Source organism: Ideonella sp., assembly GCF_041287625.1.
In the GTDB taxonomy this organism is placed as follows: Bacteria; Pseudomonadota; Gammaproteobacteria; order Burkholderiales; family Burkholderiaceae_C; genus Ideonella.
Window position 1 is genome coordinate 56962 of record NZ_JBGGNH010000071.1, and the last position, 54877, is coordinate 111838.

A 54877-nucleotide genomic window follows, 5' to 3' on the forward strand; every position below is an offset into this window, starting at 1 on the left:
GCGCCAGCTACGTGATCGAAGAGCAGCCGGCCTGAGCGCCAGCCCCCAAAATCCCTGTGGCCGCGTTCAACCGACGCGGCCACTTTTTCATCCGCATCCCACAAGGAGCTTGTGTCCGTGTCTGTTTCGCTTGCCCGTCTCCTGGCGGCCACGCTGAGCGTGGCCGTGCTGCCAGCCACGCTGGCCGCGCCCTCATCGCCTGCCACGCCATCCGGCTACAGCCAGCCGCCGAAGAACATCCTGGACGTGCTGCACGCCCCGTCGCCGCCGGTGCCGTTTGTCAGCCCGACGCGCCAGGCCATGCTGCTGGTCTCGTGGACCGACTACCCGGCGATGTCGCGCGTGGCCACGCCCTTCCTGAAGCTGGCCGGCGCGCGGGTCGAGATCGCCAACCACAGCAAGCACGACACGCCCGGCGGCTACGGCATCGCGCCCTGCGCGCAGTCCCTCCAGCTGGTGCGCCTGCCCGATGGCGCGAGCACGCCGCTGGCGCTGCCGGCCGGCGCCTGCCCGGGTGAGCCGGTGTGGGCCGCCGACGGCCAGCGCTTCGCGTTTGCCAACACCACGCGTGACGCTGTGGAACTGTGGGTTGGCAACGCCGCCACCGGCGCGTTGCGCCGCATGCCCGGCGTGCGCCTGAACCCGATGCTGGACAACGGCCTGCAATGGCTGCCGGACCAGAAGACGCTGCTGGTGCTGACCGTGCCCGCGGGCCTCGGCGCACCACCGCCCGAGCCCATCGTCCCAAGCGGCCCCAGCATCCAGCAGACCACCGGCGCGCAGGGTGAAAGCAGCACCTACGAAAACCGCGACACGCTGAACAGCCCGCACGACGAGGACCTGTTCGATCACTACGCCAGCTCGCAGGTCACGCTGGTCAACACCGCCAGCGGCAGCGTCGTGCCGGTCGGTAAGCCGGCCAACCACGAATCGCTGGACGCTGCGCCGGACGGTCGGCATGTGCTGGTCACGCGCATCCACAAGCCGTACTCGTACGTCACGACCCATGAGCGCTTCCCGCGCGAGGTCGAGGTCTGGGACATCGGCAACCCGGCCAAGGTCAGCGTCGCGAAGATTGCTTCCATTCCGCTGACCGACCGGGTGCCGGTGGCCGGCGTGCCAGTCGGCCCGCGCGAGTTCTCGTGGCGCCAGACCGAGCCGGCGACGCTGGTCTGGGCCGAGGCGCTGGACGGCGGCGACTGGAAGGTCGACGCGCCGCAGCGCGACAAGGTGATGCTGCTGAAGGCACCGTTCACCGCCGCGCCCACCGAGGTCGTTCGGCTGGCGCAGCGCTACGTGGGCGTGCTGTGGGGCGAACGCGCCGGCACCGCGGTGATCGACGAATTCGACGAGAACCGCCACTGGCGCCGCGGGCTGATGGTCGACTTCGACCAAGCCGCGCCAGCAGCCAAGGTCGTCTGGGACCTCTCCAGCGACGAAAAATACGCCAACCCCGGCCGCCCGGTGTTCCGCCGGCTGGCCAGTGGCGCGCTGGTGATGCGCCAGGACGGCGACGCGATCTTCCTGTCCGGCCTGGGCGCGTCGCCCGACGGCGACCGGCCCTTCCTGGACAGGCTGGACCTGAACACGCTGCAGAGCCAGCGCCTGTTCCGCAGCGACAAGACCGCCTTCGAGCGCTTCCTGGCCTTCACCGGCCCGGACAACCAGCACTTCCTGACCTGGCACCAGACGCCGGCCAGCCCGCCCAACGCCTTGCTGCGCACGCTGGGCGCGCCGGTGGATGCTGCCACGGGTGAAGCGAAGTTCGCCACCAGCGCCGCCGCCGTCACCCACCTGCCGGACCCGACGCCCGAGGTGCGGGCGATCCAGAAGCGGCTGGTGAAGTACAAGCGCGCCGACGGGCTGGACCTGTCGTTCACGCTGTACACGCCGCCGGGCTACGTGGAAGGCACGCGCGTGCCGACCATCCTCTACGCCTACCCGCTGGACTATGCCGACCCGGCCAAGGCCGGCCAGGTCACCGGCTCGCAAGCCACCTTCACGCGGCTGCGCCAGTACCGGCTGCTGCTGCTGGCCGGCTACGCCATCATCGACAACGCGGCCTTCCCCATCGTCGGCGACCCCAAGCGCGCCTATGACAGCTACATGGACCAGTTGGTGGCCGATGCCAAGGCCGCGGTCGACGAAGCCGTCCGCCTTGGCGTGGCGGACCCGGAACGCGTGGGCGTGACCGGCCACAGCCACGGCGCGCTGATGACGGTCAACCTGCTGGCGCACTCGGACCTGTTCCGCGCGGGCGTGGCGACCAGCGGCTCGTACAACAAGACGCTGACGCCTTTCGGCTTCCAGAGCGAACGCCGCTCGGTGTGGGACGCACCGGAGGTCTACACCAAGGTCTCGCCGTTCTTCTATGCCGACAAGCTCAAGACCCCGGTGCTGATCGTGCACGGCGCGGACGATGCCAACCCCGGCACCACGCCGCTGCAGGCCAGCAAGCTGTACGAGGCTTTGCGCGGCAACGGCGGCACGGCCCGGCTGGTGATGCTGCCGCACGAGCCGCACTGGTACGCGGCGATGGAGTCGAACGAGCAGCTGATCGCCGAGATGGTCAGCTGGTTTGACCAGTACGTGAAGAACGCAGCGCCGCGCAAGGTCGCGGCAAAGTGAGGCGCCTGCCGCCCACCCGGGCGGCAGGATTCAGCCCAAGCGCAGCATCGAGCGCAGCTGGTTCACCAGCCCGGAGCTGCCCGCTGCGCTGGTGGGCCGCGTGGGGGCTTCGGCATCGAAACCCGAGGGCAATTCGGAGGGCACTTCCGAAGGAAACTGCGTGTCCAGAATGCCTTCGGAGGCCATGTCTTCCAGGAAGGCCGAGCACTCGTCCTCGGCCACGTTGCTCAGGCGGGACAGCTCGAACACGCTGAGGCTGCGCGTGGTCAGCAGGCTGGCCAGGCGCGGCAGGTAGCGGTGGCTGGTCAGGCTGGCAGCGCTGGGCCAGCGGTTCAGCCGGAAGATCAGCGCGGCATCGCTCGATTCGCCTGCAGGCGCCAGGCGCGGCAAAGGCGCGGTCTCCTCCAGCGAGGCCTCGCGCGGCGGCTCCGCCGGCACCGGCTGGGAAGCCGCCGCCAGGCCGGCCTGAAGTTCCCCGCTCTCCCGGGCTTCCGCTTCTTCACGCCGCTCCACGTGCAGCAGCAGCGCCAGCACCTGGTCGAGTTGCAAAGGGCGCGCGAGCGCGTAGCGGCTGCCAGCCGGCATGCCGGCCTGCATTTCGCCCACCCAGACGATGGTGACCGGCATGGCCAGCACCGGCAGCGGCTCGCCCAGCGGTTGCAGCAGCAGGTCGGCCTCGCCCAGCGTGCCGAGCGACCAGGCGTCGCGCGTGCTGTGCTGGGAAAAATTCAGGAAGATCTGCAGCGCGGAGGCATCTGCCTCGGTCAAACCGTGGCTGGCCACCACCCTGCTTCGGCGATTTGCGTTCATGCCGCTCTCGTGTGTTGTGCACGCCCGCGCCGCTCGGGGCCACGCCCCTTGCCCGGCCGGGCATCAGTCATCCAGCATGATCGCAGAGCGCATGCCAAGACCCCATCCCATGGATGTGTCAAATGTCATCAAGGGAAAGGGCGCCGCGCACGGCAGGGGATTGCCTTTGTGACAAATTCACTTTTCCTGGCTCCGACGCACAATTTCGACATGCCGTGCCATGGCGCCCTGCCGGACCGTTGCCGGCAAGCCCACGCACCGGCCAGGACAGGCTGCCGGAGCGTCGATACTTCGGCGATGCAGCTACCGAAGAACCTGTCCGCAGACCTGCGGGCCATGCGGACACCGCTTCGCGGGTGGGCCGCCGCCGGCCTCTGCCTGGCCGCCCTGTTCGCCTCGCCGGCCTTGGCCGCCGGGCCTGCCTCCACCCCGGCCGAGGCCGAAGCCACGGCCTGGCCCGGCACCATCGGGCTCGAGGTGGACGCGACCGACCTGGCGCACCGCCTGCTGCGCGTGCGCCAACGTTTGCCGGTCACGCAGGCCGGCCCGCTCACGCTCTGGTACGCGCGCTTCCTGCCCGGTGCCCACGGGCCCTACGGCGACGTCAGCCGCCTGGCCGGCCTGACCGTGCTGGCAGGCGACCGGCGCCTGCCCTGGCAGCGCGACGTGACCGATCCGTTTGCCTTCCACCTGAGCGTGCCGGCCGGCGTCAGCGAGTTGCAGCTGGAATTCCAGTACGCCGCGCCGGTCAAGCACGGCGGCGACCGCATCAGCATCACCCGCGAGATGCTGGGCGTGGAATGGGAAACCGTGCTGCTGTACCCGGCCGGGCCGGCGGCCGCGGCCATCCGCGTCAAGCCACGGCTGCGCCTGCCACCTGGCTGGCAGCCCGCCACCGCACTGCGCTCGCCGGCCGGCCAGCCCGCACGCGCCGGCGACGACGGCTGGGTCGACTGCGCCGAGGTCGGCCTCGAAACCCTGGTCGATTCGCCGCTGTTCGCCGGCCGCTACACCCGGCGCATCGAGCTGGACCCGCCCGGCACGCCGCACGCGGTGGCGCTGAACCTGGTGGCCGACGAGCCCGGCCAGCTCACCGCCACGCCAGCGCAGATCGCCGCCCACAAGGCCCTGGCGCAGCAGGCCGACAGGCTGTTCGGCCACCGCCCGTACCGGCAATACGACTTCCTGCTGGCACTGTCCGACGAGTTCGGCGGCATCGGCCTGGAGCACCACGAGTCCAGCGAAAACGGGCTGGAGGGCGACTACTTCAGCGACTGGGACAAGGCCATCCGTGGCCGCGAGCTGCTGCCGCATGAATACGTGCATGCGTGGAACGGCAAGTTCCGCCGCCCGGCCGACCTCTGGACGCCGCACTACAACACCCCCATGCGCAACTCGCTGCTGTGGGTCTACGAAGGGCTCACGCAGTATTGGGGCCACGTGCTCGCTGCGCGCAGCGGGCTGTCCACAGCCGAACAGGCGCGCGACCGGCTCGCCGCCGTCGCGGCCGATGCGCTGGCCCGCAGCGGCCGGGTCTGGCGCAACCTGCAGGACACCACCAACGAAGCCACGCTGGGCCCCGGCCACGCCGCCGAATGGGAAGACTGGCAGCGCGGCAGCGACTATTACGACGAAGGCCTGCTGCTGTGGCTGGAGGCCGACACGCTGATCCGCGAGAAAAGCGGCGGCAAGAAGTCGCTGGACGACTTTGCACGCAGCTTCTTCGGCCGCACGCCGCAGCAGCGCGCCGATGGCTCGATCCAGCCGCTGACCTACACCTTCGACGAGTTGGTCACCGCGCTCAACGCGCTGCAGCCGCACGACTGGGCCGGCTTCTGGCACGAGCGCCTGAACCGCACCGGCACCGTCGCCCCGCTGGACGGCGTGAGCCATGCCGGCTGGCAGCTGCGCTGGCGCACCGAAGAAAGCCGTTTCTCGGCCCAGGAGCGCGGCTGGAGCGGCCCGGAAGGCGACGAGCGCCCGCAGGACATGGCTTATTCACTCGGCCTGCGCGTGACCAGCGACGGCAAGCTGGACCAGGTCTACTGGGACAGCCCGGCCTTCCAGGCGGGCCTGGCCGCCGGCATGCAGGTGCTGGCCGTCAACGAGCGCAGCTACCGCCCGGAACGGCTGGCCGCCGCGGTCACCGCCAACACCGGCGGCAAGGCGCCGATCCAGCTGCTGGTCAAGGACGGCGACCACTTCTTCAGCGCCCGCATCGACTGGCGCGGCGGCCTGCGCTACCCGGCGCTGGAGCGTGTTGGCACCACGCCGGACCGGCTGGACGCGATCTACAAGCCGAAGTAGGCGCTCAGCCGGCCACCAGCGCCGGCTCGCTGGCCATGCCGGTCGACGCGCCGGCCAGTTCGTGCAGCAGCGCCGCCACTTCGAACACCGCCCGGTTGCGCACCTGCATCACCCGCGAGCGGCGCTGCGGCAGCTGGTCCAGCAAACGGGCGACGCCAGCCGGCACCGCCTTGACCGAATCCACCACCTCGCCCAGGCCTTCGTTGCGCACCCAGTGCGCGTTGTAGCGCTCCTGCGGCATGGTCCAGCGGTTCTCGAAGGTCACCACCGGCAGGCACATCTGCACCGCCTCGCTGAGGCTGCCGGGGCCGGGCTTGCCGATGAAAAAGTCGGCCAGTTGCATCAGGCCCGCCATGTCGGCAACGAATTCCAGCACCGCATGCGGCCCGCCCGGTGTCGCCGTCGGCAGCGCGCGCAGCCGCGCCGCCAGCCGGGCGTTGTGGCCGCAGACCAGCACCAGCTGCACCTCGGGCAGGCCGCGCGCAATGCGCAGCATCTGCATCGAGCCCTGGCCACCGAACATCACCAGGCCGACCGGCCGGTCCGGCCGCAGGCCCAGCGCCGCCCTGCGCTGGGCGCGGACCTCGCCGGACAGCGGTGCCAGGCCATGGAAATCGGGCCGCAGCACCATGCCCGACACGCGCCGCACCTGCGCGGGCGCCAGCCCGGTGGCCAGCGCCTGCGCCGCCGCACGGGGCGTACCGCAGATGAGCGTCTGCAAGGGCTGGCCGGGCTCGATCCAGAAATGCGGCGGATGGTCCGCCAGGTCGGTCATCACGGTCGTGCAACGCCTTGCCGGCGAAGCGACGACGGACTCGTACAGCGCGCGGTTGAAGTTCGGGATCAGCGAGACCACCAGGTCCGGCGCGGTGGCGTCCCAGTGCGCGCGCAGCGTGCGCAGCAGCCACGGGTGCGCCATGCGGATCATGCCCTGCAGCAGCTTGAGCTCCTGCGCGAGGCCCAGGGTCCAGCCGCGCGCCAGGCGCAGGTTGTAGAGGTCTTCCGGCGCCAGCCCGGTGGCGCGCTTGAAGCGCTGCGGCGGGTCCAGCAGGTCGGTCAGGTTGACCAGCCGCACCTCGCACGGCGGCTGACCAGGCGCTTGCAGCACCTGCTGCAACGCCAGCGCCGCGGCACGGTGGCCACCGCCCGCATTGAAGTAGACGAGATCGATGACCTTGCGCTTCAGCTCCATGCCGGGCCGCAGCTTGCCGGGCCGGCATGACAGCGCTGTGAATCAGCCCGTCTGCGCCACCGCGCGCTCGGGCTCGGCCGGCAGCTCACTGGGCAACTCGCTCGGAAACGGCCTTGCCGCGTAGCGCCTGGCCAGCCACGAGCAGACGAACAGCTGCAGCTGGTGGTAGGCCATGATGGGCAGCACGACGATGCCCAGCGTGGGGCTGCCGGCGAACAGCAGGCGGGCCATCGGCACGCCCGAGGCCAGCGTCTTCTTCGAGCCGCAGAAGACCGCGACGATCTCGTCGGCCACCGGGAAGCCCATCGCCCGGGCCACGCGCCGGGTGAACCACAGCATGGGGAACAGGAACAGCGCGGCGCCGACCAACGTCATCGCCAGCAGGCCCCAGCCATGGTTGCGCCACAGGCCATCGGCGACCGAATCGCTGAAGGAGCACCAGACCAGCAGCAGGATCACGCCGCGGTCCACCAGCGTGGTGATGGGCTTGATTTTCTTGAACAAGGCCGCGGCGAACAGCCGCGCGACCTGGCCCAGCGCAAACGGCAGCAGCAGCATCTGGGCGATCTTCAGCATCGTGTGGCCGACCTCCATGGCCTGGCCGTTGGCCGCGGTGAAAACCAGGCTGGCCAGCAGCGGCGTGAGCACCGCGCCAATCAAGGTGGACAGGCTGGCGTTCAGCACTGCCGCGGCCACGTTGCCGCGCGCCAGCGCGGTCATCGCGACCGAGGACGACACGGTGGACGGCAGCACCGCGAGGTAGAAAAAGCCCAGCACCAGCTCGGGCGGCACCATGCTGCCCAGCAGCGTCTTCAGCAGCAGCCACCAGAGCGGGAACAGCGCGAAGGTGCACAGCTGCACCAGCAGGTGCAGGCGCCAGCGCGAGGCGCCGTGGAGCAGGCTCTCGCTGGACAGGGCGGTGCCGTGCAGGAAGAAGATGATGAAGATGCCGATGTTGCCCAACTGGTCCGCATGCAGCAGCCCGCCGCTGCGGCCCAGGTCGGGCCACGCGGAAGCCAGCAGCACCGCGGCCAGCATGCCGAGCATGAAGCCGTCGACCTTGCCGCGTTGTGCGGTGGCGCGAGGGCGGCGAGGAAGCGAGCGGGGAGCGGTCATGCGATGGGAACAGGCGGTCTGCGAGACCGGTTAGGCTAAGCGCCAAAGGTGCGGGCCACTGCCGCTCCTCCGCCAAGCCATGCCGCCGAACCGCCAAACTGCACCTTCTCTCGCCGCCGCGCTGCCCACAGGCCTTCCGCAGGCCGAGCGCAGCGTGCCGCGCCTGCCCAGCCTGCCACGCGTGGTGCTGGCGCGGGTCGAGACGCTGCCGGCCGGTGCCTGGTCGGCCGAGCACAGCCACCCCTGGGGCCAGCTTTCGTACGCCAGCCGCGGCGTGCTGCAGGTGCACACCGCGGCGGGCCACTTCATCGCGCCGCCGGAGCGCGCGGTGTGGGTGCCGGCCGGCCTGCCGCACACGGTCGTCAACACCGGGCCGGCCGAGATGCGCAGCCTGTACGTGGCCAGCCCAGGCCACGGCATGCCTGGCGATTGCCGCGTGCTGGAAATCGGCCCGCTGCTGCGCGAACTGATCCTGGCCGTTTGCGCACTGCCCGAGCTATACGACGACACCGGCGCCGAGGGCCGGCTGGTGCAGGTGCTGCTGGACCAGCTGGCCCAGGCCCGCTCGGCGGTGATGGCCTTGCCACTGCCAACGGACAAGCGCCTCTTGCGCCTGTGTGCCGCGCTGCAGGCCCAGCCGGCCGACCTGCGCACCTGGGGCGAGTGGGCCCAGGACGTCGGCACCAGCGAACGCTCGCTGGTGCGGCTGTTCCAGCAGCAGACCGGCCTCACGCCCGGCGCCTGGCGCCGCCGGCTGCGCCTGCTGCTGTCGCTCTCGCCACTGGCGGCCGGCGACAAGGTGGCCAGCGTGGCACTGGACAGCGGCTACGCCTCGGCCTCCGCCTTCATCACCGCCTTCAGCGCCGAATTCGGCGTGACCCCGGCGCAGATGTTTGCCGCCGAGCGATGAAACCGGTGCCTTTGCCCGCCATCGATCCCGCTGCCTGCACCGGCTGCGGTCGCTGCATCGCCGCATGTCCGCCCAAAGTGCTGTGGCTCGACACGCCGGACCCGCGCGGCTTTGGCCCGAAGCACGCGGTGCTGCACGACGCCGCCGGCTGCACCGGCTGCGCGGTCTGCGAGCGGTGCTGCCCGTTCGATGCAATTGGCATGCGCCGCAGCGCAGGCTGAGCCGCCAGCCCGGCGCGGGGCGCCCGCATTGCGGCCCGCAGGCCGATGGGGCAAGATGCCAGCGCACCGAGGCAAGGTCCCGCAGGTGGCCGCTACGCGCCTGATTCGACATGGCGATGGGCGGATCGCGGGCATGCGTGCGGCCGGGCCGGTCATCTTCGAGCCTGCATGGAACGCCTGAATCGTTTCTATTTGGCACTGTCTCGCATCAGCCAGCTGATGGTGCGCGAGCGGGACGCCCAGACGCTGTTCACCGAGATGTGCCGTGCCTGTGTCGACACCGGCCACGCGCAGATGGCCTGCCTGTACCTGCGCGAAGGTGACCATGCGCTGCGCGCCGCCTCGGCCGGCCCGGCCGAGGAGTTCCTGGCCGGCGTGCCGCAGCCCTGGGACATGACGACCCCGGCGGCCCAGCAGTCCTACACCGTGGCGGCCATGCGCGACGGCACGCCGCTGGTCAGCCACGACTATGCCAACGACCCGCGCGCAGCGGCCTGGCGCGAGCTGGCGCTGCGCCATGGCGTGAAGGCGATGGCCTGGGTGCCGGTGCAGCGCGGCGGCCAGGTGATCGGCGTGCTGATGCTGTCGGCCGCCGTGACCGGTTTTTTCACCGAACCCTTGATGCAGCTGCTGACCGAGATGGTCGGCGGCGTGGCGTTTGCGCTGGCACACATCGACCGCGAGGCCGCGCTGGTGGCCGCGCTGCGCCAGGCCCAGGAAGGCTTCGAGCGCTTCAGCCGGCTGTTCCACCTGGCGCCGCTGCCGGGCGCCATCGTCTCGATGGTCGACCGGCGGGTGATGGACGCCAACGAGGCCTGCTTCCAGCGCTACGGAGTGACGCGCGAGGAGCTGATGGGCCGCACCTTTTCCTCGCTGGGCATTGGCGTGGTGGCCGAGGGCCGCGCGCGCTTCTACGAAGAGATGCGCCAGCAGGGCCGGGTGCGCAACCTGGTCACCACCTCGCTGGACCGCGCCGGAACGGCGCTGCCGGAACTGATCAATGCCGAGGCCATCGAGTTCATGGGCGAGCCCTGCCACATCTCGATGAGCCTGGACCTGAGCGCCCTGCGCGAGGCCGAGCAGGCGCGAGATGCGCTCGACGAGGCCAGGGCCGCCAGCCGCGCCAAGACCGAATTCCTCTCGCGCATGAGCCACGAGCTGCGCACGCCGCTGCACGCGGTGCTCGGCTTTGCCCAGCTGCTGCAGGCCGACGCGCCCGGGCAGCTCTCGCCGCGCCAGCAAACCCAGGTGTCCCACATCTGCGACGCCGGCTGGCACCTGCTGGCGCTGATCAACGACGTGCTGGACGTTTCCCGCATCGAGACCGGCCACCTGCGCGTGGACGCCAGGCCGACGGCGCTGCAGCCCTTGCTCGACGACGCCTTGCGCATGACCTCGCCGCTGGCCGGCACGCTGGCCGTGAGCATCGCCACCCCGTACCGGGACCAGGCCCCGCTGTGGGTGCAGGCCGACCCGATCCGGCTGCGCCAGGTGCTGATCAACCTGCTGTCCAACGCCTTCAAGTACAACCGCCCCGCCGGCACGGTGCAGGTCAGCGCACGGGCCGAGGGCGCGCAGGTGATCGTCGAGGTCATCGACACCGGGCTGGGCATGACGCGCGACCAGCTGGCCCACCTCTACGAGCCGTTCAATCGCCTGGGCCGCGAGCGCGGCGGCATCGAAGGCGCCGGCATCGGCCTGGCCCTGACACGCCAGCTGGTGCAGCTGATGCAGGGGCAGCTGGCGCTGGACAGCGAGGCCGGCGTCGGCACCCGCGCCCGCGTGACGCTGCCGTGGCAGCCCGCCTCCGCCGGCCACGAAGCCGAACCCGGCCGCACCGAAGACACGGCTGCGGAGCGGCCCGCAAGCGAGCACCAGCCAGCCGGCTTGGTGCTCTACATCGAGGACAACCCGGTCAACGGCCAGCTCGTCGAGCAGATGCTGGGCCGCTGGCCCCAGGTGCGCCTGGTGCAGGCTGAAGACGGCGCCAGCGGCCTGGCGCTGGCGCGCACGCTGCAGCCGGACCTGGTGCTGCTGGACATGCACCTGCCCGACATGGACGGCCTGGCGCTGCTGCGCACGCTGCGCGGCAGTGCCGAGACCTGCCAACTGCCGGTGGTGGCCCTGTCTGCCAGCGCCATGCCCGACGATGTGGCCGCGGCGCTGGCGGGCGGCGCAACCGACTACTGGACCAAGCCGCTGGACTTCCTGCGCTTCACCGCCGACGTGCTTCGGCTGCTGCGCCCTCTGCGCACAGCCCCCAGCGACAGCGCTGCCTGATCCGCCCAACCCGCCAGGGCGCACCGTCGCCGGGCCAGTGCACGCCGACGCAGCACCCGGCACACCAAAGCCGTGCGCAAAGCTTGCATACAAGTTGGCACGGGGTGTGCATACAAGGCTGGCATGGCCATCTCCCCGTCCGAAATCAGTGCACGCATCGTCGAAGCGGTGATGGCGCAGAAGCTCGCACCGGGTTCGCGGCTGGGCGAGCAGCAGCTGGCCTTGCTGTTCGACTGCAGCCGCACCGTCGTGCGCGAGGCGCTGACCCGGCTGGCCGCGCGCGGCATCGTGACGGTCAGTGCGCGGCGCGGCTGGTACGTCATCGAGCCTTCGCAGGACGAAGCGCGCGAGGCCTTCGAGGCGCGGCGGGTGATCGAGGTCGGCCTGATCCGCAGCAGCACCGGCCGCATGGACGCTGCGGCGCTGCGCAAGCTGCGCGCGCATGTGCAGCGCGAGAAGGCCGCGCTGAAGGGCGACGACGTGGGCGCGCGCAGCTTCCTGCTCGGCGACTTCCACGTCTGCCTGGCCGAATGCCTGGGCAACTCGCTGCTGGCCGACACGCTGCGCGACTTCACCGCCCGCACCACGCTGATCGCAATGCTCTACCAGTCGCAGCACGACGCGGCCGAGTCCTGCGAGGACCATGTGCGCATCGTCGAGGCGCTGGCGCGCGGCGACGCCGCCGAGGCCGAAACCCTGATGGCCGCGCACATCGGCACCGTGCAGGACGCCTTGCGCGCCAGCGACGACGAACACGACCCGCTGGCCCAGCTGCGCCAGGCCCTCGCGCCGCTGCAGCAAGCCCCGGCGCCTGCCCCGCGCCGCCGCAAGGCCAAGCCCGCGGCCGACGCCACACCCGACACCCCCACCGACGATCCCTCCCCTTACCTCGGAGCCCTGCTATGACTCATCCGCTGTCCAAGCGCCTGTTCACCACCGCCCTGACCGCTGCCGTCCTGCTGGCCGCCGCCGGTGCCGCGCAAGCGCAAAGCGCGCTGGAGAACATCCAGAAGTCCAAGACGCTGAAGGTCGCGATCCCGACCGACTACCCGCCCTACGGTTTTGTCGGCCCCGACATGGCGCCGCTGGGCCTGGACGTGGACATGGCGCGGCTGATCGCCACCAAGCTGGGCGTGAAGGTCGAGCTGGTCCCCGTGACCAGCGCCAACCGCATCCCCTACCTGCAGACCAAGAAGGCCGACCTGGTGATCTCCACGCTGGGCAAGAACGCCGAGCGCGAGAAGGTGATCGATTTCACCGCCGCCTACGCGCCGTTTTTCCAGGGCGTGTTCGCACCGAAGAAGCTCAAGCTGACCTCGTTCGCCGACCTCTCGGGCAAGACCGTGGCCGTGACCCGCGGCGCGATGGAGGACCAGGAGCTGAACAAGGTCGCGCCGTCCAACGTCGACTTCCGCCGCTTCGAGGACAACAACGCCACGATGGCCGCCTTCATCGCCGGGCAGACGCAGACCATCGCGATGAGCGGTGCCGTGGCCGCCGAGATGATCCGCCGCAACCCGCAGGCCGGCGCAGAGTTCAAGCTGCTGCTCAAGGACAGCCCGTGTTTCGTCGGCATTGCCAAGGGCGAAGACGCGCTGAAGGCGAAGGTCAACGAGATCATCGCCGCGGCCAAGAAGGACGGCACGCTGGACGCCATGTCCAAGAAGTGGCTGGGCAAGACCGCCGGCGACCTGCCACTGTAAACAGGCAGCTCTTTTTCGCCTCTCGGCCCTGCGTTCCTTCACCGGAGTTTTCGCATGACCTTCGACTTCTGGGCCGTGCTGGCCGAATGGCCGCTGCTGCTCCAGGGCCTGGCGTGGACGCTGGGCCTGACCGTCATCGCCACCGTGGTCGGCATGGCGGTGGGCATTGGCGGCGCGTGGGCCCGCGCCTGGGGGCCGGCGCCGCTGCGCTGGGCCGTGGGCGTGTACGTGGAGCTGATCCGCAACACGCCTTTCATCGTGCAGCTGTTCTTCATCTTCTTCGGCCTGCCGGCCGCAGGCGTGATGCTGACGCCGATCACCGCCTCGCTGATCGCGATGGTGCTGAACCTTGGGGCCTACGCCACCGAGATCATCCGCGCCGGGCTGCAGGCCACGCCGCGCGGGCAGATGGAAGCTGCGGTGAGCCTGGCGCTTAGCCCCGCCCAGGTCTTCTGGCGCGTGGTGCTGCCGCCGGCGCTGAAGAAGGTCTGGCCGGCAATGGTGAGCCAGATCATCATCGTGATGCTGGGCTCGGCTGTCTGCGGCCAGATCTCGGTCGAGGAGCTGAGCTACGCGGCCAACCTGATCCAGAGCCGCAACTTCCGCGCCTTCGAGGCCTACATCATCGCCACGCTGGCCTACCTGGCGCTGGCCATCCTGGCGCGGCGCTTGTTCAACTGGGCAGGCCCGCGCTTCCTGTTCGGCAAGTGAAGAAGGACGCCGTCACATGACCGAATTCACTTCGTGGGACATCGTGCGCAACCTGCTGCTGGCGCTGCGCTGGACCGTGGTGCTGTCGCTGATCGCGTTTGTCGGCGGCAGCGTCGTCGGCGCGGCGCTGCTGGCGCTGCGGCTGCGCGGCGGCAAGGTGGCGCAGCATTTCATCGCCGGCTATGTGCAGGTCTTCCAGGGCACGCCGCTGCTGATGCAACTCTTCCTCGGCTACTTCGGCCTCGGGCTGCTGGGGCTGGACGTGTCGCCGTGGACCGCTGCGGCCCTCGCGCTCACGCTCTACACCAGCGCCTACCTGACGGAGATCTGGCGCGGCTGCGTGGCGTCCATTCCCAAGGGCCAGTGGGAAGCGTCCACCAGCCTCGCAATGAGCTTTGGCGAGCAGATGCGGCATGTGATCCTGCCGCAGGCCTTGAAGATCGCCACCGCGCCCACCGTCGGCTTCCTGGTGCAGGTCATCAAGGGCACGGCGCTGGCCTCGGTGATCGGCTTTGTGGAGCTGACCAAGGCCGGCTCGATGATTGCCAACGTGACCTTCCGCCCGTTCACCGTGTTTGCCTGCGTGGCGCTGTTCTATTTCGCGCTGTGCTTCCCGATCAGCCTGTTCGCGAAAAACCTCGAAAGGAAGACGAATGTCAGCCGTGCTTGAGACGACCGAGACGACCACTGCCGTGGGCGCGCCCGTGGTGCGCATCACCGCGCTGCGCAAGTCCTTCGGCACGAACGAGGTGCTCAAGGGCATCGACCTGGACGTGCTGCGCGGCGAGGTGGTCTGCATCATCGGCAAGAGCGGCTCGGGCAAGAGCACGCTTTTGAGGTGCATCAATGGCCTGGAGGAATTCCAGGACGGCTCGCTGACGGTGGACGGCAAGCCGCTGCTGTACGAAAGCGCGATGGCCATGCGCGCGCTGCGCCAGCGCGTGGGCATGATCTTCCAGGGCTTCAACCTGTTCCCGCATCTCAGCGTAGGCCGCAACGTGATGCTGGCGCCCACGCTGGTCAAAAAGCGCAGCGGCACGGACGCCGAGGCGCAGGCGAAAAAGCTGCTGACCCGCGTGGGCCTGGCCGAGAAGTTCGACGCGATGCCCGAGCAGCTGTCCGGCGGCCAGCAGCAGCGTGTGGCGATTGCCCGCGCGCTGGCGATGGAGCCGGCCGTGCTGCTGTGCGACGAGATCACCTCGGCGCTGGACCCGGAACTGGTCGGCGAGGTGCTGCGCGTGGTGGAGAGCCTGGCAGACGAAGGCATGACGCTGCTGATGGTCACGCACGAAATGAGCTTCGCCCGCAAGGTCAGCGACCGCGTGATCTTCATGCACCAGGGCCGGGTGCACGAGATGGGCCCGCCGGCGGAATTGTTCGGCAGCCCGAAGACGCCGGAACTGCAGCAGTTCCTGTCCTCGCTGCACGATTGAACCGATTTGCCGTTCGGGCTGAGCGACGCACCCGTTCGGGCTGAGCTTGTCGAAGCCTTCTTTGATCGGCATCCAACGTAGCGCTGCGCAGGCCCTTCGACAGGCTCAGGGCGAACGGGCAGGCGCCGGTTCAGCTCGAACGAGTGGGCAGCCGCTCCTGTCGAACCGGAAAAGAGAAACCTCTTTTCATGCCCCGCTCAACTCCGCATCGTGAAGTTGCCGCCACCCGAACTCATGTGCATCGGCGACTCGACCGGCACCAGCCACCACATCAGCAGGTAGACCAGCAGGCCGGTGCCGCCGCAGACGAACAGCGCCACGAACATCAGGCGCCAGGCCCACGAGGCCAGCCCGCTGAGCTGTGCCAGGCCGCCACACACCCCGCCGACCCAGCGGTCGTCGCGGCTGCGGCGCAGGCCGTTGACTGCATTGACGATGGGCGAGCCGCCGGGGATGGACTGGGCGTTGCCGGCCAGCACGCGGGCCTTGGCGCGGGCAAATTCCTCGTCGCTCAGCACACCGCTGCGGTGCAGTTCGCCAAGCTGGTTCAGTTGTTCGCTTTCAGTCATGTCAGCCTCCTGGGCTGTGGAGAGGGAATGACTGAAGCTTAGGCTTGCGCTGCGCCACTGTCTGCCGGATGCGACCGGCCGCAGCGACGTGCGACGGGCCGGCCCGGTCGGGCGACGAGCCGGATTTGAAAGGTCAGGTTTCGAAGCCGGCCAGCGCCAGCCAGCGCGCATAGATGTGCGCTGCCATGCGCTGGCTGTCGGCCAGGAAGCGCGTGGTGTCGGCCCGCATCGCGGCTTCGCCCTGCACCGTCGCGTGCTGCCGCAGCGGGTCGCCGTCCTGCGGCGCTTCGCTGCACCAGCGGTTCAGCTTCTCGTCGTCCACCTCGATGTGGAACTGCATGCCCAGGTGCGGGCCGAAGCCGAAGGCCTGGTGCGGGCACGCGGCATTGCCTGCCAGCAGCGTGGCGCCTTCGGGCAGGGCAAAGGTCTGGAAGTGCCATTGGTAGACCGGCAGCGGCGTGCCGCGGCCGAACCAGTTCTGCGCCAACGGCGTCCCGGTTGGCGTGATGTGCGTCCAGCCGAACTCGGGCACCGGGTTGTCGGTCGTTGGCGCGCCCAGTGCCTTGGCCAGCATCTGGCCGCCCAGGCAGTGGCCCAGCACCGGCCGGCCGCGAGCCACCGCGTCGCGCAGCAGCGCCTCGGCGCGATGCAGGAATGGCAGCTCGTCGTTGACGCTCATCGCGCCACCCAGCATCGCGATCGCGTCATACGGCTCGGCCGAGGCCGGCACTTCGTCGCCCGCGGCCACGCTGGCCAGGTCAAACGGCAGGCCCGACTGCTGCAGCCAATGGGCGAGATAGGCCGGTCCGTCATCGGCCATGGGTTGCACGATGAGCAGGCGAGGGCGGGACGGCGAGGACATGGGAACCACAAGGCAATTCGGGGGCCCGATGCTACGGCGGCGGCCGCGCTACCATGCCACTCCAGGCACACCGCCCGTGCCTCCCACCCTCCAGACGGGGCAGCACTTCACGTGCAGGGCTGGCGCACACCCATGGCCTTTGATCCGGCCGGTCGCGCAAGGAGGGACGCGAGGACGGCCGCCCATCGAAGGTGATCCCTCATGAAGCTCTCAGCTCCCATCCACGTCCTGAAGCAGCAGGCCAAGGCCTTGTCTCGCCAGGAAAACATCCGCCTGCATGCTGCGCTGGACTGCATCGCGGTGCGCGAAGGCTTCAACGCCTGGAGCCACCTGGCGGCGCGCTGGCAACCCGGGTCGCCCGGCGCCGCGCTGTTCGCGCAGCTGCAGTCCGGCGACCTGGTGCTGGTGGGTTCCCGCCCCGGCCAGGGCAAGACGCTGCTGGCCATCGGCCTGGCGATAGAGGCCATGCAGCAGCGGCAACACGCGGCGCTGTTCACGCTGGAATTCACCGCGGCCGACGTGGCCCGCTGTTTCGGCCTGCTGGGCCATGACCTGGCGGACTTCGGCGAGCGCTTCGTGCTCGACCTGTCCGAGCGGATTTCGGCCGGGCACATCGCCACGCGCCTGGCCGATGCACCACCGCGCACGCTGGTGGTGATCGACTACCTGCAGCTGCTGGACCAGCCGCGCGAGCACCCGCCGCTGGACCAGCAGGTGCGCACGCTGAAGGCGTTTGCGCAGGCGCGCCAGGCCATCGTCGTCTGCCTGTCGCAGATCAGCCGCGGCTACGAGGGCACCGGCCGACCCTGCCCGGACCTGGCCGACGTGCGGCTGCCGAACCCGGTGGACCTGTCGCTGTTCAGCAAGGCATGTTTCCTGCACAACGGGAAGATGCAGCTCGTGGTCGGCAGCTGATTCAGCCGCCACGCGTCGCCCGGCTCGCCGCCTCGCGGCACAGCCGGTCATCGCCCACCTGCGGCGCCAGCTCGCGGCAGGCGTGCACCAGCTTGATCACGTGGTCGTCCTGCGAGGCGATGGCGGCCGCGACCAGCGCCGGCCACTCGGCCGCCGGCCGCGGTACGGCGCGCGAACCAAGCGGGTCCATGGCCGGCAAGCGCGCGGCCAGCCAGGCGGCGGTGAAGGCGTGGTCCAGTACCGCTTCGTCAACGGCCGCGCCGGCCAGCCAGGGCGACAGCACGTGCACCGCGCGCAGGCCGGTGACCATGTGCAGCACGGTGAAGTTGCCGCTGTCGGCATAGGAGTTCAGCGCCAGCGTCACCAGCTGCTGCCAGCGCGCCGTCAATGCCCCGGCCGGTGCCAGCGCGCCGGCCAGGCGGCGGTAGACCGGCGTGGCGCTGGCCTCGGCCATGCGCAGCGAGATCAGCGGCGCGCTGCTGCGCCAGTCCGCGGCAGCCTCGGCCAGCTGGCGCGACCAGTCGCGCAGCGGCAAGTGCAAGGACGCTGGCTCGGGCGAAGCCAGCGGTTGCCAGCGCGCCGCCCAATAGGCCAGCGCCGCGGCCAGCTCGCCTTCATGCGCTGCTTCGACCGCGTGCGCCACGCGGATCGGTCCGTGGAACGCGGCCGCCGCGATACCAGGCCACAGCCGCGGCAGCGCGGCCTTCAGCACCGCGTCCCGCCCCTGCTCGGCGAGCGCCTCTGCGAACACGGTGCGCAGCCCGGCGAAGGCGCTGAAGTCGCCCAGCGCGACCAGCCAGTCTGCCGGTGCAGGCGCCCAGGGCTGCGCGGCTGGCGCACCGTCGAAGCGGCGCAGGTAGTGGGCGTAGAAGGCATGCAGGCGCGCGTCGCTGGCACCGAGCTCGCTGAGCGCATGCAGCGCCATCGGCATGTGGCTGGTCAGTTCGTTGCGGGTTTCGGGCGGCAGCGCCAGGCTTTGTTCCAACAGCAAGCGAAGCGCTGCGGCGGAACGCGCGCGCGGCAGCGGCGTGGCGGGTGAAGGCGTGGCCAAGGCCCGGGCAGAAGGCAGGTCGGCAAACGAGAGCAGCGGCATGGCGAGGCGTCCTGTTGATGCGATGGTCGCCATGCTCGGAGTTAAAGTTAACTTGAAGTCAACAGGTTTTTTTGATCGCGAGGATGACGGCCATGTCCGAATCGATCCGCTTCAGCGCCAGTTCGCCGCTGACGATTGGCGAACTGGCGCAGCGCGCCGGCGTCGCCCCCAGCGCGGTGCGTTTCTACGAGGCCGAGGGCCTGATGCGCAGCCAGCGCAGCCCCGCCGGCCACCGGCGCTACCCGCGCAGCGAGCTGCGCCGCATCGCCTTCATCCGCGCCGCGCAAAGCATCGGCCTGACGCTGGAACAGATCCGCGCCGCGCTGGCCACGCTGCCCGAGCACCGCACGCCCACCAAGGCCGACTGGGAAAAGCTCAGCCGCGACTGGCGCGCGCTGCTGGATGCACGCATCGCCGAGATGACCCGGCTGCGCGACCAGCTGACGTCCTGCATCGGCTGCGGCTGCCTGTCGCTGAAGAGCTGCGGGCTGTACAACACCGGCGACACCGCAGCCGCCAAGGGTCAGGGGGCGCGCTACTTGCTTGGCGACCGACCGCCGCCGCCCGCCAACGCCCCCAGACGCTGAAGCCACCGCCGGGCTTTGTACGATGCGGCCCGTCGTCCTTCTGCCCGCCTTGTTGTCCCGATGCACCGTTTTGCCTTCCTGCTGCTCGCCACCAGCCTGCTCGCCGTCTGCACCAACCTGGTCGCCCCGGTGCTGGACCCACGCTTCAGGCCGGCGGATCCGATCGGCAGCTACTCCAACATCTTCCTGCGCGTGAAGGCCGCGGACCTGCCCGCGCTGCAGCAACTGCGCAGCAAGCCCGACTTCGACACCCTCGCCCGCCACTGGGCCTTGCGCCGCACCCACCCTGACTTCTGGGCCTTCAGCGCTGCCCTTGCCAGCACAGTGGCAGCCGTCGGCCGATCAACGCCATGAGGTCGCGGCTTCTTCAGCAGGGCCCTGAACTGGCTGAAGATCACGCAGTGACCGTCAGGCGAGCGCCGGCTGGCGCCTGAACCCGGCCAGCGCACCAACCAGTGAATCGGTCTGCGCGCGCAGGCTTTCGGCGGCGGCGGCCGACTGCTCGACCAGCGCGCTGTTCTGCTGCGTCGTCTGGTCGATCTGGATCATGGCGCTGCCGACCCGTTCAATGTCTTGGCGCTGTTCGGACGTGGCGTGGCTGATCTCCGAAGCCAGGTCGTTGACGCGCTGGATGCGCTGCACGATCTCCTGCATCGTGCGGCCGGCCGCGTCGACCTGGGCCGAGCCGGCCTCGACGCGTTCGACGCTGGCGCCGATCAGGCCCTTGATCTCCTTGGCCGCCGCCGCGCTGCGCTGCGCCAGGCTGCGCACCTCGGTGGCGACGACCGCAAAGCCGCGGCCTTGCTCGCCGGCCCGTGCCGCTTCGACGGCAGCGTTCAGCGCCAGGATGTTGGTCTGGAAGGCAATGCCGTCGATCACGCCGGTGATGTCGGCAATGCGCTTGCTGGCGCTGCTGATCTCGCCCATGGTCGCTACGACCTGGTTGACCGCGGTGCCGCCGCGCTCGGCCACGGCGCGGGCATCGCCGGCCAGCTCGGTGGCCTGGCGTGCGGCGTCGGCATTGGTCTGCACCGAGGTGGTCAGCTGCGACATGGCGCTGGCCGTCTGCTGCACGTGGCCGGCCTGCGCTTCGGTGCGCTGGCTGAGGTCCGCATTGCCGCTGGCAATCTCCGACGAGCCGGTGGCGATGGATGAACTGGCCTGCTCGATCTGGCCGACCAGCTGGCGCAGGCGCGTCTGCATGTCGCCCATCGCGCCCAGCAGGCTGTCGGGCTGTGTGTTGGCCGGCACCGGCGAATCGAGGTCGCCGTCGGCGATGCGGCGCACGATGCGCGTCACCTCGCCCGGGTCGCCGCCCAGCTGGCGCATGGTGCTGCGCACCACCCGCCAGGAGGCAATGACGGCGGCCACCACGCCGGCGGCGCACAGCACCAGCGCCAGCATGCGGGCGGCGGCCAGCGCACGGGCGCCTTCGCCGCTGCGATCTTTCACTTCCTCGCGCTGCAGGTCGATCAATTCGGCAAAGGCCTTGGTGACCACCGTGCCGGCCGGGTTCGCGCGGGTCTTGCGCAGCTCGGTGGCCTCGTCGATCTTGTCAGCCTCCAGCAGCTTGAACAGCTCGACCCGCGCTTCCGCATAACGCGGAAACGCCTCGCGCAGCTCGCTCACCTTGGCTTGCACCGCGGGGCCGTGCGGCTTGCTGGCAAAGGCGTCCATCGCCTGCTCGAAATCGGCGCGCAGCTTGGGACTGGTCGCAGCCACCTTGGCGCGGGTTTCGGCGTCGATCGGCGACATGTAGTACGCCACGCCGTGGCGCATGGCCCAGATGGCGGCTTGGGCGTCCGCAATGGCCGTGGTGCCCAGTGTGGCCTCCTGCTCGACCGCCAGCGCGGTCGACGCGGTGGACGCCAGCCGCCAGGACAGCCCGGCGCATAGAAGGAGCAGCGCGGCCAGCAGGCCGAAGGCGGCATAGAGCCGGGTAGCAAGAGTGGTGCGGTTCATGGCGGGCGGTGGTGAAGAACGTTTGCGCCTCCCTGATGCGGCGCCTTGTCCGGGTCTTCGGTCCCGCGCAGCGGATGTGAAGCCCCCATTTGGCGAATGTGTCGGGAATCCGACCCTTCATGACGGCCGGGCCGCAGAGGTGGGTCGTTCGTTCACGCCACACCGCAGCGTTTGCGTTTTTTCACGCGCATCAGCTGCCCCTGCGCTCAACGGGCCGTTGACGCGGCCGATAGCTGGGGAGTCCTCACGCCGCAGGCTGTCATCGCCTCGGCACCGCCTCACCCCACGGCATACCGACCCCACGGTGCGGACCGTCCCCAAAAGGAGTTTCTCGATGAAAATTTTCATGATTGGCACCCAGCGTTCGGGTTCCAACCTGCTGCGCCTGATGGTCAACCAGGCCCCGTCGATCGCCGCCCCGCACCCGCCGCATTTCATGGAGCGTTTCACGCCGCTGCTGCCCAGCTATGGCGACCTGCAGGACGAAGCCAACTTCGCGCGCCTGGTGGACGATGCGGTGGCCATGGTCGAGCGCAACCCCGTGCCCTGGGGCGTGAGCTTCGACCGCGCCGAGATCCGCGCGCGCTGCCGCGACAACAGCCTGGTCGCCATCTTCGGCGCGGTGATGGACCGCATGGCCGAGGCCAATGGCAAGCAGCACTGGATGTGCAAGTCGCTGGCCAATGTGCATTTCCTGCCGGAGATCGAGCGCTACTTCGGCGCCGAAGCGCGTTACCTCTACCTGTACCGTGACGGGCGTGACGTCTGCCTGTCGTTCCTGAAGGCGGTGGTGGGCGAGAAGACCGCCTTCCACGTCGCCAGGCAGTGGGACCTGGAGCAGCAGCTGGCACTGGAATGCGGCCGCCGCGTGCCGGCCTCGCAGTACCTGGCGCTGTCGTATGAAGAACTGACCAGCAACTCGGAATCGACGCTGAAGCTGCTGTGCCGCTGGCTGGGCATCGAGTTCCACCCCGGCATGCTGGACTTCCACCAGTCCGAGGAAGCTGGCAAGACTGCAGCATCAGGCCAGATGTGGGCCAACGTGCGCAAGCCGGTGATGACCAGCAACACCAAGAAGTGGCTGACGGCGCTGAAGCGCGACGAGATCATCGACTTCGAGTCGGTCGCCGGCCGCTCGCTGACCGAGCTGGGCTACGACCTTGAAGTGGCCGGCAAGCAAGAACCGGTGCGCAGCTACGACGCCTCGGCCCTCGCCGCACTGGACGCCGAGAACCGCAGCCGCAAGGCCGCCGTGAAGGAAGAGCTGTCGCCAGAAGACGCGGCCGCCCGCAAGCCCCAGGAAGACCTGCTGGCCGCCATCCGCGCCCGCAAGGTCGCGGCCTGACGGACGGGCGGGGCGGCCGACGCCAGTGCGCGGCATGCCCTGCTGTCAAGGCCTGCAATCGCCGAAAAGCGGGGGCTTTTCCCCGCCAGTTCATCGAATTCATTCAGGGGACAGTTTTGGACACTGCTTATGCGCAAACAGTGCTTGCATGCCTCTTGAGGAACGTTCGTTTCCTTTAGGGCACAAAGCGGCGCCTGCTTGCGCACCCCCACCAACCCCACAAGAAGAGGCCTTCAACGGCCCCACTCAAGGAGTGTTTCCAGTGAAAGTCTTCATGATCGGAACCCAGCGTTCGGGTTCCAACCTGCTGCGCCTGATGGTCAACCAGGCCGAATCCATTGCGGCACCGCACCCGCCTCACCTGCTCGAACGTTTCACGCCCCTGCTGCCGCGTTATGGCGACCTGCAGGACGAGGCGAACTTCGAGCAGCTGATCGACGACGCCGTCAGCATGATCGAGCGTAACCCCGTGCCCTGGGGCGTGTCATTCGACCGGGCCGAGATCCGCGCCCGCTGCAGGGAGAACAGCCTGGTGGCCGTGTTCGGCGCGGTGATGGACCGCATGGCCGAAGCCAACGGCAAGGCGCACTGGATGTGCAAGTCCCTGGCCAACGTGCACTTCCTGCCCGAGATCGAGCGCTACTTCGGCAGCGAAGCGCGTTACCTGTACCTCTATCGTGACGGGCGCGATGTGTGCCTGTCCTTCCTCAAGGCGGTGGTGGGCGAGAAGACCGCTTATCACGTGGCCCAGCAGTGGCAGCGCGAGCAGACGCTGGCGCTGGAATGCGGCCGCCGCGTGCCGGCCAGCCAGTACCTGGCGCTGTCCTACGAGGAACTGACCCGCAACTCGGAGTCCACGCTGCAGCTGCTGTGTCGCTGGCTGGGCATCGACTTCCATCCTGCGATGCTGGACTTCCACCAATCCGAGGAAGCCAGCAAGACCGCAGCCTCGGGCCAGATGTGGGCCAACGTGAAGCAACCGGTGATGGCCGGCAACAGCAAGAAGTGGCTCAAGGGCCTGACCCGCGACGAGATCATCGACTTCGAGTCGGTGGCCGGCGACGCACTAGGGGCGCTGGACTACGAGCTGGAACTCGTCGGCAAGCAGGACCTGCCGCGCCGCTACGATGAGGCCGCGGTGAAGGCGCTGGACGCCGACAACCGCCGCCGCAAGTCCGCGGTGCGGGAGGAACTCTCCCCCGAAGATGCCGCTGCCCGCAAACCGCAGGAAGACCTGCTGGCCGCCATCCGCGCCCGCGGCGTGGCGGCCTGAACGAGGCGCCGCCATGAACACCACCGCGGTGACCCCGTCCTCGCCACCCGATGAAGCATTGCCGGGCCCGCGCAAGGCCCTGCTCTTCGCCGACTGCATGGTGCTGGGGCTGACCGCCTGGGGCGGCTTCATGGCGCTGCTGGCGCAGGCACAGACACGCTTCGTCAAGCAGCGCCAATGGCTGTCCGAGCAGGACTTCGGCGACCTGATCGCCCTGGTCGTGATGCTGCCGGGCCCCCAGGCCGTCAACGCGCTGGCGGTGATGGGCTACCGACTGGCCGGCTGGGGCGGCTTTGCCGCCGCGCTGGCCGGCATCGTGCTGCCGGGCTTCGTGATCACGTTGATGCTGTGGGGCGGCTACGCGCTGCTGGCGCAGCATCCCGACCTGCAGCGCGCGCTGATGGCGGGCGTGCTGCCGCCGCTGGCCATGATCCTCGGGCAGGCCGCCTTCAACCAGGCCAAGAAGGCCACGCCGGGCCTGAAGGAGCGGGGGCTGGCGGTCGTCTGCGGCGTGTTGCTGCTGGCGGTGCCGTACTGGGGCGCGGCCATCTACGTGCTGGCCATGGCCGCGCTGGTGGCGCTGTTCACCTGGCCTGCGCCCAAGGTGGTGGCACCCGAGGCCGCGCAGCGCCGCCTGCATCCTCTGGCACTGGCCTTGTGCATCGCCCCTGCGGGTCTGGCGCTGTTCCAGGTGGTACCGGCGCTGCTGCCCGAGGTGCTGCTGGCCAAGGTCGGCCTGGTCTTTGGCGGGTTGAGCACCACGCTCTTCGGCGGCGGGCTGGTCATGGTGCCGATGCTCGAAGGCCTGATCGTGGACCACCTGGGCTGGCTGGACCATGCCAGCTTCAGCGCCGGGCTGGCGGCCAGCCAGGTCACGCCGGGTCCCATCCTCAGCATCGCCACCTTCACCGGCATGCAGGTGGCCGGCCTGGCCGGCGCGCTGATCGCCACCGTGGGCATCTACCTGCCCACCGCGGTGATCGCCGTGGGCGTGAACAGCATGACCGAGCAGCTCAAAGGCTCGCGCCGCTTCCAGCACGCCATGCTGGGTGTGCGCAGCGCAGTGGTCGGCCTGATCGCCGGCGGCGCAATTTCGCTGCTGCTGAAGCTGCCGGGGCACGGCCTGTCGTGGCAGGGCGGGCTGATGGTGGCGGTGGCCTGGCTGCTGGTCTGGCGGCTGAAGCAGCCGCCCTACCTGACGCTGCCAGTGGGCGTGCTGCTGGCATGGCTCATGCTGTGAAGGTCGAGTCCCACACTGGATAGGCCTGGGGGCTGACAGCCGCGGGGCGCGCGGTGGACCAGCATGGCGCATCGCGGCCCCGCCGCCCTTCATGCGACCTCGCCCCCATGTCCCCCCAAGCCTTTTCCGCACCCCTCAAACTCGCGGCGCTCGCGGCCTCGCTGGCCACTTTCGCGGCCTGCGCCGGGATCGTCGAAGCGGGCCGCGGCCCGGTGGCTTCGCCCGCCGACACCGTGGGCCCGAACCCGGTCATCAAGCCGGTCGACAAGAGCCTGCTGCCGACCATGCAGATCGCCCCGGCCAAGGGCTGGGCCACCGGTGAGAAGCCCGCGGCTGCCGCCGGCCTGGCCGTCAACGCCTATGCCACCGGGTTGGACCATCCGCGCTGGTTGTACGTGCTGCCGAATGGCGACGTGCTGGTGGCCGAGACCAACGCGCCACCCAAGCCGGACGACAGCAAGGGCATCAAAGGCGCGGTGCAGAAGAAGGTGCAGGCCAAGGCCGGCGCCGGCGTGCAGACGCCCAACCGCATCACGCTGCTGCGCGACGCCGATGGCGATGGCGTGGCCGAGACCAAGACGGTGTTCATCCAGGGCCTGAACTCGCCGTTTGGCATGGCGCTGGTGGGCAACGAGCTGTACGTGGCCGACACCGACGCCATCGTGCGTTTTCCGTACACGCCCGGCGCGACCAGCATCACCGAAAAGGGCCAGAAGCTGACCGACCTGCCAGCCGGCAACATCAACCACCACTGGACCAAGAACATCATCGCCTCGGCCGATGGCAGCAAGCTCTACGCCACCGTGGGCTCGAACAGCAACGTGGCCGAAAACGGCTTGGCCGCCGAAGAGGGCCGCGCCGCGATCTGGGAAGTGGACCGCGCCAGCGGCAGCAAGCGGGTCTTCGCCACCGGCCTGCGCAACCCCAACGGCATGGCCTGGCAAGGCAGCACGCTGTGGACCGTGGCCAACGAGCGCGATGAACTCGGCAACGACCTGGTGCCCGACTACCTGACCTCGGTCAAGCAGGACGGCTTCTACGGCTGGCCCTTCAGCTACTACGGCCAGCATGTGGACGACCGCGTCAAGCCGCAGAGCCCGGACAAGGTCGCCAAGGCGATTGCGCCAGACTACGCGCTGGGCGCGCACGTGGCCGCACTGGGCCTGGCCGCGGCGGACAAGACCGCGCTGCCGGCGCCGTTTGCCGGCGGCATGTTCATCGGCGAACACGGTTCGTGGAACCGCAAGCCGCCGGTGGGCTACAAGGTGGCGTTCGTGCCCTTTGCCAACGGCAAGCCTGCCGGCCCGCCGGTGGACGTGCTCACGGGTTTTGTGGACAACCAGGGCGATGCGCACGGCCGGCCGGTCGGCGTGGTGATCGACAGCAAGGGCGCACTGCTGGTGGCGGACGACGTGGGCAACGTGGTCTGGCGGACCAGCGCAGCGCGCTGAAGGTTCAACCGGGAAAGCCCAGCGGGTCGCCGCCCAGCACCTCTGCGACCACCTCTCGCACGCAGCCGCGCAGCCAGCGCTGCGCCGGGTCGGCCTCCAGGCGCGGGTGCCAGAGCAGCGAGACGGTCAGCGGCGGCACGGCGAACGGCAGCGGAAAGCGGTGCATGCCGCCGTGCAGCCCCGCGGCGTGGCGCTCGGGCACGCTGGCCACCAGCTCGGTGGCCTGGGCCAGCGCGAGCGCGGCGGAGAAGCCGGCCACCGTGGTAGCGATGTCGCGCGCCTGGCCTGTCGCGGCCAGCGCCTCGTCCACCGGCCCCTGCCGGCCGGACGGGCCGGCACGGCGCGCGACCTCGATGTGCTGGCAAGCGAGGTAGCGGGCCAGCGCCACCTCGCCCCCTTCGGCCAGCGCATGGCCGGCCCGCACCACGCCAACAAAGCGGTCCCGGAACAAGGCCTGCGCGCGCACCTCCGGGCCCATGCGGTCGCCCACCACGCCGGTCTCCAGGTCCACGCTGCCATCGCGCAGCGGCGCACTGTCCTTGTCCGGCTTGGGCAGGAAATGCAGGCGCACGCCAGGTGCCTCGCGGGCGATGCGGGCCAGCAGGGCAGGGCCAAAGCCCTCGACGAAGCCTTCCCGGCTGCGCAGCGTGAAGGTCTTCTCCAGCTGGTCCAGCCGCAGCGGCTTCTGCGGCCGCAGCGCAGCCTCGGCCGCCTGCACCAGCGAGCCCAGCTGCTCGCGCAGTTCGAGCGCACGTGGCGAGGCCACCAGCCCCCGCCCGGCGCGCACCAGCAGCGGGTCACCCGTCGCCTCGCGCAGCCGCGCCAGCGCCCGGCTCATCGCCGAAGGGCTGAGCCGCAGCCGGCGTGCGGCGGCGGCCACGCTGCCTTCGGTGAGCAGCACGTCCAGCGTGACGAGCAGGTTGAGGTCGGGGCGGGTCATGGTGGCGCAAAGCGTGCCCGCGATCATATGGCGCCGCATGCACGAATGAAGTGCAAATGCTGCGCCTTCCGCCGTGTCGCTTGAACGCCTATCTTCAGCGCCATGCCCATGAACCTTGCCAACAACCCCGCCGCCGCAGCCAGCGCAACGCCCCCTGCCAACCTGCGCTGGGTGCTGGGCAGCCTGGCGCTGGGCATGCTGCTGCCTTCGCTGGGCACCAGCATCGCCAGCGTCGCGCTGCCCACGCTGGCCGAAGCCTTCCATGCATCCTTCCAGCAGTTGCAGTGGGTCGTGCTGGCCTACCTGCTGGCCAGCACCACCTTGATCGTCAGCGTGGGCAGGCTGGGCGACCTGGTGGGCCGGCGTCGCTTGCTGCTGGCCGGCATCGCGCTGTTCACCATCGCCTCCGGCGCGTGCGGCATGGCGGACCGGTTGTGGCTGCTGATCGCCGCCCGCGCGGCCCAGGGCCTGGGTGCGGCAGTGATGCTGACCCTGACGATGGCGCTCGTCGGAGAGGCGGTGCCCAAGGCCCGCACCGGCAGCGCGATGGGCCTGCTGGGCACCATGTCGGCCGTGGGCACGGCGCTCGGTCCGTCACTCGGCGGCGTGCTGATCGCCCACTTCGGCTGGCAGGCGATCTTCTGGGTCAACCTGCCGCTGGGCGTGCTGGCGCTGTGCCTGGTGTGGCGCCACTTGCCGGCGGACCGTGCCGCCAAACAACCCGCCATGGCGCGCCCTGGTTTCGACCATGCCGGCACCGTGCTGCTGGCGCTGACGCTGGCCGCCTACGCCATGGCCATGACATGGGGCCGCGGCCACCTCGGCACGCTGAACCTGATGCTGCTGGCCGCCGCGGGCCTGGGCGGCGCACTGTTCATCGCGGCCGAGCGCCGCGCGGCGTCACCCTTGATCCGCCTGGCCAGGTTCCGCGAACCGGCGCTGCGCGCCAGCCTGGCGATGAGCGCACTGGTCGCCACCGTCATCATGACCACCTTCGTCGTCGGCCCGTTCTACCTCGCCCACGCTTTGCACTTGAGCACGGCCCAGGTCGGCCTGGCACTCGCGGTCGGCCCGGTCATTTCCTCGCTCACCGGACTGCCGGCCGGCCGCAGCGTCGACCGCTTCGGCGCCGCCCGCGTGACCCGCTTCGGCCTGGGCGCGATGATGGCCGGCTGCCTGGCGCTGTGCCTGGCGCCAAGCGCGTTCGGCATTGCCGGCTACCTGGTGCCGTTGGCGCTGCTCACCGTCGGCTACGCGCTGTTCCAGGCCGCCAACAATACGGCCGTGATGGCTGATGTGGCGGCGGACCAGCGCGGCGTGATCTCCGGCCTGCTGAACCTCTCGCGCAACCTCGGCCTGATCACCGGCGCCTCGCTGATGGGCGCGGTGTTTGCCTGGGGCGTGGGAGCGACCGACTTCGGCATGGCCAAGCCGGGTGCAGTGGCACATGGCATGCGGGTCACGTTTGCGGTCGCTGCTGGCTTGCTGGTGCTGGGCCTGGCGCTGTCGCGGAAACGGCGGAGCCACGGGTGCTAGCCTCAGGCCAGCCTGTTCAACCGGAACCGCGATGAACCAACGCCAATCCCCCTCGGCTGTCCGTTGCAGCAACGTGATCTACGCCAAGGACGCGCGACGCCTGGCCGAGTTCTACCGCCGGACGCTGGCGCTGGCCACGCTGGAGGCAACGCCAGCCTTTGTGCTGCTGGGCGACGACGCGATGGTGCTGACGATCGTGCAAGCGCCAGAAGCCATCGCTGCACAGATCACCATCGAAGACCCGCCGGTCCGCCGAGAGGACACGCCAATCAAGTGCTCGTTCCTGGTGGACGACCTGACCCGGGTGCGGGCCGAGGCGGCAGCCACTGGCGGTGGCACGCTGCCGCTGGCGCGTGCATGGGATTGGCAGGGGCAGCGGCATCTCGACGGACACGATCCTGAAGGCAACGTGCTGCAGTTTCGAGCGCTGCTTGCCGAGGCCGATGGCCCGCAGGCCTAATGCGCGGCTGCCCCGGCCGGCACCTCAATGCAGCTGCGCCGAGACCGGTGGCGACCTGAGCCACTCGCTGCGCAGCTGGACGAACTCGGCCAGCGTGCGGGGCTTGGAGACCAGGTAGCCCTGGACCTGCTCGCAGCCGGCCTGGCTCACCGCAGCCAGTTGCTGGGCCGATTCCACACCCTCGCAGACGGTGCTCATGCCCAGCGCGGTGGCCATCTGGGCGATGGTGCGCACGATGATGCGGGCGTCCTCGCGCAGCAGCACCTCGTTGACAAAGGCGCGGTCGATCTTCAGCGTGTCGAAGGGGAAGCGGCGCAGGTAGGCCAGCGAGGAATAGCCGGTGCCGAAATCGTCCAGCGCGATCTGCACGCCCAGTGCATGCAGCGCGTGCAGCTGGCTCAGGGCGCCTTGGGCATCGTCAATGAACACCGATTCGGTGATCTCCAGTTCCAGCATGCCGGGCGGCAGGCCGTGGTCTTCCAGCGCCTCGCGCACACTGGCGACGAAGCCGGTGCCCTGCAGCTGCAGTGCCGAGACATTGACCGACACGCGCAGCCCGGCCAGCGGGCCGGCGGCGGCCCGGCAGGCCTCACGCAGGCCCCACTGTCCGAGCGCGCCGATCAGGCCGCATTGCTCGGCCACCGGGATGAATTCCAGCGGCGAAATGGGTCCGAGCAGCGGATGGCGCCAGCGCATCAAGGCCTCGGCACCGGCGATGCGCCAGTCGCGGATGTGCACCTTGGGCTGCCAGTGCAGCGCCAGCTCGCCCTGCGCAATCGCCTGGCGCAGCCCGTGTTCGATGTCCAGCCGGCGCCGGCTGCGCTCGCCCAGCGCGTCGGAATAAACCGTGTGCCGGCCGCGGCCGGCAGCCTTGGCGTCGTAGAGCGCCGTGTCGGCCTGCACCAGCAGCTCGTCCACGCCGGCGACCGAGCCGTCCAGCAGCGCCACGCCCACGCTGGCACCGACCTGCTGGTGGCGGTCCTGCAGGTCGAAGGACTTGGCCAGCGCCTTGATCAGGCGCTCGGCCAGCGCGCTGGCGTCGGGCCGCTGGTCGGAATGCGCCATCAGCACCGCGAACTCGTCGCCGCCCAGCCGGGCGATCAGGTCGCCGGGGCGCAGGCAGGCACGCAGCCGCTCGGCCACCAGCTTCAGCAATTCGTCACCCGCGCTGTGGCCCAGGCTGTCGTTGACGGCCTTGAAGCGGTCCAGGTCAATGCTCAGCAAGGCCCCGCGGCGGCCCTCGCGCAGCTGCTCGGACAAGGCCTGCCGCAGCGTGAGCCGGTTGGCCAGGCCGGTCAGCGAATCGGTGCTGGCCAGCTCGCGCAGGCGGCGCTCGCCTTCGACCGTGTCGGTGGCATCGGCCATCACGCCGCGCCAGCCCTGCAGCCGGCCCTCTTCGTCCAGCAGGCCCTTGCCATTGAGCTTGAGGTGGCGCGGCCCGCCGGGCCCGTTGAGCGTGAGCGGCAGGTCGCGAAACGGCCGGCCTGCGTCCAGCGCCTGCTGCAGCGCCGCAGCCGCCAGCGGGCTGCGCCGGGCGATCAGGCTGACCAGCGGCTGCCGGCGGAATTCGGCCTCCGGCGCTTCCAGCAATTCGGCCAGGCGCGGCGAGGGGTGGCTCACGCAACCGTCCCGCCCGAACTCCCACAAGGCCTCGCCAGCATGCTGCTCGAAGTCCTGCAGCAGCACCGCCAGCAGCCGCTCGCGCTGCACCGCCTGGGCCTCGGCATGGAACTGCGCCGTGCCCTTGTGCCAGCTGAACAACGCGCCCAGCACCACGGTCGGCGTGTACAGCATCAGCAGCACCGCCACGCCGGCATACAGCGGATCACCCGCCAGCCACAGGGCCGAGGTCGAGGCGAACATGTAGATCGCGGCGTAGGCCATGCAGGCCCAGGGCAGGCTGGCCAGCACGAAGGTGCCGGCGCCCAGCATGCCGGTGACCAGCGTCGCCAGTGCCAGCTGCTGGGCCGTGCTGGCAGCCGGGAACCAGATCAACATGAACGCCCAGGCCCCCGACAGCAACGCGGCCTGCAAGGTGGCATGGTGCAGCGCGCGCCGCGAGGCCCGTTCCAGCACCTGGGCCCGCATGCGCCACCACCTGAACGCGGCCAGCCCCGACATCGCCAGGATGACCAGCCACCACAGCCACATGCCCGGCGGGATGGCGCCACGGAACACCCACAGCACCACCGAGGCACTGCCCACGTTGGCCACCATCGTGAACGGCGTGAGCCGCACCACCGCATTGAGCTGCGCCCCACGCAGGCGCGCCGCTTCGGTGCCGGTGGCGCCATAGAGCGCGGCCATGCCGTCGCACACGCTGCGGGGGGTGAAGGGGCGGGGGCTGGTCATGGCGCGGGTGCCGGAGTGTGGGTGCAACGCAGCAGGGCGGGGCGGCTGCCGGCGGCCTGGCCGGGTGACCCGGCCAATTCCATCACGACATCGTGGGATGGGAGCCAGGGGTTGACCCCTTTCAAGGGGACGCAGCGGCGACCGGTACTGCAGGCCGCTTCGTGCCGATGAACCTGCACCCGGAAGCTGGGTCGGTGCGCATGGGCTCCAACGCCACGTTGGTGTCCGGCGGGGTTATTCGAAGCTGGGCGGATTGGCTGGCGCCTTGTTGCGCACGTGATCGAAGACAGCGAACTCTTCGTCGGTCAGCCTCGCCTGTCGGCCGATGTCCGCGAGCAGTGAGCCGAGCTTGATCCGGCCCTCAGAGCCGACAGCGGACGCCAGGATCTCGCGCACTTCGGCTTCCATGCTGCGCCCGTGCTGCGCTGCGCGGGTTCGCAGGGCGCGATGCAGCTCATCGGAAATGTCGCGAACAGTCAGCCTGGCCATGGTTGTCACCTTGTTGCGTTTTCGGTGCATGCGCCTGCTTTCAACGGGCGTGTCGAACAGCGTGTCGGCGACCAGCCGCTCAGTGGTAGTCGCTTTCCCTCTGGTGCCGAATGGCACCGATGTGAACCCGACCCGAATCCATGATCTCGAAGAACACGACGTAGCCGGTGGCGCCGAACGGAATGATCAGTTCTCGGGCGAAGGGACTGGCGTCCGCCTTGCGGCAGCTGAACGGGCTGACGGCCAGGAATCGGCAGGCCTGGCGGATGGCCTCAATGGCCTTCATCGGGATGTCGAGATCGCCCGCAACGCTGTTCAGTTCACGCTCAAAGGCGTGGTCGAACAACCTTTCGAGATCCTCTTCTGCCTCGCGCGTACCGACACAGGATTTCCGGCTCCCAGCTGGCCAGGCTGGCGTACCCCGTGAACACGTACCCCTAACAACATCCATCTGCTAGATGGAGCCTAAAGATTTTAGGCATGGTCTGATATTCAGATGGCAGAATTACCTACCACTTAAGGAACGCCGCATGCCTGACATTCTTTATCATTACACATCGGTAGATGGTTTGCTAGGAATCTTGAGATCAGGAGAACTCTGGGCAACACATTTGGATTTCTTGAATGATTCATCTGAAGGGAAATATGCCCACGAGGTAATGTGGAGAATATTTAATACGGCTGTGGATATAGAACCCTGCTTAGATAGCGATGGGATTTCTTGCCTTCACCATTATCAAAGTTTTCTGGAAAATAAGGGCCCCTTAGATGCATCAAAGCAGATGGCTTTTACCGTATCATTAACCGAGGCAGGAGATTTACTGAGTCAATGGCGCGGCTATTGTCCGCCAGGCGGCGGAATTAGCATTGGATTGGACACAAAGTCATTAGCGGCGGCGGCGGCAGAGCAGCAATTTTCACTTGTGAAATGCGTATACCACGAACATGAGCAACGCGATTTGATTCAGAAATTCGTAGTTGACTTGGTTAATTCGTGCAAGATTTTGGACAGTCAGTCGCGGCAAACTGAGTTCGCCGCAGCCCACGCGGGCCTACTATCTATTGCACTACAGGTTAAACACCCGGCGTTTCAAGAAGAAAAGGAGTGGAGATTAGTAAAAACCATAAACACCCCCCGTGTCGCCTTGAGGGAAAGCGAAATGAATTACAGAGCAGCCAGAAATTTGCCTATCCCCTACCTAAAATTCAAGCTTCCCACTCGAAAGGTAAAATGGGAGAATTACGAGACATATGCACCGGCCGAAATACTCATAGGCCCTTGCCACCAGCCAGATTTGTCAGCCAAAGGAGTTGAATACGCGCTGCAAACTATTTGCAAATATCCAAGCCACATAATTATTAGCAAAATCCCTTTTAAGACTTAATCGCCACCCCGCAATCGGTGCACACCCTCCCTCTCTAAAACCGTATTTCGCCCAAGAAAGAGAATTCAGAAGCAATCATGTTGACAGAAAGCGATGCGCAGTTCTTGACTCAGGTCGTCTGAGGAAAGTCATAACTTTCAACGTGACTGTAAAAAAGCCCTCTCATTGGCAATCGAAGTACATACGCAAATCTTGGATTCGCTCAAGCCGCCCGCAAGCAATCCACGATCTTCAGCCGCGCCGCCCGCCAGGCCGGAATGAACCCGCCGATGAAGCCCATGAAGAGGGAGAAAACCAGCGTCTGCACGGCGATGGCGGGCGTGAGCTTGAACTGGAAGGCGAGTTCGGCGAAGGTCTGGAAGTTGGTGGTGCTGATGTTGACGGTTTGCATCAGGCTGGCGCCGGCCAGGCCGATGAGGCCGCCGACCAGGCTGAGCAGCAGGCTCTCAGCCAGGAAGGCGATGAGCACGGCGCCGCGGCGGAAGCCGAGGGCGCGCAGGGTGCCGATCTCGCCGGTGCGCTGGGCCACGGCGGCGAACATCGTGATCATGGCGCCGACGATGGCGCCGATGCTGAAGATGATGGACAGCGCCGTGCCGAGGATGCTGATGAACTTGGCCAGGGCTTCGCTCTGCTCTTCGTAGAAGCGGATCTCGGGCTTGAGCTCCACCATCACGCGTGGGTCGCCAGTGAGCTGGGACTGCACATGGGCCAGGCCACCGGCCGGGTCTGACAGGCGGAACAGCACGATGGAGAAGGCATTGCGGCGGAAGGCCTGCATCATCAGTTCGGCGTCGCCCCAGATCTCGCTGTCGAAGGCGGTGTGGTTGCCGTCCATCACGCCAACGATCTCCCAGTCGCGCCCGCCAAAGCGCAGGCGCTGGCCGAGTTGCGTGCCTTCGAAGCCGGTGGTGACGGCCTTGCCAACGACGATCTCTGCCGTGCCGGGCCGGAAGAAGCGGCCGGCCATCAGCTTGACCTGCGGACGCAGCGCCAGGCCGGTGGGTCCGGTGCCGCGCATGCTGACGTTGCTGGGCGTGCCGCTGCCGCGCTTGGGCAGCGAGTTCAGCACCACCATTTCCTTGCTGATCATGGGCTGGCCGTCCAGGCCGAGGGCCAGGTCCGGCAGCGTGGCCAGCAGGTTGGCCTGGGCCCGGTCCACGCCGCTGTTGATCTCGGCACCGGCGCCGCGGCGCAGCGCAATGACGTTGTCCGGCCGGCCGGTGGCGACCAACGTGGCGCGGATGCCTTCGCTCATCATCAACACCGTGGCGAAGGTGTAGACGACCAACGCCATGCCGCCGGCGGTGAGCAGCGTCGTGACCCTCCGAACCCACAAGTTTCGGGCGATGTAGCTCAGAGGTATCTGTTTCATGGCGCACCCGGCCGCGGCAAACCGCGACCACCCTCCGAGAGGGTGCTCAGGCCGCTTGGGGCGGCCCGGCGCTGGCCTGAGCGCTCGCGTTCTTCAGGCCACATGGCGCAGGCCCTGAACGATGTCGACCCGGCTCATGCGCCAGGCGGGCCAGGCGGCGGCGACCACGCCGACGATCAGCGCGGCGAGCATTTGCTGGCCCATGGTCAGCGCGGTGATCTCGAAGGCCGGCAGGAAGGAGCCGAGCACCTTGGCGATGGCATGCACCGCGGGGAAGGTGACGAGCACGCCCAGCAGGCCGCCGATGATGCAGATGACCAGGCTTTCGCCGAACAGCAGCTTGACGACAAAACCGGGCGAGAAGCCCAGGGCCTTGAGCGTGGCGTATTCGGCCAGGCGCTCGCGGGCGGTCATGGTCATGGTGTTGGCCATCACCGCCATGATGATGACGACGATGATGTAGCTGACGGCCTGGATCGCGGCGAGGATGGTTTCGCTCATCGAGACGAAGCTGAGCTGGAAGGCGGCTTCGGTTTCGGTGAGGGTTTCAGCGAGCGAGTTCTTGAACTCGGCGTCCACCGCGCGGCCAATGAGGGCGGCGTTTTGCGGCTGGTCAATGCCGAGGATGAAGGCGCCGGTGTTGTCGGCCCGCAGCGGCGCGCGCTTGCGGATGAACTCGTTGATGGTCTCGTAGTGGAACAGCATCTGGCCTTCGTCGGTCTTCTTCTCGGCGCCGTCCCAGATGCCGCGCAGCGTGAAGGTCCAGGTGCCGGGGTAGATGGTGCCGCGCAGGGGAATCTGGTCGCCGATCTTCCAGCCGTAGGTCTCGGCCAGCTTGCGGCCGACGATGGCGCCCTGCCTGTCCTTCAGGAAGGCGATCTTCTCTTCTTCCTTGAGCACGTATTCGGGATAGAGCTTCAGGTAGGTCTCGGCATGCACCGCGAACTGAGGGAAGAAGTTGCGCTCGCTCTGGTAGATGCCGCCGAACCAGTTGGCCCAGCTGATGGTCGTCACGCCGTCGATGGCCTTCATGCGCTGGGCATAGCTGATGGGCAGCGAGAAGGTCAGAGAGATCGCGCTGCGCGAGACCAGCCGCGTGCTGGAGCTGGCCTCCACGCCGGCATACCAGGCACCGATCAGCGTGCGCAGCAGGCCGAAGGCGCTGACGGCAACGACCAGGCCGACGATGGTCAGCGCGGTGCGCAGCTTGTGGCGGAAGGCGTTGCGCAGCAGCAGTTTGAGCAGGAACACTTGTCGACGCCTATTCAGTGACCTCATCGACCAGCACACCTTTTTCCAGGTGCACCATGCGCTGCGCGCGTGCGGCGGCTTTGGGGTCGTGCGTGACCATCACGATGGTCTTGCCGAGGTCGCGCACCAGCGCGTCCATCAGCGCCAGCACTTCGCCGCCTGTCGTGCGGTCCAGGTCGCCGGTGGGTTCGTCGGCGACGATCAGCGCCGGGTCGGTCACCAGCGCGCGGGCAATCGCCACGCGCTGCTGCTGGCCGCCGGAGAGTTCGTTGGGGTAGTGGTCGGCACGGTCGGTCAGGCCGACCATGTCCAGCACCGCGTCCACCCGCTCGCCGCGCTCGCGGGCCGAAAGCGAGGTGAGCAGCAGCGGCAGCTCGACGTTCTCGAACGCGGTGAGCACCGGCAGCAGGTTGTAGAACTGGAAGATGAAGCCGACGTTCGCGGCGCGCCAGTCGGCCAGCTCGCCTTCGCTGAGGGTGGCGATGTCCGCGCCGCCGATCTCGATGGTGCCGCTGCTGGGCTGGTCGATGCCGGCGATCAGGTTCAGCAGCGTGCTCTTGCCGGAGCCCGAAGGGCCCATCAGCGCGACGAATTCGCCGGCCGCCACGTCCAGGTGAATGTCCAGCAGCACCGGGATGGCCTGGCCGGCGCGCCGGTAGGCCTTGGACAGCGAGCGGATGCGGATCAGCGGCGCGGCGGCGGTCATGGTAGGGTCTGCGGCCATGCTCACTTCGCGCCCGGCGCCGCGGTGACCAGCTTGACCTTCTGGCCGGACTTCAGCTTCTCGGGCGGCGAGAGCACCAGCTTGTCGCCCGTCTTCAGCCCACTGCCACCCAGCTCGCGCAGCTCACCGAGCTGGCGGCCCGGCGTGACGGGGACGGCCTCGACCTGGCCGTCTTCACCAATGCGGAAGACGACCGGCTTGCCTTCGCGCTCGGCAATGGCCTTGGGGTTCACTGCCTGCAGCGGCTTCTGCTGCTCGGCCGTCACCGCCTGCGACAGGAAGGTGACCTTGGCGCTCATCTCGGGCAGCACGCGCGGGTCCAGCTGCTCGAAGCGGATCTTGGTCATCACCGTGGCCTTGGCGCGGTCCACCGTGGGCACGATGCGGGCCACGCTGCCGCGAAAACGCACGTCGGGAATGGCGTCCAGCGTGATCTCGACCGGCTGCTCGGCCTTGACCTTGGCGACGCTGGACTCGGACACGTCGGCCTCGACCTCCAGCGTGCCCATGTCGGCCATGGTGACCACCGCGGCGAGGCTGCCGGAGGCGTTGGAGAACGGCGTGATGAGGTCGCCCACGTTGGCGTTCTTGACCAGCACCACGCCGTCGAACGGGGCGCGGATGTCGGTGGACTCGCGGTTGACCTGCTGCACCTGGACCTGCGCGCGGGCCTGGCCGATGGCGGCGCGGGCGGTTTCCACGCCAGCGCGCGCGGCTGCGGTGCTGGCTTGCGCGGCACGGGCCCTGGTGAGCGCGGCGTCGACCGCCTGGGTGGACACGAAGTGTTGCCCGGCCAGGCCTTGCACGCGCCTGAGGTCGTCTTCCGCATTGGCCTGCTGGACCTGGGCCAGCGTGAACGAGGCTTCGGCCTGCCTCTGCGCGGCCTCGGCCTGGCGCACGCCCGCGTCGGCCGCGCCGAGGCTGGCGAGCACGTCGCTGGCGTCCACCCGGGCGATCAGGTCGCCCTTCTTCAGCAGGCTGCCCTCCCGCACGTTGAGCTCCACCAGCCGGCCGGTGGCTTTGGAGGCGACCGCGGCACGGCGCTGGGCCACCACATAGCCGGAGGCCGCCAGCTGCTGGTACTGCTGCGAGCCATAGGCCGTCTGCACCGGGGTGGACTGCACTTCGGCCCGGCGCGGCACCAGCAGGAACCAGAACACACCGGCCGCCACGATGACGGCCACCGCAGCGGGCCAGCGCCGCCGCCGACGCCGGCCCGCAGCGGGCCCGCCACGCTGGATCTTCAGCCCCGCGAGCCGGGCCGCGGCGGGCGCGGGCGGGGCTGCGGTGGCTGAGCCTGTGGGGTCGTTCGGCAGCGGGGCTTGAGCATCGGCCATGGAACGGGCAGCATGCGCTGCGTCAGCCAGGAGGCGGAACTGCGAGCATGCCATGGCGATGGGAGCGCCAAAGTCGCGCCGCCGCCGCCCGCACCGTTCGTCGGTCGAACGCAGCCGCCCGGCGGCGGGTCGGCCAAAGCCTGCGGATAATCGTTGAAACCAAATCTGGTAGCGGCGGTCCCAGCCGCGGCAGCGTGCCATTTCCATCCGTTTTCCCAAGGACATCGCAGTGAACCGTCGACACTTCGCCCTCAAGACCTCGAGCATGCTGCTGGCCGCCGGCCTGGCCGCCTGCAGCGAAAAACCGGCCCAGGCCGCGGCGCCCTCGGCCACCAAGCTCAACCCGCAGCAGGCCTACGAGCTGTCGGTCAAGGCCCAGGGTTTTACCGTCGGCCCGGTGATGGCAGCCAACACGGTCTACGTCTACTTCGACACCACCTGCCCGCACTGCGGCCACCTGTGGGAACAGTCCAAGCCGCTGCACGGCAAGCTGAAGATGGTCTGGATCCCGGTGCCCTACCTGCGCCCGCAGTCGCTCACGCAGGGCGCCACCATCCTCGCCGCCACCGACCCGGTCGCCGCGATGGAGCTGAACGAAACCCGGCTGATGGCGCGCCAGGGCGGCATCGAAGTGAACCCCAACGCCGGCGACGCCGTGCTCGCCAAGCTCAAGGCCAACATGGCCTTGTTCGATCAAATGGGCGTGGACAGCGTCCCGCTGATCGTCTTCCGCAACAGCAAGACCGGCGAATACGGCAGCCAGACCGGCGCGCTGGAAACGGCGCAGCTGGCGGGCATGGTGGGGCTGTAAAGCGGCAAGGGCTGACGCTTGCTGAAACCGGCCCGCGTTTCGCGGGTCAAGGCAGCAGCTTGCGCAAGCCTGGGGTGGAGACGTCGTCGATGTGGCGAAACGCCGGGGCGATCTTGTTCTGCTCCAGGTCCGAGACGCCCGAGGACTCGAAGGCGACGCGCCACTCGCGGGTTGCGCGCCACACCTCGGCCATCAATTCACCTGCCCGGGCCTGTGACAGCGTGAACCTGGCATGCGACGCGAGCGCGTTGTCCAGCGTGGCAAGGCGGCCTTGCGGGCCAACGCCGAGGTGCAGGAAGCGCTCGGTCGCGAGGCTGGCGCGTGGCAGCACGTCGTACAGCGGACTGAGCCGCCAGCCCGGCAGCCGTGGGTCCCAGACAAAGCCATGGTTGCGCAGGTGATCGTCGTCGTTGCTGACGAGGATGTTGTAGACCATGCGCTTGAAAAGTTCCTCGTTGTCCTGGCGAATCACGCTGGGGTGGCAGTGGCGCCGCACCGCCTCGGCCAGGTCGACATAGGCCTTGGTGCGTGACTCGGTTTCGTCGCAAGCCAGCATGGTGAGCCCACTGACGAAGGCCATGCGATGTTCGGCTCGGTCTTCGCCGGGAGTCGTTGCCAGGAGGTCGTCTTCGGCATCCACGGCAGTACCCGGCGCGGCCCAGAAACGGTCGAAGCGACGGATCAGCATGATGCGGCGCTGGCCCAGCATCAGCGTCCGCACCGGGGGCACATTCAGTCCTGCGGCACCTGCCAATTGCAGGGCGGCGCATTCGATGCCGGGCACGTCGAAGCTGTCGTGCGTGCTGGCGAATTTGGCCAGCCAGAGCACACCCGCTTCGTCTCGCACGGAAGCCTTGGGCCGCGCGCCGCCAAGCGCTGTACCGGCCATGAAGATGGCTTCCAGGTGTGCGGGCACGGGCTGCCCTTCCTCGATGCGATCAGCCGCCTCCAGCAAGTGCGCCAGCGTGTGCCATCCGCCAACCCCTGCGGCCGGGCCCTGATCGAGGCCATTGCGAATGTCCAGCGCACCGACCCGCTCGCTGCCGGCATGCAGCAGGTACTGCGACTCGGGCAGGCTGTTGGCCGGCACCTTGAGCTTGGCCTCGATCACGCGGCGGCCCCATGCGTCGGGCGCGGCATCCCGGATGCCGCCGAAAAACGGCAGGCTCCGAACCGGCAGCAATTGCTTGCCTTGCACCGCTGCCCGGTCCGAAATGCTCAGGCTCACCGGGTCGACTTCCTGCGCATCGACACGCTTGAGGTAGTTCAGTCCATAGGCGAAGCGGGACGCCAGCAGACGGTCGCCCTCCTCGGTCAGCAGCAGTTGACCGCACGGCGCCCAGGCGGCACCCAGGTGCATGAAGGCCGTGAGTCTGGATTCGCGCGCCGCCATCGCCTGGGGCTCAGAAGTTCAGCGCGTCCAGTTCGGCAGCGCTCAGGTCGCGCACGCGCTTGGAGCGCTCGCGCACCTGTAACGCGGCCAGCGCGGGGTCGGCTTCGGTCAGCAGGTCCGCCAGCGTGCTGCCGGGGGCAATGGCTTCCAGGTAGCGAAGCACCTGGCCGATGGCAAGGCCTGGATCCCCTTTTTCGAGCCGGTAGACGGTGTTGCGAGACAAACCAGCGCGCAATGCGGCGTCGGTCTGCTTGACCTTACGCGCCAGCCTCAGACGGGCCAAACGCTGCCCGAGTTCGGCACTTTGGGCCAACTGGCGTTCCGACAAGACGGTGGATTGGGCGACTTTCATGATCGTTAAACCGAGCATTATAGAAGCAACCCTCGATTTGACGAACATCATAGTGAACTGGCGGCTTTTTTCGCCAGATTGCTCGTTAAATCGAACTGTGCGCCATTAAAGCTCGATTTAACGAGCATATCCATCGAGACAGGCCACAAACCGGATCAACCCGCCACCAACTCCGCGCTCGCAATCACCCCGCCCCCCAGACAAACCTCGCCGTCATACAGCACGGCCGACTGGCCCGGGGTGACGGCCCATTGGGCGTCGCTGAAGTTCAGCGCGAAGCCGGTGCCGGCGCCTTCTGCCAGCGTGCAGGCGGCATCCGCCTGGCGGTAGCGGGCCTTGGCGCCGATCTGGCCGGCAGTGGGCGCGGTGCCGGCGACCCAGCTGGTGTCGTCGGCCACCAGGCTGCGGTATTGCAGCCAGGGGTGCTCGTGGCCTTGCACGACGTAGAGCGTGTTGCGCTCGATGTCTTTTCGGGCGACGTACCAGGGCAGGTGCTCGCTGGTCGCGGGCTTCTTTTTATCCTTGACACCACCAATGCCCAGGCCCTGGCGCTGGCCCAGCGTGTAGAAGCTCAGGCCCACGTGTTCGCCGAGCTGGCGGCCACGGTCGTCCAGGATGGGACCGGGCGCGTGGTTCAGGTAGCGGTTCAGGAACTCGCGGAACGGGCGCTCGCCAATGAAGCAGATGCCGGTGGAGTCCTTCTTCTTGGCGTTCGGCAGGCCGATCTCCTCGGCCAGGCGGCGCACCTCGGTCTTGGGCAGTTCGCCGACAGGGAACAGCGTCTTGGACAGCTGGGCCTGGTTCAGCCGGTGCAGGAAGTAGCTCTGGTCCTTCAGCGGATCCAGGCCCTTCAGGAGCTGAAATCGTGGAGCCCCCACGTCGCTGCGCTCCTGCCCCCCGAGGGGGCGCAAGCCGACTTGGGACGGCCCTGCGGCGGCTTGGCCATTGACCTCGCGAACCCGCGCGTAATGCCCGGTGGCGATCTTCTCGGCGCCCAGGCGCATCGCATGGTCCAGGAAAGCCTTGAACTTGATCTCGGCGTTGCAGAGCACGTCGGGGTTGGGAGTGCGGCCGGCCTGGTACTCGCGCAGGAATTCGGCGAAGACACGGTCCTTGTAGTCGGCGGCGAAGTTGACGTGCTCGATCTCGATGCCCAGCACGTCGGCCACGGCGGCAGCGTCGACGAAGTCGATGTTGGACGAGCAGTATTCACTGTCGTCATCGTCTTCCCAGTTTTTCATGAAGATGCCGACGACCTCGTGGCCCTGCTGCTTCAGCAGCCAGGCGGAGACCGCGGAATCGACGCCGCCGGACAGGCCGACGACCACACGTTGTGGCGTCATATTTCGCATTGTAAAAAGACCGAACGGTCGTGCTTATTTGTGCAGCAATGGCCCCAGCCGCCGCACGCTTTCATGGGTGACCAGCGTGTCCATCGAAAAGCGCCGGCCGGCGGCGTGTTCCTCGATGCACTGCAGCACCAGCGGGCTGCGGTGGCGGGCGGCGCTGCCGCGCACTTCCTCAAGCGTCAGCCAGAGGGTGCGGACGACGGGTTCGTCCAGCACGCGGCCTGGCTCGGGCTCGCCTACCGCGCCGCAAAAAGCAAAGCGCAGGTAATGGATGTCTTCGCCGGTCCGGGCATGCACCAGGCGCGCCAGGTAGATGCCCACCAATGCCTGGGGCACGAAGGGGCAGGCGGTCTCTTCCAGGGCTTCGCGGGCGACCGCTTCGGCCAGCGATTCGCCGGGCTCCAGGTGGCCGGCGGGGTTGTTCAGCTGCAGGCCTTGCGAGGTGCGTTCCTCGACCAGCAGGTAGCGGCCTTCACGCTCGATGATGGCGGCCACGGTGACGCTTGGTTTCCAGCGGTCTTCAGGCATGGCGCGATGGTATCCGGCAGCTCCGCGGCACGTGCGGCAGCGGGTTCTAGGGGGCCTCCGGGCGGGCGCGCGACACCGGCGTTTTTCACATGTCGGTGCCCATGCTTATCTCCTGTAAGCTGGATGTCAGAGCAAGCAGTGCGCCGGCCCACACCGGTTGCTGCGCAGATTCCGGGGCGTTGGAGAGGAGAGATCCATGCTGATTGGTGTACCGCTTGAGACAGCAGCGGGGGAGACGCGCGTCGCCGTGACGCCCGAGACGGCGAAGAAGTTCGTGGCCCAGGGGCACGCGGTGAATGTGCAGTCCGGCGCGGGCCTGGCTGCCAGCGTGACGGACGCGGCGTATGAAGCGGCCGGCGCCACCATCGTCGACCGCAATGCCGCCTTCGGCGCCGAGCTGGTGCTGAAGGTGCAGCGGCCCTCCAGCGAGGAGCTGGGGCTGATGAAGCCGGGCGCTGCACTCGTTGGCATGCTGAACCCCTTTGACAAGGCCGGGCTGGCGCAGATCGCCGCCGCGGGCGTGACCAGCTTCGCGCTGGAAGCCGCGCCGCGCACGACACGTGCGCAAAGCATGGACGTGCTGTCCTCGCAGGCGAACATCGCCGGCTACAAGGCCGTGATGATGGCGGCCAACCAGTACCAGCGCTTTTTCCCGATGCTGATGACGGCGGCAGGCACCGTGAAGGCCGCGCGCGTCGTGATCCTCGGCGTGGGCGTGGCCGGGCTGCAGGCGATTGCCACGGCCAAGCGGCTGGGCGCGGTGATCGAGGCATCCGACGTGCGGCCTTCGGTGAAAGAGCAGGTCGAGTCGCTGGGCGCGAAGTTCATCGACGTGGCCTACGAGACGGCCGAGGAGAAGGACGCGGCGGTCGGCGTGGGCGGTTATGCCAAGCCGATGCCGCCTTCGTGGCTGACGCGCCAGCAGGTCGAAGTGGCCAAACGCGTGGCGGCGGCAGACGTGGTGATCTCGACCGCGCTGATCCCCGGCCGCGCCGCGCCGGTGCTGATCACCGAGGAGATGGTCAAGGCCATGAAGCCGGGTTCGGTGATCGTCGACATCGCGGCCGGCAAGGGCCCGAACGGCATCGATGGCAACTGCCCGCTGACGGAAGCCGGCAAGACCGTGATGAAGCACGGTGTGACGATCATCGGCGAGACCAACCTGCCGGCGCTGGTGGCGGCCGATGCGAGCGCGCTCTACGCCCGCAACGTGCTGGACTTCCTGAAGCTGGTGCTGACCAAGGAGGCGGGCTTCCAGGTGCCGCTGGACGACGACATCGTCGCCGCGTGCCTGATGACCCAGAACGGCGAAGTCAAAAAAGCCTGAGCGGCCTGCGAGGAGAACACCATGGACGTCATTTCCCCCACCCTCACCAACCTGATCATCTTCGTGCTGGCCATCTATGTTGGCTACCACGTGGTCTGGACCGTGACCCCCGCTTTGCACACACCGCTGATGGCGGTGACCAACGCGATCTCGGCCATCGTCATCGTCGGCGCGATGCTGGCTGCGGCGCTCACTGAAACGCCGGCCGGCAAGGCCATGGGCGTGCTGGCGGTGACGCTGGCCGCCGTCAACGTCTTCGGCGGCTTCCTGGTCACGCGGCGCATGCTGGAGATGTTCAAGAAGAAAGAGCGCAAGACGCCGGCGAAGGAGGGTGCGTGATGAGCATGAACTTGGTGACATTGCTGTACCTCATTGCGAGCGTCTGCTTCATCCAGGCCTTGAAGGGCCTGAGCCATCCCACCACGTCGATCCGCGGCAACCTGTTCGGCATGAGCGGCATGGCCATCGCGGTGCTGACCACCGCGGCGCTGATCTTCAAGCTGGCGGGCGATGCCGGGCTGTCGGCCACCGCCGGCCTGGGCTGGGTGCTGCTGGGCCTGGTGGTCGGCGGCAGCGCCGGCTCCCTCATGGCCAAGCGGGTCGAGATGACCAAGATGCCGGAGCTGGTGGCCTTCATGCACAGCATGATCGGCCTGGCGGCGGTGTTCATCGCAGCCACCGTCGTTGCCGAGCCATACGCCTTCCGCATCGTTGCCAAGGCGGCCGACGGCACGGTGCCGCCGATCCCTGGCGGCAACCGCATCGAGCTGGCGCTGGGGGCCTTCATTGGCGCGGTGACCTTCTCGGGCTCGGTGATCGCCTTTGGCAAGCTCAGCGGCAAGTACAAGTTCCGCCTGTTCCAGGGCGCGCCGGTGACCTTTGCCGGCCAGCACTGGCTGAACCTGGCGTTGGGCCTGGCCTCGCTGTTTTTCATGTTCGGCTTCTGGCACTCGCAGAGCACGATGGACTTCGCGCTGATCTGCGCGCTGGGCATCCTGATGGGTGTGCTGATCATCATCCCGATTGGCGGCGCCGACATGCCGGTGGTCGTCTCGATGCTCAACAGCTATTCGGGCTGGGCGGCGGCCGGCATCGGCTTCTCGCTGGACAACTCGATGCTGATCATTGCCGGCTCGCTGGTGGGCAGCTCGGGCGCGATCCTGAGCTACATCATGTGCAAGGCGATGAACCGCTCGTTCTTCAACGTGATCCTGGGCGGCTTCGGGGGTGACGCCACTGCGGCCGTGGCCGGCAGCGCGGTGCAGCGCAGCGTGAAGAGCGGCAGCGCCGACGACGCGGCCTTTGTGCTGGGCAATGCCGAGACGGTGGTGATCGTGCCGGGTTACGGCCTGGCAGTGGCGCGCGCGCAGCATGCCGTGAAGGAACTGGCCGCGAAGCTGACCGAAAAAGGCATCACGGTGAAGTACGCGATCCACCCGGTGGCCGGGCGCATGCCAGGCCACATGAACGTGCTGCTGGCCGAAGCCGAAGTGCCGTACGACCAGGTCTTCGAGATGGAAGACATCAACGGCGAGTTCGGCCAGGCCGACGTGGCCATCATCCTGGGCGCCAACGACGTGGTGAACCCCGCGGCGCTGACCAAGGGCTCGCCGATCTACGGCATGCCCATCCTGGAGGCCTACAAGGCCAAGACCATCATCGTCAACAAGCGCTCGATGGCAGCCGGCTACGCCGGGCTGGACAATGAGCTGTTCTACATGGACAAGACGATGATGGTGTTCGGCGATGCGAAGAAGGTCGTCGAAGACATGGTGAAGGCCATCGAGTAGACCCGGCCGCTCACCTCAACGGCCGGGCATTGCCCGGCTTTTTGCTGACCGGGCCGCGCAGTGCGCACAGCACTTGCAAGCCAGGACAGGCATTTGCCAAGACCCGCGGGCAAGCCCCGGCCCGCGTGTTCTCCTGCGCTATCGAATCCACCGATGTTGCAGCGCAGCGGCGCAGGACAAAATGAGGGGTTGGACATGGAGTTCTGGATGGAAAAAGTCTGGTTGAAGCAATATCCCGCGGGCGTGCCGGCCGAGGTGAAGACGGATGTCTATCCTTCGCTGGTGGCGCTGCTGGAAGAGAGCTTCCAGAAATACAGCCGCTTGCCCGCCTACAAATTCATGGGCAAAAGCTACAGCTTCTTCCAGATCGACGAGCTCTCGCGTGCCTTTGCGGCCTACCTGCAGGCCAGCGGCCTGCAGCGTGGCGACCGCGTCGCGGTGATGATGCCCAATGTGCCGCAGTACCCGGTCGTGGTGGCCGGCATCCTGCGGGCCGGCATGGTGGTGGTCAACGTCAACCCGCTCTACACGCCGCGCGAGCTGGAGCACCAGCTGAAGGACTCGGGCGCCAAGGGCCTGATCATCCTGGAGAACTTCGCCCACACCTACCAGGCCGTGCAGGCCGCCGTGCCGATCCAGCACGTGATCTTGGCTGCAATGGGCGACACGCTGGGCTTCCTGAAAGGCGCCATCGTCAACTACGTGGTGCGCAAGGCCAAGAAGCTGGTGCCGGCATTCGAACTGCCCAAGGCGCTGCGCTTCAACGAGGCGATTGCCGCCGGCCGCAACCAGACCTTCACCGCGCCGGCCGTCGGGCCGGACGACATCGCGGTGCTGCAGTACACCGGCGGCACCACGGGCATCAGCAAGGGCGCGGTGCTGCTGCACCGCAACCTGGTGGCCAATGTGCTGCAGTCCGAAGCCTGGTACCAGCCCGCGCTCGGCAAGGTGCCGGCCGGCGAGCAGCTCGTCACCATCTGCGCGCTGCCGCTCTATCACATCTTCGGCTTCAACACGAACATGATGCTGGGCCTGCGCATGGGAGGCTGCGGCATCCTGCTGGCCAACCCGCGCGACCTGCCCAGCGTGCTCAAGGAGCTGTCGAACGAACGCTTCCACAGCTTCCCGGCGGTCAACACCCTCTTCAACGCGCTGGCCAACCACCCGGACTTCGACAAGGTGGACTGGAGCCACCTGAAGATCTCGGTGGGCGGTGGCATGGCGGTGCAGCAGGCGACCGCACGGCTGTGGCTGGAGAAGACCGGCTGCCCGATCTGCGAAGGCTACGGCCTGTCGGAAACCTCGCCGGTGGCCTCGTGCAACCCGGTGGACGTGACGGCCTACACCGGCACCATCGGCCTGCCGGTGCCCAACACCGAACTGGCGCTGCTGGACGATGACGGCAACACGGTGCCCAGCGGCCAGGCCGGCGAGATCGCGATCCGCGGCCCGCAGGTCATGGCCGGCTACTGGCAGCGGCCGGACGAAACCGCCAAGGTCATGACAGCCGACGGCTTCTTCCGCACCGGCGACGTGGGCGTGATGGACGAGCGCGGCTACTTCCGCATCGTCGACCGCAAGAAGGACATGATCCTGGTCTCGGGTTTCAACGTCTACCCGAACGAGATCGAAGACGTGATCACCCAGATGGCCGGCGTGCTGGAGTGCGCGGCGGTCGGCGTGCCGGACGAGAAAGCCGGCGAGGCGGTGAAGGTCGTGATCGTGAAAAAAGACCCGGCCTTGACCGAAGCCGACGTGCGCCACTGGTGCGAAGCGAATTTGACCGGTTACAAACGGCCACGTGTGATTGAATTCCGCACAGATCTGCCGAAGACTCCGGTAGGCAAGGTGCTGCGCCGCGAATTGCGCGACAAGCCCACGCCAGCCACAGCCCGCTGAGACGGGCAAAGGCTGTCCACAACGTCGTTGGGCGGGCCCCGGGGCCCGCAGCAGGTCCCGTGATGAGCATTCACTATGTGAAGACCCCTGCCGGTCTGGCTGAGATCCAGGCCAAGACGGCCAGCCTCAGCCGGCCGGTGCGCAACCTGCTGCTCGTGATCAACGACAGCAAGCCTGACAGCTACTGGCTGCAGGCCGTCAACGGCGTGAGCGAGGCCGACCTGGCGCAGCTGCTGGCCGCAGGCTTCATCGCGTCTTCGGGCCACCCCGGCGCAGCCCCCCCGCCAGCGGCCACCGCATCGGCCAAGGCCGCTGCCTCATCCATCCCTGCCGCGGTGGCAAGTGCCGAAGCAGCGGGCGACGACGACAACGCCAGCGCCTTCTGGGCCCGCGTGATGCAAGCCATCCAGGACGCCACCTACACCGGCCTCTATGACGTGCTGACCTCGCAGGGCAAGACCCAGCTGGGCCTGATGCGCGGCTACCGCTTCGTGCTGGAAGTCGAAAAGTGCAGCGGCCTGCCGGAACTGCAAACCCTGGCGCAACGCTTTGCCGAACAGCTGCGCGACGACCACGGCATGGCGGCCGTCAAACGTTTCTACGGCGCGCTGCGCAGCGCCTGAGGCACCAGGCCACCGACCGGTCCGGCAGGACGCCAGCAAGCTGCGGCAAACTGTCGCCATGGCCGTTCTCCGTCTCTACCTTGATGTCCCGCTCGCCGAACACGCCGAGCTGACCCTGCCACCCGAAGCCTCGCGCCATGTGCAGGTGCTGCGCCTGCAGCCGGGCGACCCGCTGGTCGTCTTCAACGGCCAGGGCGGCGAATGGGCCGCCGAAGTCACCCGCATGGGCCGGCACGACGTGGACCTGCGCGTGGGCGCGCACGACCCGGCGCAGCGCGAGCTGACGCGCCGCGTGACGCTGGCCATCGGCATGCCGGCCAACGAGCGCATGGACGCGCTGATCGAAAAAGCCACCGAGCTGGGCGCGGTGGCCATTCAGCCGCTGCAATGCGCCCGCTCGGTGCTCAAGCTCAGCGGCGAGCGCGCCGACAAGCGCCGCGCGCACTGGCAAGGCGTGGCCCAGGCGGCGGCCGAACAAAGCGGCCGCACCGTCGTGCCCCAGGTCGAACCCATTCGCACGCTGGACAGTTGGCTGGGCAGCCTGCCCGCGACGCTGGTTGATGATTCGCAGCGCCTGCTGCTGAGCTTCACCGAAGACGCCCGCACGCCGCGTTCGCTGGCCGAGACCGACGCAAGCGTCACGTCGCTGTGCCTGCTCAGCGGCCCCGAAGGCGGGCTGGACGAGCGCGAAGAAGCACTGGCGCGCAGCCGCGGCTTCGTGACGCAAAGCCTGGGCGCGCGCGTGCTGCGGGCGGACACCGCGCCGCTGGCGGCGCTGAGCTTGCTCGGGCTTTAAGCCTCGGGCGAGGCGTCCTGCCGTGCCGAGCCGGCCACCATGTCGAAGCGGAACATGCGGCATTCGATCGGACCGTTCCACATCGGCACGCGGCGGCTTTCCTTCAGGCGCAGCAGGCTGGGCAGCTTGGCTTCGGGTGTGAGCACCCAGGCGGTCCAGCCGCTGTAGTGGGCCTTCCAGTGGGCGGCCAGTCGGCGGTAGAAGTCGCTGGCATCGGCTGCGCCTTCGAAGGCTTCGCCCTGGATCATCGCCGGCTCGGCGCGGCTGTTCGCGCCGGCCTGGTAGACGTGGCTCTGACCCTGGCCCTTGGGGGCGATGCGCTCGCCGTAGGGCGGGTTCATCAGCAGCGTGCCGTGATCGGCCGGGGCGGGGCGCTGCAGCGCATCGGCGGTCTTGAACTCGATGGCATGGGTGACACCGGCGCGCTCGGCATTGCGGGTGGCGAAGTCGGTCATGCGGAAGGAGACGTCGCCGGTCCAGATCGGCACGCGCGGCGCATGCACCAGCGACTGGGCCTCTTCGCGCAGATGGCGCAGCATGTTCAGGTGCTCGCGGAACGGCAGCAGCTTCTCGAAGGCGAAGCGGCGCAGCATGCCGGGCGCGATGCCGCAGGCGATCTGCGCGGCTTCGATGGCGATGGTGCCGGCGCCGCAGCACGGGTCCAGCAGGCCGCCGTCTTCCTCGCGGCCTTGCCAGCCAGCGGCCGCCAGCATGGACGCGGCCAGCGTTTCCTTCAGTGGGGCCTCGCCCTTTGCTTCGCGCCAGCCGCGCTTGAACAGCGCTTCGCCGGAAAGGTCCACGCTCAAGCTGGCCTGCTCGGGGCCGACGTGCAGCACCAGCGCCAGGTCCGGGAAGCGGGTGTCCACGCTGGGGCGTTCGCCGGTCAGCTCGCGCAGCTGGTCGCAGACGGCGTCCTTGATGCGCAGCGACGCGAAGTTCAGGCTTTGCAGCGGTGAGCGCCAGGCCGAGGCGTCCACCCGCAGGGTTTCACGCGGCGTGATCCAGGCGTCCCAGCGCACGCTGCGCGCCAGGTCGTAGAGGTCGTGCTCGTCCCGGTACGGGCCGGCCGCCACCTGCCACAGCACGCGCTGGGCCAGCCGGCTGCCGATGTTGAGCCGCATCGCGTGCTCGGGGCCGCCGTCCACGTAGACACCGCCGCGGCCGGCTTCGACCACGGTGCCGGCCGGCAGCAGCCGCTGGCATTCTTCGACCAGCCAAGGCTCGGTGCCGGCGGAACAGGGCAGGAACAACTGGGCAATGGCAGAGACGGTGGGCCGCGGCGCGCCAGTGCCGGCGCGCACCACGCGGCGCGGAGCGCCGGGTGATGCCGAAGGAGGATTCGGGTTCATAGCGCCTTGCGCAGGTTGGCGGGTGCGATCTTCAGCGCTTCGCGGTACTTGGCGACGGTGCGCCGCGCGACCTGGATGCCCTGTTCTTCCAGCATGTCGGCGATCTGGCTGTCCGACAAGGGCTTGACGGTGCTTTCGGCGGCGACGAACTGCTTGATCAGCGCGCGCACCGCCGTGCTGGAGGCATTGCCGCCGGCATCGGTGTTCAGCGACGAGCCGAAGAAGTACTTCAGCTCGAAGGTGCCGGTGGGCGTGGACATGTACTTGGCGGTGGTCACGCGCGAGATGGTGGACTCGTGCAGTCCGAGTTCGTCGGCGATCTCGCGCAGCACCAGCGGCTTCATCGCGATCTCGCCATGGGTGAAGAAGTTCTTCTGCCGCTCGACGATGGCCTGGCTGACGCGCAGGATGGTGTCGAAGCGCTGCTGGATGTTGCGGATGAACCAGCGCGCTTCCTGCAGCCGGGCCGACAGGTTGCCGCCGCCGCGCTGGCCACGGATGGCCTGGGCGTAGAGATCGGACACGCGCAGCTTGGGCATCACGTCGGGGTTCAGCGAGGCCTTCCAGTTGCGGCCGGACTTCACGACGATGACGTCCGGGATCACGATCAAGGCCTCGGCCTTGGAGAACGGGCGGCCGGGCTTGGGCTCGCAGGCGACGATCAGGCCTTGCGCCAGCTTGACCGTGGCTTCGTCGAAGCCGGTCGCCGCGGCCAGCTTTTTCATGTCGCGCCGCGCCAGAAGTTCCAGCTGATCCCGGCAGATGGCCAGCGCGCAGTCGCGCGCGGCGCAGGCCGGGCGTTGGCGCAGCTGCAGCGCCAGGCATTCGGAGAGGTTGCGCGCGCCCACGCCGGTAGGCTCCATGCTCTGCAGCCAGTGCAGGCCGCAGCGCAGCTGGTCCAGCAGGTTTTCGCGCTGTTCCTCGTCGCTCATCTCCAGCGAATCGGCCAGGCGCTCGACGATGTCTTCCAGCGTGCCGTCGAGGTAACCGTCTTCGTCCAGCGATTCGATCAAGACCATCACCGCGGCGGCGTCGGTCGGCGACAGGCGCATGCCCGAGAGCTGCACGCGCAGGTGGTCCTGCAGCGACGGGCCGCTGCCACCACGCTCCTGCGGCTCGAAATCCTCGTCGCCGCCGCTGCTGGAGGTGCCGGCCGAAGGCGTCTCGCGGATGCCGTCGAAGTCGTCGCGTTCGGTGCCGTTTTCCCAGTCGTCGCGCTCGGTGGTGCCGAAGTCGGCACTGTCCATCGCGGCCGGCTCGTCGCCGCCTTCGCCGACGGTCGCACCGGCCGAGTCGCTTTCTTCCTTCTGCGCGGTGGTGCCACGCTCGGCCGGGCCGAATTCAAACGGGTTGGCGTCTTCCTCGGGTTCGAGGAAGGGGTTCTGTTCGAGCATCTGCTCGACTTCCTGGTGCAGCTCCAGCGTGGAGAGCTGCAACAGGCGGATGGACTGCTGCAGCTGCGGCGTGAGCGCCAGGTGCTGCGACAGGCGGACCTGCAGGGTGGGCTTCATCATGCCTCCCCTCGAATCATTGCCATGCGGGCTGCGGCGCCCGCGTACTGCCAAACTGCCCGCATCGTCACATCCGGAAGTGTTCGCCGAGGTACACGCGGCGCACGTCCGGGTTCTCGATGATTTGGGCGGGAGTGCCTTCGGCGAGCACGTCGCCTTGGCTGATGATGTAGGCGCGGTCGCAGATGCCCAGCGTCTCGCGCACGTTGTGGTCGGTGATCAACACGCCAATGCCGCGCGCCTTCAGGAAACTGATGATGCGCTGGATCTCGATCACCGCGATCGGGTCCACACCGGCAAACGGTTCATCCAGCAGGATGAAGCGCGGCTGGGTGGCCAGCGCGCGGGCAATCTCGACCCGCCGCCGCTCGCCGCCGGACAGCGCGGGGGCCGGCGATTCGCGCAGGCTGGTCAGGCTCAGGTCGGCCAGCAAGGTGTCGAGCTGCTGCTGGATCACATCATCCTTTAGCGCCTTGCCCTTGGCGTCGACCTGCAGCTCCAGCACCGCGCGGATGTTCTCGTCGACGGTCAGCTTGCGGAAGATCGAGGCCTCCTGCGGCAGGTAGGACAGGCCCAGCCGCGCGCGATGGTGGATCGGCAGGCGCTCGATGGGCACGTCGTCGATCAGGATGCGGCCGGCATCGCAGCGCACCAGGCCGACGACCATGTAGAACGTGGTGGTCTTGCCGGCACCGTTCGGGCCCAGCAGGCCGACGACCTCGCCAGCGGCAACCGACAGGTGCACGTTCTTGACGACGGTGCGCGCACCGTAGGTCTTGCGCAGGCCGGAGGCGACCAGGCGGCAGGCGGTCACCGGCGGCGTCAGGGGCGGCGCCGGCGGCGTGATGGTTTCCGCGGTCGCGATGGGGGTCAGTTCACTCATGGCGCAGCCCCGCTGGCCGGTGCCGAAGCCGGCTGCGGCGAGAAGATCATGCGCACGCGGCCTTGCTCCAGGCCTGGTGTTGCGGTGCCGCCGCCGGCCAGCACCACCGTGTCGGCGCGCTGGTCATAGACGATGGTGGAGGCGTTGGCACGGTCGGCCACCTCGGTGCCGCGCAGGCTGCGCAGCTGGGCATTGCCGATGAAGTGCACCTTCTCGGCCGCGCCGTCGTATTCGATGCGCTCGGCCTGGCCTTCGACGTACTGGTCCGCCACATCGCGCTTCTGGCGGAAGCTGGCCGCGCCGCCGGCTGGCGCAAACGCCACGGCAGTGAAGACGCCGGGCTGCGGCTCGCGAACCTCGACCCGCTCAGCCTTGATCAGCAGCGTGCCCTGGGCGATGGTGACATTGCCAACGATGACCGTGAGCTTCTTCGCCAGGTCGACCGAGGCGGCCTGTTTGCCGTCACTCTCGACCACCATGGGCTTGTTGCGGTCGGCCTTCTCGGCCAACGCGGCTTGCCAGGGAAGCATGGCAGCAGCCAGCGCCAGGGTGGGCAGCAGGCGGCGCGACAGATGAACGGGGGATGGCGAAATACGTACGTGCATGGATTTCGGCATGAAACTTGCAGGCCATTCTATGCCTCAGTTGCGCGCCGAAACTGGCTTCATCCCATCATTTCGTGCGGACTTGCGCACGGGGCTTGCAACCCTGCGCCGGGCGCGCTACGCGCAGGAACCGGCGCGCCTGGCCCGGCGTCAGCCCTGCTTGCGGGCCGTCGCAATCAACGCGTCCAGCACGTTGAACACGCGGGTCTCGCTGCCCACCATCGCTGGCGAGGTGGTGTAGCGGCCTTGCACGCCGAGCGTCGGCACGCCGTCCACATGGTAGGCGGCGGTCAATTGCCTGGCCTGGGGCAGCTTGCCAGCCACCGAAAACGAGTTCATGAAGGACACCAGCTTGGCGCCATCCAGGCCGACGCTGCTGGCCCAGCTGAGCACTTCACTGTCCTGGCCCAGGCGCTGGTGGGCGACGTGGATCGCCGCGAACACCTTGCTGTGGTACTGCGCCTCCACGCCCATGGCTTCCAGCGCGTAGAACAGTTTCAGGTGATACGCATGCACCGGCGTGAAGCCGACGTGGATGCGGCGGAAGGACACGTCCGGCGGCAGCTTGGCCAGCCACTGGTTGAGGTAGGGCTCCAGCGCATTGCAGTGCGGGCAGCCGTACCAGAAGAACTCCACCACCTCGACCTTGCCGGCACTTGTCACCGGCACCGGCGGCGACAGCTTCTGGTAGTCCTTGCCCTCGACCGGGGCGCCCTGAGCATGGGCAGCACCCAGCGTGGCCAGGCCAGCGACCGCCACCGAAAAATCTCGCCGATTCAAGCTCATGCCAACAGTCCTCGCAGAGGAGAAGATGAAAAAGGGGAAGGGTTTGATGGAACCGCCGCCAGCAGCATCACTGCTTGCTGCGCTCCACGCGCACCAGCGCCGATTCGGCGCCAACGCCGGTCAGCCGCTCCTGAACGCGCTCGGCCTCGTCGCGGTTGGCATACGGGCCCAGGCGCACGCGATACACCGTGCGGCCAGACTGCTCGCGCTCGCTGACCTTGGCCACCAGGCCCTGGATCGCCAGCTTGGCGCGCTGCTGCTCGGCATCGTTGGCGCTGGAGAAGGCGCCCGCCTGCACGAAGTAGGTGAAGGCCTCCGGCCCGGCGGCTGCCGGGGCCGGCGAAGGCTCGCCGGCCAGGATGGCGGCCGGGTCACGCGCCGGCTTGGTGGCCACCGGCGCGGGCGCCTGGGTGGCGGG

53 protein-coding genes (2 of these 53 running past the window's edge) are annotated in these 54877 nt (G+C 68.4%); 28 read left to right on the plus strand and 25 right to left on the minus strand.

All coding sequences use genetic code 11. From position 1 onward, the window contains the following. Together ACAH41_RS26560 and ACAH41_RS26565 are read left to right on the plus strand one after the other, a co-directional pair. Window positions 1–35 carry the 3' end of a 23S rRNA (adenine(2030)-N(6))-methyltransferase RlmJ gene (locus ACAH41_RS26560; RefSeq protein ID WP_325649528.1) on the plus strand. Its footprint begins 853 nt before the window's first position, so the window shows 35 of its 888 coding nt (coding positions 854–888); its start codon lies off the left edge, out of view; it ends in the stop codon at window positions 33–35. An 82-nt stretch (window positions 36–117) separates the two neighbouring features. Next, on the plus strand, window positions 118–2628 hold the full coding sequence (locus ACAH41_RS26565) for a prolyl oligopeptidase family serine peptidase (protein WP_325649526.1): 2511 nt from the start codon (window positions 118–120) through the stop codon (window positions 2626–2628). Between the two features lie 30 nt (window positions 2629–2658). Here ACAH41_RS26565 and ACAH41_RS26570 read toward each other — a convergent pair whose 3' ends face one another. Beyond that, window positions 2659–3438 (minus strand): hypothetical protein, encoded by a 780-nt coding sequence (locus ACAH41_RS26570; RefSeq protein ID WP_325649525.1) that lies wholly within the window; start codon window positions 3436–3438, stop codon window positions 2659–2661. Between the two features lie 336 nt (window positions 3439–3774). Between ACAH41_RS26570 and ACAH41_RS26575 the strand changes: the two genes are divergently transcribed. Then, on the plus strand, window positions 3775–5745 hold the full coding sequence (locus ACAH41_RS26575) for a M61 family metallopeptidase (RefSeq protein WP_370538671.1): 1971 nt from the start codon (window positions 3775–3777) through the stop codon (window positions 5743–5745). A gap of 4 nt (window positions 5746–5749) precedes the next feature. On the opposite strand, the gene ACAH41_RS26580 is transcribed toward ACAH41_RS26575, so the two are convergent. Then, on the minus strand, window positions 5750–6937 hold the full coding sequence (locus ACAH41_RS26580) for a glycosyltransferase (RefSeq protein ID WP_325649522.1): 1188 nt from the start codon (window positions 6935–6937) through the stop codon (window positions 5750–5752). Between the two features lie 42 nt (window positions 6938–6979). Then, complete coding sequence (locus tag ACAH41_RS26585; protein WP_325649521.1) at window positions 6980–8053, minus strand: bile acid:sodium symporter family protein; 1074 nt, start codon at window positions 8051–8053, stop codon at window positions 6980–6982. A 79-nt stretch (window positions 8054–8132) separates the two neighbouring features. Between ACAH41_RS26585 and ACAH41_RS26590 the strand changes: the two genes are divergently transcribed. The 8 genes from ACAH41_RS26590 (at window position 8133) to ACAH41_RS26625 (ending at window position 15311) form a co-directional block, all read left to right on the plus strand. Then, window positions 8133–8963, plus strand: coding sequence for a helix-turn-helix transcriptional regulator (locus tag ACAH41_RS26590; protein ID WP_325649519.1), 831 nt, complete (start codon window positions 8133–8135; stop codon window positions 8961–8963). After that, complete coding sequence (locus ACAH41_RS26595; RefSeq protein ID WP_325649518.1) at window positions 8960–9184, plus strand: 4Fe-4S dicluster domain-containing protein; 225 nt, start codon at window positions 8960–8962, stop codon at window positions 9182–9184. Before ACAH41_RS26590 ends, ACAH41_RS26595 begins: the two co-directional genes overlap by 4 nt. A gap of 168 nt (window positions 9185–9352) precedes the next feature. Next, window positions 9353–11464, plus strand: a complete 2112-nt coding sequence (locus ACAH41_RS26600) for an ATP-binding protein (protein ID WP_325649516.1) — start codon at window positions 9353–9355, stop codon at window positions 11462–11464. Between the two features lie 123 nt (window positions 11465–11587). Continuing rightward, a complete protein-coding gene (locus ACAH41_RS26605; protein ID WP_325649514.1) occupies window positions 11588–12370 on the plus strand; it encodes a GntR family transcriptional regulator in 783 nt (260 codons plus the stop codon). Then, window positions 12367–13167 carry a transporter substrate-binding domain-containing protein gene (locus tag ACAH41_RS26610; RefSeq protein ID WP_325649512.1) on the plus strand — a complete coding sequence of 267 codons (801 nt, stop codon included), beginning with the start codon at window positions 12367–12369 and terminating at the stop codon, window positions 13165–13167. The genes ACAH41_RS26605 and ACAH41_RS26610 overlap by 4 nt, the downstream gene beginning before the upstream one ends. 54 nt (window positions 13168–13221) lie before the next feature. Then, the gene (locus ACAH41_RS26615; protein WP_325649510.1) at window positions 13222–13878 is read left to right on the plus strand and encodes an amino acid ABC transporter permease; all 657 of its coding nucleotides are present in this window, start codon (window positions 13222–13224) and stop codon (window positions 13876–13878) included. A gap of 16 nt (window positions 13879–13894) precedes the next feature. Next, window positions 13895–14548 (plus strand): amino acid ABC transporter permease, encoded by a 654-nt coding sequence (locus ACAH41_RS26620; RefSeq protein WP_325649508.1) that lies wholly within the window; start codon window positions 13895–13897, stop codon window positions 14546–14548. Continuing rightward, complete coding sequence (locus ACAH41_RS26625; protein WP_325649506.1) at window positions 14532–15311, plus strand: amino acid ABC transporter ATP-binding protein; 780 nt, start codon at window positions 14532–14534, stop codon at window positions 15309–15311. The genes ACAH41_RS26620 and ACAH41_RS26625 overlap by 17 nt, the downstream gene beginning before the upstream one ends. 197 nt (window positions 15312–15508) lie before the next feature. Here ACAH41_RS26625 and ACAH41_RS26630 read toward each other — a convergent pair whose 3' ends face one another. Further along, window positions 15509–15880 carry a PspC domain-containing protein gene (locus tag ACAH41_RS26630; protein ID WP_325649504.1) on the minus strand — a complete coding sequence of 124 codons (372 nt, stop codon included), beginning with the start codon at window positions 15878–15880 and terminating at the stop codon, window positions 15509–15511. A 133-nt stretch (window positions 15881–16013) separates the two neighbouring features. Continuing rightward, on the minus strand, window positions 16014–16742 hold the full coding sequence (locus tag ACAH41_RS26635; protein ID WP_325649502.1) for a type 1 glutamine amidotransferase: 729 nt from the start codon (window positions 16740–16742) through the stop codon (window positions 16014–16016). A gap of 201 nt (window positions 16743–16943) precedes the next feature. On the opposite strand from ACAH41_RS26635, the gene ACAH41_RS26640 reads away from it, so the two are divergent. Continuing rightward, entirely contained in the window at window positions 16944–17657 is a 714-nt protein-coding gene (locus ACAH41_RS26640) for a DNA helicase (protein WP_325649500.1), read from the plus strand. Between the two features lies 1 nt (window position 17658). Here the strand turns inward: ACAH41_RS26640 and ACAH41_RS26645 are convergent, their stop codons facing one another. Beyond that, window positions 17659–18750 (minus strand): questin oxidase family protein, encoded by a 1092-nt coding sequence (locus ACAH41_RS26645; protein WP_325649498.1) that lies wholly within the window; start codon window positions 18748–18750, stop codon window positions 17659–17661. 92 nt (window positions 18751–18842) lie between these two features. Here ACAH41_RS26645 and soxR point away from each other — a divergent pair, with 92 nt between their 5' ends. Together soxR and ACAH41_RS26655 are read left to right on the plus strand one after the other, a co-directional pair. Beyond that, a complete protein-coding gene (soxR, locus tag ACAH41_RS26650) occupies window positions 18843–19337 on the plus strand; it encodes a redox-sensitive transcriptional activator SoxR (protein ID WP_325649496.1) in 495 nt (164 codons plus the stop codon). 60 nt (window positions 19338–19397) lie between these two features. Then, complete coding sequence (locus ACAH41_RS26655) at window positions 19398–19691, plus strand: fatty acid cis/trans isomerase (RefSeq protein ID WP_325649494.1); 294 nt, start codon at window positions 19398–19400, stop codon at window positions 19689–19691. Window positions 19692–19745: 54 nt separating this feature from the next. On the opposite strand, the gene ACAH41_RS26660 is transcribed toward ACAH41_RS26655, so the two are convergent. Then, window positions 19746–21299: a methyl-accepting chemotaxis protein gene (locus ACAH41_RS26660; RefSeq protein WP_325649493.1), complete on the minus strand. Its 1554-nt coding sequence runs from the start codon at window positions 21297–21299 to the stop codon at window positions 19746–19748. A 334-nt stretch (window positions 21300–21633) separates the two neighbouring features. On the opposite strand from ACAH41_RS26660, the gene ACAH41_RS26665 reads away from it, so the two are divergent. From ACAH41_RS26665 to ACAH41_RS26680, 4 genes are all read left to right on the plus strand, one after another. Further along, window positions 21634–22644, plus strand: coding sequence for a sulfotransferase (locus ACAH41_RS26665; protein WP_325649492.1), 1011 nt, complete (start codon window positions 21634–21636; stop codon window positions 22642–22644). A 262-nt stretch (window positions 22645–22906) separates the two neighbouring features. Continuing rightward, window positions 22907–23917, plus strand: coding sequence for a sulfotransferase (locus tag ACAH41_RS26670; RefSeq protein WP_325649490.1), 1011 nt, complete (start codon window positions 22907–22909; stop codon window positions 23915–23917). Between the two features lie 13 nt (window positions 23918–23930). Further along, entirely contained in the window at window positions 23931–25157 is a 1227-nt protein-coding gene (chrA, locus tag ACAH41_RS26675; protein ID WP_325649488.1) for a chromate efflux transporter, read from the plus strand. Window positions 25158–25264: 107 nt separating this feature from the next. Next, the gene (locus tag ACAH41_RS26680) at window positions 25265–26608 is read left to right on the plus strand and encodes a sorbosone dehydrogenase family protein (protein ID WP_325649486.1); all 1344 of its coding nucleotides are present in this window, start codon (window positions 25265–25267) and stop codon (window positions 26606–26608) included. Window positions 26609–26612: 4 nt separating this feature from the next. Here the strand turns inward: ACAH41_RS26680 and ACAH41_RS26685 are convergent, their stop codons facing one another. Then, entirely contained in the window at window positions 26613–27548 is a 936-nt protein-coding gene (locus ACAH41_RS26685) for a LysR family transcriptional regulator (RefSeq protein ID WP_325649484.1), read from the minus strand. 108 nt (window positions 27549–27656) lie between these two features. On the opposite strand from ACAH41_RS26685, the gene ACAH41_RS26690 reads away from it, so the two are divergent. Together ACAH41_RS26690 and ACAH41_RS26695 are read left to right on the plus strand one after the other, a co-directional pair. Further along, a complete protein-coding gene (locus tag ACAH41_RS26690) occupies window positions 27657–29084 on the plus strand; it encodes an MFS transporter (RefSeq protein ID WP_370538672.1) in 1428 nt (475 codons plus the stop codon). Window positions 29085–29115: 31 nt separating this feature from the next. After that, entirely contained in the window at window positions 29116–29544 is a 429-nt protein-coding gene (locus ACAH41_RS26695; protein WP_325649481.1) for a VOC family protein, read from the plus strand. A gap of 24 nt (window positions 29545–29568) precedes the next feature. Here the strand turns inward: ACAH41_RS26695 and ACAH41_RS26700 are convergent, their stop codons facing one another. The 3 genes from ACAH41_RS26700 to ACAH41_RS26710 all read right to left on the minus strand — a co-directional run bounded on the left by ACAH41_RS26700 (window position 29569) and on the right by ACAH41_RS26710 (window position 32836). Further along, the gene (locus ACAH41_RS26700; protein ID WP_325649479.1) at window positions 29569–31896 is read right to left on the minus strand and encodes an EAL domain-containing protein; all 2328 of its coding nucleotides are present in this window, start codon (window positions 31894–31896) and stop codon (window positions 29569–29571) included. Between the two features lie 234 nt (window positions 31897–32130). Next, the gene (locus tag ACAH41_RS26705; protein WP_325649654.1) at window positions 32131–32385 is read right to left on the minus strand and encodes an Arc family DNA-binding protein; all 255 of its coding nucleotides are present in this window, start codon (window positions 32383–32385) and stop codon (window positions 32131–32133) included. A 79-nt stretch (window positions 32386–32464) separates the two neighbouring features. Then, window positions 32465–32836, minus strand: a complete 372-nt coding sequence (locus ACAH41_RS26710; protein ID WP_370538673.1) for a type II toxin-antitoxin system RelE/ParE family toxin — start codon at window positions 32834–32836, stop codon at window positions 32465–32467. 79 nt (window positions 32837–32915) lie between these two features. On the opposite strand from ACAH41_RS26710, the gene ACAH41_RS26715 reads away from it, so the two are divergent. Further along, window positions 32916–33770: a DUF2971 domain-containing protein gene (locus ACAH41_RS26715; protein ID WP_325649475.1), complete on the plus strand. Its 855-nt coding sequence runs from the start codon at window positions 32916–32918 to the stop codon at window positions 33768–33770. Window positions 33771–33972: 202 nt separating this feature from the next. Here ACAH41_RS26715 and ACAH41_RS26720 read toward each other — a convergent pair whose 3' ends face one another. The 4 genes from ACAH41_RS26720 to ACAH41_RS26735 form a co-directional block, all read right to left on the minus strand. Next, window positions 33973–35145 (minus strand): ABC transporter permease, encoded by a 1173-nt coding sequence (locus tag ACAH41_RS26720; RefSeq protein WP_325649474.1) that lies wholly within the window; start codon window positions 35143–35145, stop codon window positions 33973–33975. Between the two features lie 93 nt (window positions 35146–35238). After that, window positions 35239–36396, minus strand: coding sequence for an FtsX-like permease family protein (locus tag ACAH41_RS26725; protein WP_325649472.1), 1158 nt, complete (start codon window positions 36394–36396; stop codon window positions 35239–35241). Between the two features lie 10 nt (window positions 36397–36406). Next, window positions 36407–37120: an ABC transporter ATP-binding protein gene (locus ACAH41_RS26730; RefSeq protein WP_325649470.1), complete on the minus strand. Its 714-nt coding sequence runs from the start codon at window positions 37118–37120 to the stop codon at window positions 36407–36409. Window positions 37121–37122: 2 nt separating this feature from the next. Further along, window positions 37123–38457, minus strand: coding sequence for an efflux RND transporter periplasmic adaptor subunit (locus ACAH41_RS26735; RefSeq protein ID WP_325649469.1), 1335 nt, complete (start codon window positions 38455–38457; stop codon window positions 37123–37125). 229 nt (window positions 38458–38686) lie between these two features. Between ACAH41_RS26735 and ACAH41_RS26740 the strand changes: the two genes are divergently transcribed. Then, window positions 38687–39268: a thioredoxin fold domain-containing protein gene (locus ACAH41_RS26740; RefSeq protein ID WP_325649467.1), complete on the plus strand. Its 582-nt coding sequence runs from the start codon at window positions 38687–38689 to the stop codon at window positions 39266–39268. A gap of 46 nt (window positions 39269–39314) precedes the next feature. On the opposite strand, the gene ACAH41_RS26745 is transcribed toward ACAH41_RS26740, so the two are convergent. From ACAH41_RS26745 to ACAH41_RS26760, 4 genes are all read right to left on the minus strand, one after another. Further along, window positions 39315–40628: a HipA domain-containing protein gene (locus ACAH41_RS26745; RefSeq protein WP_325649466.1), complete on the minus strand. Its 1314-nt coding sequence runs from the start codon at window positions 40626–40628 to the stop codon at window positions 39315–39317. Window positions 40629–40671: 43 nt separating this feature from the next. Next, window positions 40672–41013, minus strand: a complete 342-nt coding sequence (locus tag ACAH41_RS26750; RefSeq protein ID WP_325649465.1) for a helix-turn-helix transcriptional regulator — start codon at window positions 41011–41013, stop codon at window positions 40672–40674. Window positions 41014–41168: 155 nt separating this feature from the next. Next, the gene (locus tag ACAH41_RS26755) at window positions 41169–42356 is read right to left on the minus strand and encodes a tRNA 2-thiouridine(34) synthase MnmA (RefSeq protein ID WP_325649464.1); all 1188 of its coding nucleotides are present in this window, start codon (window positions 42354–42356) and stop codon (window positions 41169–41171) included. 33 nt (window positions 42357–42389) lie between these two features. Then, window positions 42390–42890 (minus strand): NUDIX hydrolase, encoded by a 501-nt coding sequence (locus tag ACAH41_RS26760; protein WP_325649463.1) that lies wholly within the window; start codon window positions 42888–42890, stop codon window positions 42390–42392. A 196-nt stretch (window positions 42891–43086) separates the two neighbouring features. Between ACAH41_RS26760 and ACAH41_RS26765 the strand changes: the two genes are divergently transcribed. The 6 genes from ACAH41_RS26765 to ACAH41_RS26790 all read left to right on the plus strand — a co-directional run bounded on the left by ACAH41_RS26765 (window position 43087) and on the right by ACAH41_RS26790 (window position 49325). Next, window positions 43087–44217 (plus strand): Re/Si-specific NAD(P)(+) transhydrogenase subunit alpha, encoded by a 1131-nt coding sequence (locus tag ACAH41_RS26765; protein WP_325649462.1) that lies wholly within the window; start codon window positions 43087–43089, stop codon window positions 44215–44217. Between the two features lie 21 nt (window positions 44218–44238). Further along, a complete protein-coding gene (locus ACAH41_RS26770) occupies window positions 44239–44556 on the plus strand; it encodes an NAD(P) transhydrogenase subunit alpha (RefSeq protein ID WP_325649461.1) in 318 nt (105 codons plus the stop codon). Beyond that, a complete protein-coding gene (locus ACAH41_RS26775; protein WP_325649459.1) occupies window positions 44556–46007 on the plus strand; it encodes an NAD(P)(+) transhydrogenase (Re/Si-specific) subunit beta in 1452 nt (483 codons plus the stop codon). Before ACAH41_RS26770 ends, ACAH41_RS26775 begins: the two co-directional genes overlap by 1 nt. Before the next feature lie 207 nt (window positions 46008–46214). Beyond that, window positions 46215–47906, plus strand: coding sequence for a long-chain-fatty-acid--CoA ligase (locus ACAH41_RS26780; protein WP_325649652.1), 1692 nt, complete (start codon window positions 46215–46217; stop codon window positions 47904–47906). A gap of 62 nt (window positions 47907–47968) precedes the next feature. Further along, complete coding sequence (locus tag ACAH41_RS26785) at window positions 47969–48529, plus strand: hypothetical protein (RefSeq protein WP_325649457.1); 561 nt, start codon at window positions 47969–47971, stop codon at window positions 48527–48529. A gap of 58 nt (window positions 48530–48587) precedes the next feature. Then, window positions 48588–49325 carry a 16S rRNA (uracil(1498)-N(3))-methyltransferase gene (locus ACAH41_RS26790; RefSeq protein WP_325649455.1) on the plus strand — a complete coding sequence of 246 codons (738 nt, stop codon included), beginning with the start codon at window positions 48588–48590 and terminating at the stop codon, window positions 49323–49325. Here ACAH41_RS26790 and ACAH41_RS26795 read toward each other — a convergent pair. From ACAH41_RS26795 to ACAH41_RS26820, 6 genes are all read right to left on the minus strand, one after another. After that, window positions 49322–50674 carry a THUMP domain-containing protein gene (locus tag ACAH41_RS26795; RefSeq protein WP_325649453.1) on the minus strand — a complete coding sequence of 451 codons (1353 nt, stop codon included), beginning with the start codon at window positions 50672–50674 and terminating at the stop codon, window positions 49322–49324. The two genes, ACAH41_RS26790 and ACAH41_RS26795, sit on opposite strands and share 4 nt — an antisense overlap. Beyond that, entirely contained in the window at window positions 50671–52185 is a 1515-nt protein-coding gene (locus ACAH41_RS26800; RefSeq protein WP_325649650.1) for an RNA polymerase factor sigma-54, read from the minus strand. Before ACAH41_RS26800 ends, ACAH41_RS26795 begins: the two co-directional genes overlap by 4 nt. 67 nt (window positions 52186–52252) lie before the next feature. Further along, window positions 52253–53068 (minus strand): LPS export ABC transporter ATP-binding protein, encoded by an 816-nt coding sequence (gene lptB / locus ACAH41_RS26805; RefSeq protein ID WP_325649451.1) that lies wholly within the window; start codon window positions 53066–53068, stop codon window positions 52253–52255. After that, window positions 53065–53598: a lipopolysaccharide transport periplasmic protein LptA gene (lptA, locus tag ACAH41_RS26810; protein WP_370538674.1), complete on the minus strand. Its 534-nt coding sequence runs from the start codon at window positions 53596–53598 to the stop codon at window positions 53065–53067. The genes lptB and lptA overlap by 4 nt, the downstream gene beginning before the upstream one ends. 225 nt (window positions 53599–53823) lie before the next feature. Beyond that, the gene (locus ACAH41_RS26815) at window positions 53824–54459 is read right to left on the minus strand and encodes a thiol:disulfide interchange protein DsbA/DsbL (RefSeq protein WP_325649447.1); all 636 of its coding nucleotides are present in this window, start codon (window positions 54457–54459) and stop codon (window positions 53824–53826) included. 67 nt (window positions 54460–54526) lie between these two features. Then, on the minus strand, window positions 54527–54877 hold the 3' portion of the coding sequence (locus ACAH41_RS26820; RefSeq protein WP_325649445.1) for an SPOR domain-containing protein. Its footprint extends 390 nt past the window's final position; only the last 351 of its 741 coding nucleotides appear in the window; its start codon lies beyond the right edge, outside the window — the gene reads right to left on this strand; it ends in the stop codon at window positions 54527–54529.

What these genes read in the sequence shown, in the direction of transcription:
- ACAH41_RS26775 (WP_325649459.1), top strand. Translation starts at nt 44,556, where the DNA reads ATGAGCATGAACTTGGTGACATTGCTGTACCTCATTGCGAGCGTCTGC.
- ACAH41_RS26720 (WP_325649474.1), bottom strand. Translation starts at nt 35,145, where the DNA reads ATGAAACAGATACCTCTGAGCTACATCGCCCGAAACTTGTGGGTTCGG.
- ACAH41_RS26615 (WP_325649510.1), top strand. Translation starts at nt 13,222, where the DNA reads ATGACCTTCGACTTCTGGGCCGTGCTGGCCGAATGGCCGCTGCTGCTC.
- ACAH41_RS26780 (WP_325649652.1), top strand. Translation starts at nt 46,215, where the DNA reads ATGGAAAAAGTCTGGTTGAAGCAATATCCCGCGGGCGTGCCGGCCGAG.
- ACAH41_RS26705 (WP_325649654.1), bottom strand. Translation starts at nt 32,385, where the DNA reads ATGGCCAGGCTGACTGTTCGCGACATTTCCGATGAGCTGCATCGCGCC.
- ACAH41_RS26570 (WP_325649525.1), bottom strand. Translation starts at nt 3,438, where the DNA reads ATGAACGCAAATCGCCGAAGCAGGGTGGTGGCCAGCCACGGTTTGACC.
- ACAH41_RS26580 (WP_325649522.1), bottom strand. Translation starts at nt 6,937, where the DNA reads ATGGAGCTGAAGCGCAAGGTCATCGATCTCGTCTACTTCAATGCGGGC.
- ACAH41_RS26620 (WP_325649508.1), top strand. Translation starts at nt 13,895, where the DNA reads ATGACCGAATTCACTTCGTGGGACATCGTGCGCAACCTGCTGCTGGCG.
- soxR (WP_325649496.1), top strand. Translation starts at nt 18,843, where the DNA reads ATGTCCGAATCGATCCGCTTCAGCGCCAGTTCGCCGCTGACGATTGGC.
- ACAH41_RS26710 (WP_370538673.1), bottom strand. Translation starts at nt 32,836, where the DNA reads ATGGATGTTGTTAGGGGTACGTGTTCACGGGGTACGCCAGCCTGGCCA.
- ACAH41_RS26800 (WP_325649650.1), bottom strand. Translation starts at nt 52,185, where the DNA reads ATGAAGCCCACCCTGCAGGTCCGCCTGTCGCAGCACCTGGCGCTCACG.
- ACAH41_RS26605 (WP_325649514.1), top strand. Translation starts at nt 11,588, where the DNA reads ATGGCCATCTCCCCGTCCGAAATCAGTGCACGCATCGTCGAAGCGGTG.
- ACAH41_RS26700 (WP_325649479.1), bottom strand. Translation starts at nt 31,896, where the DNA reads ATGACCAGCCCCCGCCCCTTCACCCCCCGCAGCGTGTGCGACGGCATG.
- lptB (WP_325649451.1), bottom strand. Translation starts at nt 53,068, where the DNA reads ATGAGTGAACTGACCCCCATCGCGACCGCGGAAACCATCACGCCGCCG.
- ACAH41_RS26645 (WP_325649498.1), bottom strand. Translation starts at nt 18,750, where the DNA reads ATGCCGCTGCTCTCGTTTGCCGACCTGCCTTCTGCCCGGGCCTTGGCC.
- ACAH41_RS26690 (WP_370538672.1), top strand. Translation starts at nt 27,657, where the DNA reads ATGAACCTTGCCAACAACCCCGCCGCCGCAGCCAGCGCAACGCCCCCT.
- ACAH41_RS26600 (WP_325649516.1), top strand. Translation starts at nt 9,353, where the DNA reads ATGGAACGCCTGAATCGTTTCTATTTGGCACTGTCTCGCATCAGCCAG.
- ACAH41_RS26665 (WP_325649492.1), top strand. Translation starts at nt 21,634, where the DNA reads ATGAAAATTTTCATGATTGGCACCCAGCGTTCGGGTTCCAACCTGCTG.
- chrA (WP_325649488.1), top strand. Translation starts at nt 23,931, where the DNA reads ATGAACACCACCGCGGTGACCCCGTCCTCGCCACCCGATGAAGCATTG.
- ACAH41_RS26630 (WP_325649504.1), bottom strand. Translation starts at nt 15,880, where the DNA reads ATGACTGAAAGCGAACAACTGAACCAGCTTGGCGAACTGCACCGCAGC.
- ACAH41_RS26785 (WP_325649457.1), top strand. Translation starts at nt 47,969, where the DNA reads ATGAGCATTCACTATGTGAAGACCCCTGCCGGTCTGGCTGAGATCCAG.
- ACAH41_RS26585 (WP_325649521.1), bottom strand. Translation starts at nt 8,053, where the DNA reads ATGACCGCTCCCCGCTCGCTTCCTCGCCGCCCTCGCGCCACCGCACAA.
- ACAH41_RS26815 (WP_325649447.1), bottom strand. Translation starts at nt 54,459, where the DNA reads ATGAGCTTGAATCGGCGAGATTTTTCGGTGGCGGTCGCTGGCCTGGCC.
- ACAH41_RS26655 (WP_325649494.1), top strand. Translation starts at nt 19,398, where the DNA reads ATGCACCGTTTTGCCTTCCTGCTGCTCGCCACCAGCCTGCTCGCCGTC.
- ACAH41_RS26730 (WP_325649470.1), bottom strand. Translation starts at nt 37,120, where the DNA reads ATGGCCGCAGACCCTACCATGACCGCCGCCGCGCCGCTGATCCGCATC.
- ACAH41_RS26685 (WP_325649484.1), bottom strand. Translation starts at nt 27,548, where the DNA reads ATGACCCGCCCCGACCTCAACCTGCTCGTCACGCTGGACGTGCTGCTC.
- lptA (WP_370538674.1), bottom strand. Translation starts at nt 53,598, where the DNA reads ATGCTTCCCTGGCAAGCCGCGTTGGCCGAGAAGGCCGACCGCAACAAG.
- ACAH41_RS26770 (WP_325649461.1), top strand. Translation starts at nt 44,239, where the DNA reads ATGGACGTCATTTCCCCCACCCTCACCAACCTGATCATCTTCGTGCTG.
- ACAH41_RS26575 (WP_370538671.1), top strand. Translation starts at nt 3,775, where the DNA reads ATGCGGACACCGCTTCGCGGGTGGGCCGCCGCCGGCCTCTGCCTGGCC.
- ACAH41_RS26680 (WP_325649486.1), top strand. Translation starts at nt 25,265, where the DNA reads ATGTCCCCCCAAGCCTTTTCCGCACCCCTCAAACTCGCGGCGCTCGCG.
- ACAH41_RS26595 (WP_325649518.1), top strand. Translation starts at nt 8,960, where the DNA reads ATGAAACCGGTGCCTTTGCCCGCCATCGATCCCGCTGCCTGCACCGGC.
- ACAH41_RS26790 (WP_325649455.1), top strand. Translation starts at nt 48,588, where the DNA reads ATGGCCGTTCTCCGTCTCTACCTTGATGTCCCGCTCGCCGAACACGCC.
- ACAH41_RS26610 (WP_325649512.1), top strand. Translation starts at nt 12,367, where the DNA reads ATGACTCATCCGCTGTCCAAGCGCCTGTTCACCACCGCCCTGACCGCT.
- ACAH41_RS26640 (WP_325649500.1), top strand. Translation starts at nt 16,944, where the DNA reads ATGAAGCTCTCAGCTCCCATCCACGTCCTGAAGCAGCAGGCCAAGGCC.
- ACAH41_RS26755 (WP_325649464.1), bottom strand. Translation starts at nt 42,356, where the DNA reads ATGACGCCACAACGTGTGGTCGTCGGCCTGTCCGGCGGCGTCGATTCC.
- ACAH41_RS26715 (WP_325649475.1), top strand. Translation starts at nt 32,916, where the DNA reads ATGCCTGACATTCTTTATCATTACACATCGGTAGATGGTTTGCTAGGA.
- ACAH41_RS26795 (WP_325649453.1), bottom strand. Translation starts at nt 50,674, where the DNA reads ATGAACCCGAATCCTCCTTCGGCATCACCCGGCGCTCCGCGCCGCGTG.
- ACAH41_RS26760 (WP_325649463.1), bottom strand. Translation starts at nt 42,890, where the DNA reads ATGCCTGAAGACCGCTGGAAACCAAGCGTCACCGTGGCCGCCATCATC.
- ACAH41_RS26625 (WP_325649506.1), top strand. Translation starts at nt 14,532, where the DNA reads ATGTCAGCCGTGCTTGAGACGACCGAGACGACCACTGCCGTGGGCGCG.
- ACAH41_RS26765 (WP_325649462.1), top strand. Translation starts at nt 43,087, where the DNA reads ATGCTGATTGGTGTACCGCTTGAGACAGCAGCGGGGGAGACGCGCGTC.
- ACAH41_RS26735 (WP_325649469.1), bottom strand. Translation starts at nt 38,457, where the DNA reads ATGGCCGATGCTCAAGCCCCGCTGCCGAACGACCCCACAGGCTCAGCC.
- ACAH41_RS26745 (WP_325649466.1), bottom strand. Translation starts at nt 40,628, where the DNA reads ATGCACCTGGGTGCCGCCTGGGCGCCGTGCGGTCAACTGCTGCTGACC.
- ACAH41_RS26660 (WP_325649493.1), bottom strand. Translation starts at nt 21,299, where the DNA reads ATGAACCGCACCACTCTTGCTACCCGGCTCTATGCCGCCTTCGGCCTG.
- ACAH41_RS26695 (WP_325649481.1), top strand. Translation starts at nt 29,116, where the DNA reads ATGAACCAACGCCAATCCCCCTCGGCTGTCCGTTGCAGCAACGTGATC.
- ACAH41_RS26590 (WP_325649519.1), top strand. Translation starts at nt 8,133, where the DNA reads ATGCCGCCGAACCGCCAAACTGCACCTTCTCTCGCCGCCGCGCTGCCC.
- ACAH41_RS26635 (WP_325649502.1), bottom strand. Translation starts at nt 16,742, where the DNA reads ATGTCCTCGCCGTCCCGCCCTCGCCTGCTCATCGTGCAACCCATGGCC.
- ACAH41_RS26750 (WP_325649465.1), bottom strand. Translation starts at nt 41,013, where the DNA reads ATGAAAGTCGCCCAATCCACCGTCTTGTCGGAACGCCAGTTGGCCCAA.